The organism is Stenotrophomonas sp. CFBP 13718, from assembly GCF_014842145.1.
Lineage (GTDB): Bacteria > Pseudomonadota > Gammaproteobacteria > Xanthomonadales > Xanthomonadaceae > Stenotrophomonas.
In genome coordinates, this window is the sequence record NZ_JACYVC010000014.1 from 1 (window position 1) to 53,539 (window position 53,539).

63 protein-coding genes, 4 tRNA genes and 1 pseudogene (1 of these 68 cut by a window edge) are annotated in these 53,539 nt (G+C 65.0%); 55 read left to right on the top strand and 13 right to left on the bottom strand.

Annotation, left to right across the window (positions count from 1 at the left end; genetic code table 11):
• The 4 genes from IFT58_RS17025 to IFT58_RS17040 all read left to right on the top strand — a co-directional run.
• A partial coding sequence (locus tag IFT58_RS17025; RefSeq protein WP_342029583.1) for an RHS repeat-associated core domain-containing protein occupies window positions 1-534 on the top strand: 534 nt, incomplete at its 5' end.
• A complete protein-coding gene (locus IFT58_RS17030; protein ID WP_192096284.1) occupies window positions 531-854 on the top strand; it encodes a hypothetical protein in 324 nt (107 codons plus the stop codon). The genes IFT58_RS17025 and IFT58_RS17030, both read left to right, overlap by 4 nt.
• 588 nt (window positions 855-1,442) lie before the next feature.
• Window positions 1,443-1,883, top strand: coding sequence for a hypothetical protein (locus tag IFT58_RS17035; RefSeq protein WP_192096286.1), 441 nt, complete (start codon window positions 1,443-1,445; stop codon window positions 1,881-1,883).
• Between the two features lie 144 nt (window positions 1,884-2,027).
• Window positions 2,028-3,113, top strand: coding sequence for an NAD(P) transhydrogenase subunit alpha (locus tag IFT58_RS17040; protein ID WP_192080857.1), 1,086 nt, complete (start codon window positions 2,028-2,030; stop codon window positions 3,111-3,113).
• 436 nt (window positions 3,114-3,549) lie between these two features.
• On the opposite strand, the gene IFT58_RS17045 is transcribed toward IFT58_RS17040, so the two are convergent.
• The 3 genes from IFT58_RS17045 to IFT58_RS17055 are packed head-to-tail and all read right to left on the bottom strand — an operon-like array spanning window position 3,550 to window position 4,863.
• A complete protein-coding gene (locus tag IFT58_RS17045; RefSeq protein ID WP_249405092.1) occupies window positions 3,550-3,936 on the bottom strand; it encodes a DUF3106 domain-containing protein in 387 nt (128 codons plus the stop codon).
• A 46-nt stretch (window positions 3,937-3,982) separates the two neighbouring features.
• Entirely contained in the window at window positions 3,983-4,303 is a 321-nt protein-coding gene (locus IFT58_RS17050; RefSeq protein ID WP_192080859.1) for a hypothetical protein, read from the bottom strand.
• On the bottom strand, window positions 4,300-4,863 hold the full coding sequence (locus IFT58_RS17055; protein ID WP_192080860.1) for an RNA polymerase sigma factor: 564 nt from the start codon (window positions 4,861-4,863) through the stop codon (window positions 4,300-4,302). The genes IFT58_RS17050 and IFT58_RS17055 overlap by 4 nt, the downstream gene beginning before the upstream one ends.
• Before the next feature lie 108 nt (window positions 4,864-4,971).
• Between IFT58_RS17055 and IFT58_RS17060 the strand changes: the two genes are divergently transcribed.
• Both IFT58_RS17060 and IFT58_RS17065 read left to right on the top strand, forming a co-directional pair.
• Entirely contained in the window at window positions 4,972-5,292 is a 321-nt protein-coding gene (locus tag IFT58_RS17060) for an NAD(P) transhydrogenase subunit alpha (RefSeq protein ID WP_188324987.1), read from the top strand.
• On the top strand, window positions 5,289-6,749 hold the full coding sequence (locus IFT58_RS17065) for an NAD(P)(+) transhydrogenase (Re/Si-specific) subunit beta (RefSeq protein ID WP_192080861.1): 1,461 nt from the start codon (window positions 5,289-5,291) through the stop codon (window positions 6,747-6,749). The genes IFT58_RS17060 and IFT58_RS17065 overlap by 4 nt, the downstream gene beginning before the upstream one ends.
• A gap of 332 nt (window positions 6,750-7,081) precedes the next feature.
• On the opposite strand, the gene IFT58_RS17070 is transcribed toward IFT58_RS17065, so the two are convergent.
• Complete coding sequence (locus tag IFT58_RS17070; RefSeq protein WP_192080862.1) at window positions 7,082-7,513, bottom strand: hypothetical protein; 432 nt, start codon at window positions 7,511-7,513, stop codon at window positions 7,082-7,084.
• 121 nt (window positions 7,514-7,634) lie between these two features.
• Here IFT58_RS17070 and sufT point away from each other — a divergent pair, with 121 nt between their 5' ends.
• The 4 genes and pseudogenes from sufT to IFT58_RS17090 form a co-directional block, all read left to right on the top strand.
• Complete coding sequence (gene sufT / locus IFT58_RS17075; RefSeq protein ID WP_188324984.1) at window positions 7,635-8,186, top strand: putative Fe-S cluster assembly protein SufT; 552 nt, start codon at window positions 7,635-7,637, stop codon at window positions 8,184-8,186.
• A gap of 66 nt (window positions 8,187-8,252) precedes the next feature.
• Complete coding sequence (locus IFT58_RS17080) at window positions 8,253-9,347, top strand: branched-chain amino acid aminotransferase (protein ID WP_192080863.1); 1,095 nt, start codon at window positions 8,253-8,255, stop codon at window positions 9,345-9,347.
• A gap of 423 nt (window positions 9,348-9,770) precedes the next feature.
• A complete protein-coding gene (locus IFT58_RS17085; RefSeq protein ID WP_192080864.1) occupies window positions 9,771-11,522 on the top strand; it encodes a S8 family peptidase in 1,752 nt (583 codons plus the stop codon).
• A 178-nt stretch (window positions 11,523-11,700) separates the two neighbouring features.
• A pseudogene (locus IFT58_RS17090) lies at window positions 11,701-13,065 on the top strand (S8 family peptidase); the annotation flags it as partial.
• A 103-nt stretch (window positions 13,066-13,168) separates the two neighbouring features.
• On the opposite strand, the gene IFT58_RS17095 reads toward IFT58_RS17090, so the two are convergent.
• The 3 genes from IFT58_RS17095 to wrbA form a co-directional block, all read right to left on the bottom strand.
• The gene (locus IFT58_RS17095; protein WP_188327360.1) at window positions 13,169-13,654 is read right to left on the bottom strand and encodes an asparaginase domain-containing protein; all 486 of its coding nucleotides are present in this window, start codon (window positions 13,652-13,654) and stop codon (window positions 13,169-13,171) included.
• Window positions 13,655-13,730: 76 nt separating this feature from the next.
• Window positions 13,731-14,072, bottom strand: coding sequence for a DUF2069 domain-containing protein (locus IFT58_RS17100; protein WP_192081048.1), 342 nt, complete (start codon window positions 14,070-14,072; stop codon window positions 13,731-13,733).
• Window positions 14,072-14,662: an NAD(P)H:quinone oxidoreductase gene (gene wrbA, locus IFT58_RS17105; RefSeq protein WP_192096320.1), complete on the bottom strand. Its 591-nt coding sequence runs from the start codon at window positions 14,660-14,662 to the stop codon at window positions 14,072-14,074. Before wrbA ends, IFT58_RS17100 begins: the two co-directional genes overlap by 1 nt.
• Window positions 14,663-14,739: 77 nt before the next feature.
• Here wrbA and IFT58_RS17110 point away from each other — a divergent pair, with 77 nt between their 5' ends.
• On the top strand, window positions 14,740-16,011 hold the full coding sequence (locus tag IFT58_RS17110; protein ID WP_188324979.1) for a YihY family inner membrane protein: 1,272 nt from the start codon (window positions 14,740-14,742) through the stop codon (window positions 16,009-16,011).
• The gene (locus tag IFT58_RS17115) at window positions 16,008-16,604 is read left to right on the top strand and encodes a TlpA disulfide reductase family protein (RefSeq protein ID WP_192080866.1); all 597 of its coding nucleotides are present in this window, start codon (window positions 16,008-16,010) and stop codon (window positions 16,602-16,604) included. Before IFT58_RS17110 ends, IFT58_RS17115 begins: the two co-directional genes overlap by 4 nt.
• A gap of 59 nt (window positions 16,605-16,663) precedes the next feature.
• Here IFT58_RS17115 and ppk2 read toward each other — a convergent pair whose 3' ends face one another.
• The 4 genes from ppk2 to hemA are packed head-to-tail and all read right to left on the bottom strand — an operon-like array spanning window position 16,664 to window position 21,541.
• Window positions 16,664-17,437 (bottom strand): polyphosphate kinase 2, encoded by a 774-nt coding sequence (gene ppk2, locus IFT58_RS17120; RefSeq protein WP_192096290.1) that lies wholly within the window; start codon window positions 17,435-17,437, stop codon window positions 16,664-16,666.
• A 47-nt stretch (window positions 17,438-17,484) separates the two neighbouring features.
• The gene (locus IFT58_RS17125; protein WP_192096292.1) at window positions 17,485-19,191 is read right to left on the bottom strand and encodes a tetratricopeptide repeat protein; all 1,707 of its coding nucleotides are present in this window, start codon (window positions 19,189-19,191) and stop codon (window positions 17,485-17,487) included.
• A 3-nt stretch (window positions 19,192-19,194) separates the two neighbouring features.
• Entirely contained in the window at window positions 19,195-20,280 is a 1,086-nt protein-coding gene (prfA, locus tag IFT58_RS17130) for a peptide chain release factor 1 (RefSeq protein WP_192080868.1), read from the bottom strand.
• A complete protein-coding gene (gene hemA / locus IFT58_RS17135; RefSeq protein WP_192080869.1) occupies window positions 20,258-21,541 on the bottom strand; it encodes a glutamyl-tRNA reductase in 1,284 nt (427 codons plus the stop codon). Before hemA ends, prfA begins: the two co-directional genes overlap by 23 nt.
• 63 nt (window positions 21,542-21,604) lie before the next feature.
• Between hemA and IFT58_RS17140 the strand changes: the two genes are divergently transcribed.
• The 8 genes from IFT58_RS17140 (at window position 21,605) to ychF (ending at window position 28,674) form a co-directional block, all read left to right on the top strand.
• On the top strand, window positions 21,605-23,293 hold the full coding sequence (locus IFT58_RS17140; protein WP_192080870.1) for a tetratricopeptide repeat protein: 1,689 nt from the start codon (window positions 21,605-21,607) through the stop codon (window positions 23,291-23,293).
• A complete protein-coding gene (lolB, locus tag IFT58_RS17145) occupies window positions 23,290-23,946 on the top strand; it encodes a lipoprotein insertase outer membrane protein LolB (protein WP_192080871.1) in 657 nt (218 codons plus the stop codon). Before IFT58_RS17140 ends, lolB begins: the two co-directional genes overlap by 4 nt.
• Complete coding sequence (gene ispE / locus IFT58_RS17150; protein WP_192081049.1) at window positions 23,946-24,815, top strand: 4-(cytidine 5'-diphospho)-2-C-methyl-D-erythritol kinase; 870 nt, start codon at window positions 23,946-23,948, stop codon at window positions 24,813-24,815. The genes lolB and ispE overlap by 1 nt, the downstream gene beginning before the upstream one ends.
• 12 nt (window positions 24,816-24,827) lie before the next feature.
• Window positions 24,828-24,904 (top strand) — tRNA-Gln (locus IFT58_RS17155).
• A gap of 139 nt (window positions 24,905-25,043) precedes the next feature.
• Complete coding sequence (locus IFT58_RS17160) at window positions 25,044-26,003, top strand: ribose-phosphate diphosphokinase (RefSeq protein ID WP_188327358.1); 960 nt, start codon at window positions 25,044-25,046, stop codon at window positions 26,001-26,003.
• A 109-nt stretch (window positions 26,004-26,112) separates the two neighbouring features.
• Window positions 26,113-26,736 carry a 50S ribosomal protein L25/general stress protein Ctc gene (locus tag IFT58_RS17165; RefSeq protein ID WP_192080872.1) on the top strand — a complete coding sequence of 208 codons (624 nt, stop codon included), beginning with the start codon at window positions 26,113-26,115 and terminating at the stop codon, window positions 26,734-26,736.
• Between the two features lie 81 nt (window positions 26,737-26,817).
• Window positions 26,818-27,396 carry an aminoacyl-tRNA hydrolase gene (gene pth / locus IFT58_RS17170; RefSeq protein ID WP_192096294.1) on the top strand — a complete coding sequence of 193 codons (579 nt, stop codon included), beginning with the start codon at window positions 26,818-26,820 and terminating at the stop codon, window positions 27,394-27,396.
• Window positions 27,397-27,582: 186 nt separating this feature from the next.
• A complete protein-coding gene (ychF, locus tag IFT58_RS17175) occupies window positions 27,583-28,674 on the top strand; it encodes a redox-regulated ATPase YchF (protein ID WP_192080873.1) in 1,092 nt (363 codons plus the stop codon).
• Window positions 28,675-28,984: 310 nt separating this feature from the next.
• Here the strand turns inward: ychF and IFT58_RS17180 are convergent, their stop codons facing one another.
• Window positions 28,985-32,041 carry an autotransporter outer membrane beta-barrel domain-containing protein gene (locus IFT58_RS17180; protein ID WP_192096296.1) on the bottom strand — a complete coding sequence of 1,019 codons (3,057 nt, stop codon included), beginning with the start codon at window positions 32,039-32,041 and terminating at the stop codon, window positions 28,985-28,987.
• Window positions 32,042-32,233: 192 nt separating this feature from the next.
• On the opposite strand from IFT58_RS17180, the gene IFT58_RS17185 reads away from it, so the two are divergent.
• The 35 genes from IFT58_RS17185 to IFT58_RS17355 all read left to right on the top strand — a co-directional run bounded on the left by IFT58_RS17185 (window position 32,234) and on the right by IFT58_RS17355 (window position 52,984).
• Window positions 32,234-33,289: an isoaspartyl peptidase/L-asparaginase gene (locus IFT58_RS17185; RefSeq protein ID WP_192096298.1), complete on the top strand. Its 1,056-nt coding sequence runs from the start codon at window positions 32,234-32,236 to the stop codon at window positions 33,287-33,289.
• Window positions 33,290-33,425: 136 nt separating this feature from the next.
• Window positions 33,426-33,511: transfer RNA gene (locus tag IFT58_RS17190), tRNA-Tyr, on the top strand.
• Between the two features lie 35 nt (window positions 33,512-33,546).
• A tRNA-Gly gene (locus tag IFT58_RS17195) sits at window positions 33,547-33,620 on the top strand.
• Window positions 33,621-33,673: 53 nt separating this feature from the next.
• Window positions 33,674-33,749 (top strand) — tRNA-Thr (locus IFT58_RS17200).
• A gap of 40 nt (window positions 33,750-33,789) precedes the next feature.
• Window positions 33,790-34,980, top strand: a complete 1,191-nt coding sequence (gene tuf, locus IFT58_RS17205) for an elongation factor Tu (protein WP_192080876.1) — start codon at window positions 33,790-33,792, stop codon at window positions 34,978-34,980.
• A gap of 331 nt (window positions 34,981-35,311) precedes the next feature.
• On the top strand, window positions 35,312-35,623 hold the full coding sequence (rpsJ, locus tag IFT58_RS17210) for a 30S ribosomal protein S10 (protein ID WP_010341589.1): 312 nt from the start codon (window positions 35,312-35,314) through the stop codon (window positions 35,621-35,623).
• An 11-nt stretch (window positions 35,624-35,634) separates the two neighbouring features.
• A complete protein-coding gene (gene rplC / locus IFT58_RS17215; RefSeq protein WP_188324954.1) occupies window positions 35,635-36,285 on the top strand; it encodes a 50S ribosomal protein L3 in 651 nt (216 codons plus the stop codon).
• A gap of 12 nt (window positions 36,286-36,297) precedes the next feature.
• Window positions 36,298-36,903, top strand: a complete 606-nt coding sequence (rplD, locus tag IFT58_RS17220) for a 50S ribosomal protein L4 (protein WP_188324953.1) — start codon at window positions 36,298-36,300, stop codon at window positions 36,901-36,903.
• Window positions 36,900-37,199 carry a 50S ribosomal protein L23 gene (gene rplW / locus IFT58_RS17225; RefSeq protein WP_042614228.1) on the top strand — a complete coding sequence of 100 codons (300 nt, stop codon included), beginning with the start codon at window positions 36,900-36,902 and terminating at the stop codon, window positions 37,197-37,199. Before rplD ends, rplW begins: the two co-directional genes overlap by 4 nt.
• Window positions 37,200-37,209: 10 nt before the next feature.
• On the top strand, window positions 37,210-38,037 hold the full coding sequence (gene rplB / locus IFT58_RS17230; protein WP_188324952.1) for a 50S ribosomal protein L2: 828 nt from the start codon (window positions 37,210-37,212) through the stop codon (window positions 38,035-38,037).
• 6 nt (window positions 38,038-38,043) lie between these two features.
• On the top strand, window positions 38,044-38,313 hold the full coding sequence (rpsS, locus tag IFT58_RS17235) for a 30S ribosomal protein S19 (protein WP_188324951.1): 270 nt from the start codon (window positions 38,044-38,046) through the stop codon (window positions 38,311-38,313).
• 12 nt (window positions 38,314-38,325) lie between these two features.
• Window positions 38,326-38,661 carry a 50S ribosomal protein L22 gene (gene rplV, locus IFT58_RS17240; protein ID WP_017355410.1) on the top strand — a complete coding sequence of 112 codons (336 nt, stop codon included), beginning with the start codon at window positions 38,326-38,328 and terminating at the stop codon, window positions 38,659-38,661.
• A 17-nt stretch (window positions 38,662-38,678) separates the two neighbouring features.
• Window positions 38,679-39,410, top strand: coding sequence for a 30S ribosomal protein S3 (rpsC, locus tag IFT58_RS17245; protein WP_038690288.1), 732 nt, complete (start codon window positions 38,679-38,681; stop codon window positions 39,408-39,410).
• A gap of 5 nt (window positions 39,411-39,415) precedes the next feature.
• Entirely contained in the window at window positions 39,416-39,829 is a 414-nt protein-coding gene (gene rplP / locus IFT58_RS17250; protein ID WP_042614224.1) for a 50S ribosomal protein L16, read from the top strand.
• Window positions 39,829-40,014 carry a 50S ribosomal protein L29 gene (rpmC, locus tag IFT58_RS17255; RefSeq protein WP_101098576.1) on the top strand — a complete coding sequence of 62 codons (186 nt, stop codon included), beginning with the start codon at window positions 39,829-39,831 and terminating at the stop codon, window positions 40,012-40,014. The genes rplP and rpmC overlap by 1 nt, the downstream gene beginning before the upstream one ends.
• A gap of 11 nt (window positions 40,015-40,025) precedes the next feature.
• Entirely contained in the window at window positions 40,026-40,295 is a 270-nt protein-coding gene (gene rpsQ / locus IFT58_RS17260) for a 30S ribosomal protein S17 (protein WP_188324950.1), read from the top strand.
• A 13-nt stretch (window positions 40,296-40,308) separates the two neighbouring features.
• A complete protein-coding gene (rplN, locus tag IFT58_RS17265) occupies window positions 40,309-40,677 on the top strand; it encodes a 50S ribosomal protein L14 (RefSeq protein WP_042614221.1) in 369 nt (122 codons plus the stop codon).
• 16 nt (window positions 40,678-40,693) lie between these two features.
• Window positions 40,694-41,011, top strand: coding sequence for a 50S ribosomal protein L24 (rplX, locus tag IFT58_RS17270; RefSeq protein WP_188324949.1), 318 nt, complete (start codon window positions 40,694-40,696; stop codon window positions 41,009-41,011).
• A gap of 10 nt (window positions 41,012-41,021) precedes the next feature.
• Entirely contained in the window at window positions 41,022-41,564 is a 543-nt protein-coding gene (gene rplE, locus IFT58_RS17275) for a 50S ribosomal protein L5 (protein ID WP_188324948.1), read from the top strand.
• Between the two features lie 21 nt (window positions 41,565-41,585).
• On the top strand, window positions 41,586-41,891 hold the full coding sequence (gene rpsN, locus IFT58_RS17280; protein WP_188324947.1) for a 30S ribosomal protein S14: 306 nt from the start codon (window positions 41,586-41,588) through the stop codon (window positions 41,889-41,891).
• A gap of 227 nt (window positions 41,892-42,118) precedes the next feature.
• Window positions 42,119-42,517: a 30S ribosomal protein S8 gene (gene rpsH / locus IFT58_RS17285; RefSeq protein ID WP_004145387.1), complete on the top strand. Its 399-nt coding sequence runs from the start codon at window positions 42,119-42,121 to the stop codon at window positions 42,515-42,517.
• 17 nt (window positions 42,518-42,534) lie between these two features.
• The gene (gene rplF / locus IFT58_RS17290) at window positions 42,535-43,059 is read left to right on the top strand and encodes a 50S ribosomal protein L6 (protein ID WP_188324946.1); all 525 of its coding nucleotides are present in this window, start codon (window positions 42,535-42,537) and stop codon (window positions 43,057-43,059) included.
• Window positions 43,060-43,145: 86 nt separating this feature from the next.
• On the top strand, window positions 43,146-43,499 hold the full coding sequence (rplR, locus tag IFT58_RS17295) for a 50S ribosomal protein L18 (RefSeq protein WP_188324945.1): 354 nt from the start codon (window positions 43,146-43,148) through the stop codon (window positions 43,497-43,499).
• Between the two features lie 160 nt (window positions 43,500-43,659).
• Window positions 43,660-44,202, top strand: a complete 543-nt coding sequence (gene rpsE, locus IFT58_RS17300) for a 30S ribosomal protein S5 (RefSeq protein WP_188324944.1) — start codon at window positions 43,660-43,662, stop codon at window positions 44,200-44,202.
• Window positions 44,195-44,386 carry a 50S ribosomal protein L30 gene (rpmD, locus tag IFT58_RS17305; protein ID WP_188324943.1) on the top strand — a complete coding sequence of 64 codons (192 nt, stop codon included), beginning with the start codon at window positions 44,195-44,197 and terminating at the stop codon, window positions 44,384-44,386. Before rpsE ends, rpmD begins: the two co-directional genes overlap by 8 nt.
• 4 nt (window positions 44,387-44,390) lie before the next feature.
• Window positions 44,391-44,834: a 50S ribosomal protein L15 gene (gene rplO / locus IFT58_RS17310; protein WP_188324942.1), complete on the top strand. Its 444-nt coding sequence runs from the start codon at window positions 44,391-44,393 to the stop codon at window positions 44,832-44,834.
• 7 nt (window positions 44,835-44,841) lie between these two features.
• Complete coding sequence (secY, locus tag IFT58_RS17315; protein WP_188324941.1) at window positions 44,842-46,209, top strand: preprotein translocase subunit SecY; 1,368 nt, start codon at window positions 44,842-44,844, stop codon at window positions 46,207-46,209.
• A gap of 360 nt (window positions 46,210-46,569) precedes the next feature.
• Window positions 46,570-46,926 (top strand): 30S ribosomal protein S13, encoded by a 357-nt coding sequence (rpsM, locus tag IFT58_RS17320; RefSeq protein ID WP_188324940.1) that lies wholly within the window; start codon window positions 46,570-46,572, stop codon window positions 46,924-46,926.
• 9 nt (window positions 46,927-46,935) lie between these two features.
• Window positions 46,936-47,325, top strand: a complete 390-nt coding sequence (gene rpsK, locus IFT58_RS17325) for a 30S ribosomal protein S11 (protein WP_042614211.1) — start codon at window positions 46,936-46,938, stop codon at window positions 47,323-47,325.
• Between the two features lie 14 nt (window positions 47,326-47,339).
• The gene (gene rpsD, locus IFT58_RS17330; RefSeq protein ID WP_042614210.1) at window positions 47,340-47,969 is read left to right on the top strand and encodes a 30S ribosomal protein S4; all 630 of its coding nucleotides are present in this window, start codon (window positions 47,340-47,342) and stop codon (window positions 47,967-47,969) included.
• A gap of 55 nt (window positions 47,970-48,024) precedes the next feature.
• The gene (gene rpoA, locus IFT58_RS17335) at window positions 48,025-49,023 is read left to right on the top strand and encodes a DNA-directed RNA polymerase subunit alpha (protein ID WP_188324939.1); all 999 of its coding nucleotides are present in this window, start codon (window positions 48,025-48,027) and stop codon (window positions 49,021-49,023) included.
• 242 nt (window positions 49,024-49,265) lie between these two features.
• A complete protein-coding gene (gene rplQ / locus IFT58_RS17340; protein ID WP_042614208.1) occupies window positions 49,266-49,652 on the top strand; it encodes a 50S ribosomal protein L17 in 387 nt (128 codons plus the stop codon).
• Window positions 49,653-49,786: 134 nt separating this feature from the next.
• Complete coding sequence (locus IFT58_RS17345) at window positions 49,787-50,290, top strand: disulfide bond formation protein B (protein ID WP_188324938.1); 504 nt, start codon at window positions 49,787-49,789, stop codon at window positions 50,288-50,290.
• 66 nt (window positions 50,291-50,356) lie between these two features.
• Window positions 50,357-51,715: a 3-deoxy-7-phosphoheptulonate synthase class II gene (locus IFT58_RS17350; protein ID WP_192096300.1), complete on the top strand. Its 1,359-nt coding sequence runs from the start codon at window positions 50,357-50,359 to the stop codon at window positions 51,713-51,715.
• Between the two features lie 135 nt (window positions 51,716-51,850).
• Window positions 51,851-52,984 carry a mechanosensitive ion channel domain-containing protein gene (locus tag IFT58_RS17355; protein WP_192080878.1) on the top strand — a complete coding sequence of 378 codons (1,134 nt, stop codon included), beginning with the start codon at window positions 51,851-51,853 and terminating at the stop codon, window positions 52,982-52,984.
• 67 nt (window positions 52,985-53,051) lie between these two features.
• Here the strand turns inward: IFT58_RS17355 and IFT58_RS17360 are convergent, their stop codons facing one another.
• Window positions 53,052-53,539 carry the final stretch of an amidase gene (locus tag IFT58_RS17360; protein ID WP_192096322.1) on the bottom strand. It continues 1,099 nt past the right edge of the window, so 488 of the gene's 1,587 nt are visible here — the last part of the coding sequence; its start codon lies off the right edge, out of view; its stop codon occupies window positions 53,052-53,054.

A 53,539-nucleotide genomic window follows, 5' to 3' on the forward strand; every position in this document is an offset into this window, starting at 1 on the left:
CAGCGGGATTATGATGCGGGGGTGGGGCGGTATGTGCAGAGTGATCCAATCGGGTTGGAAGGGGGGACGAATACGTATGGCTACGTCGCTGGAAGCCCGCTCGGGGCAATTGACTCCCTTGGACTGAAGACATGCCTGCTGACGACAGTCGGACATGGCGGTATTCGAGATCACGCAGCGGTCTACACGTCGCGCGGCGATGGTTCAGGCGGTCCTGCCCTATACGATCCTGCGGGAGCATATGGTGCCGCAACCGGGGGCGGAAGCGGTGGGATCGTCACCGGTGATGCTGCAAATATCGTGCAGTTTAGCAAGTTTCATGATGGGCAGAAGGTGGAGTCTTCTTGCAAAAGTACATCGCAAGCAGAAGAGGAGAATGTAATCTCCAACGCCATGGACCTTCCTTCTGCCGGCCCATTCGAATGCGCAATTATGTCGTCTTCCGCTTTGAGTGGGAATCCGTCGTTCCCTTATGTGGAGGCGGGAACATTCTTCCCAGGTAATTTGCTTAGGCAGCTGTTGAGGACTAAATGAGCGTACTCGTCTACGTCATGGGGTTTATAGGGTTGTTCGCGACAGGGGCGATCCCGCTGAGATCGTGGTTCGTCACTAAGGGGGCCGTGAACGAGGGGAGGCGCATTTACCTCTTCCTTGCGGTAATAATCGTCATCGCAGCTTTAGCTATAGATGTGGTTACCATTTCTAGAATTTTCATCTGCCTTACTCAGCCGTATTGCGGGCCTGGTGTGGCGAGTGGATGGATCTATCTGGCAATTCTGGGGTCGGCGTACATTTTGTTTGAGGTTGCAATATTGGTTTTGAAAACCGCGTTGCCGCCGAAGCCGCGTGGCTGACTACGTCGGGAGGTTGAATAAAATCCTTCAAGACGGCGTGTACTGGGGTCGAGATATGAAGCTGGCGATTTTGAGCTTGGCTTTGGCTGCCTTCGCCTTCGCCGTAGGCCTCCTTTTCATGTATAGCCACGCGGGGGTCGATGATAAATCCATCTACGCAGATATCCAGTCTGCGGAGGTCAATGGGCGGGGGATGGTTGGCACGGTTCTGTACCGCACCTCCAATGGACGTCGGGTTGCTGGTGTTGAGACTCGTGAAGGGAGCAGGGTGTAGATCTATCTGGGTGGTGTCGGTAAAGGTGGTGGACTATTGTCCGTTCCTGACATCAGGCGCTTTGTCGTGGAGTGCAGGCTCATTCGGGAGTTGATGCTCAGCCATCCTGTGCATCCCACTGTCGCGTCAGCCCTCAAGAATTCATGCGTCGAATAAGTGGGGCGGCGTGGCAGCGGAGATGCTGGGCGAAAGCCTTGGACTTGTGCTGATTCAAGGAGGATGGTGTAGATGTGCAACTTACAGGAGCAGGGAATGCGGAAGGCACAGGAATGCCTCAAGTCGGTTCGTACTTGCAGAAGAAAGGCGGGCGCGCGATGAAGTCGATGCTCAGCTCTCTCTTCTCGCGTCTGACTCCTCTATCCGAGCTGGAGCGATTGATTCTCGAAGAGGCGAAAGCGTGCCTGAGTCCCGAAACCGCTGTGCTGTGGCAGCGTCAGGTTGATGAAATAAACGATGTCCAGCGTGCAGTAGGGGGTGGCGGTATCGCGCTCCGACGAACACTGCGTGGAAAGCCGGTCTTCAATGAATCCATCGCATTCCCCAATAAAGCCGCCGCGCTGCACGTGGCAACGGTGGTGCTTCAGGTGGACGGCGGTTTTGCGCCCGTGAATGCCTTCGTAAGCAGCTCCGAGGGGTTTCTTTCTTCGATCGTCTACGAGGGGAACGCGGCGTATCTCGAGCAATTGTCCAAGGCGAAGCAGGCGTTTGAGATCAGCGTTGAAGCGCACTGCATCAACGATCCAAGTGTTGTCTGAGGCAGAGGCACGGGGTGGCGGGGGATAGAAGAGCGGTGGAAGCCGCTGGAGCGTCTGCCGCTTCGCTCGCCGGGCGTGGCTCGGCGCTACCCCCACCCCGATGCGCGCGCTACCATCGGGATTCATTCTTCGGCGGGGAATCGCATGTCCGTAGCGTTGCTGGGCGTCAAGGAAACCGCAGCAGGCGAGCGGCGGGTCGCGCTCACGCCGGAGACAACCAAGAAACTCGTGGCCCGGGGCGCAACCGTCTGGTTCGAACCGGGTGCGGGGGTGGCGGCGGGATTCACCGATCAGGCGTATCTGGATGCGGGCGCGCTCAGCGTGGACGACAGCCGGTGGGCGGAAATCGATGTGCTGCTGTGCGTGCAGGCGCCGGACGCGACCAGGCTGCAGCGCCTGAAGTCCGGAGCCAGCGTGGTCGGTCTGTTGAATCCGGCACGCGATGCAGGTCTGGCGGATCTGGTGGCACAGCCCGGTCTGCACCTCTTCCCGCTGCAGCAGTTGCCACGCACGTCGCGCGCGCAATCGATGGATGTGTTGAGTTCGCAGGCGGGCATGGCCGGCTACAAGGCGGCGCTGATCGCAGCACAGCGCGCGCCGCGCTTCTTCCCGATGCTGACCACGGCCGCCGGCACGGTGCGCCCGGCGAAGGTGCTGGTGGTGGGGGCGGGCGTGGCGGGCCTGCAGGCGATTGCCACCGCGCGTCGGCTGGGGGCGCAGGTTGAAGGCTTCGACGTGCGGCCGGAGACGCGTGAGCAGATCCAGTCGCTGGGTGCACGTTTTCTGGATCTCGGGGTCAGTGCGGCGGGCGAGGGCGGTTACGCGCGTGCGCTGACCGATGAAGAACGCGCGCTGCAGCAGCAGCGCTTGGCCGACCATCTGCGTGGCGTGGATGTGGTGATCTGCACGGCGGCGGTGCCGGGACGGACGGCACCGGTGATCCTGAGTCAGGCAATGGTGGAAGGGATGGCCCCTGGCAGTGTGATCGTGGACCTGGCAGCGGAGAGCGGTGGCAACTGCGCGCTGACGGTGCCGGGTGAGTGCATCGAGCACGGAGGGGTGATGGTGGATGGGCCGCTGAACCTGGCCAGCCTTGGCGCCACGCATGCCAGTGAGATGTACGCGCGGAATGTGCTGAACTTCGTCAGCCTGTTCGTGCAGGAGGGTGAGGTCCGGTTTGATTGGGACGATGAGCTGCTGGCAAAGACGCGCTGGGTGGCGGCTGGCTGACGGCGCGGTGCCCGGGAGAGCAGCCGACTGAAGTCGGCTCTACCGAGCAGAGGCGAGCAGAGCCGAGCAGAGCCGGGCAGAGCAGAGCCGAGCCGAGCAGAGCCGAGCAGAGCCGAGCAGAGCAGAGCCGAGCCGAGCCGAGCCGGGCAGAGCAGAGCCGAGCCGAGCAGAGCAGAGCCGAGCCGAGCAGAGCCGAGCCGAGCCGAGCCGAGCAGAGCCGAGCCGAGCCGAGCCGAGCAGAGCCGAGCAGAGCAGAGCAGAGCCGAGCAGAGGCGAGCAGAGGCGAGCAGAGCCGGGCAGAGCCGGGCAGAGCAGCACCGGCCAGAGCCGAGCCGGGCAGGGCCGGGCAGATCAGAGCCGTGCGAGCCAAGCCAAGCCAGGCCAAGCCAGGCCAAGCCAAGCCAAGCCAAGCCAAGCTAGGACAGAACACGTCAGCTCAGTCGCGGTTGCGCGGGGGCGGCGGGTTGTCCCGCACCCATTGCTGGCGCTGGTCCTGGGTCATGCTGCCCCAACGGGTGCGCAGTTCGGCGCGCTGCTCGGGCGTCATGCCGCGCATCTTGCCGAACAGGGCGCGGGCCTGCTCGCGTTGCTGCGGACTCATGCCGTCGAAGCGACGCATGCCTTTGCGGGCCTGATCGCGCTGGTCGGGCGTCATCGCCTGCCAGCGTTGGCCGTGGTTGAGCATGCGTTGGCGCTGGTCGGGCGGAGCGCTGTTCCAGCGATCACGTAGCGGCGCCACCAGCGCATCGCGCTGGGCAGGGCTCAGCTGTTCCCATGCAGGTGGCGCAGTCTGCGCCGATACCGTCGCGCTGGCCGTCATCATCAGCAGGGCGGCGAGCAGGAAAGAAGGGGAGGGCATCTTCATCGGTTCACTCCATCGCCAGGTCGGTGTTGCCCAGCCACAGGTAGAGGTCGGGGTTTTCATCCAGTGCGCCGCCATCGCTTTCCAGCGCCGCCACCATCGGCGCAACCGTAGAGGAAGGCGCCTCACGCATCTGCAGGCTGAGGCCGATACCCAGCGCGGCGACCCCCGCGAATGCGGTGGCCATCCACCACGCGGGGCTGCGCCGCGACGGGGCCGTGGCGTGCCGTGCGCTGCGAAGGCGGGCCAACGTGGCAGGCGACAGCGCTTGCACGGCATGCTGGTGCAGCGCGTGCAACTGGTTGTCGGGGGGCAGGGTGCGGCTCACGTCGGGTTCTCCATCAGGATTCTCAGCGCGTCGCGGGCGCGCGCCAAGTGGGTTTTTACGGCGCCTTCGCTGCAGCCCATGGCGCGCGCGGTGGTAGCGCCGTCCAGATCCTGCAGCACGCGCAGCGTAAAGGCTTCACGCTGGCGGGCCGGCAACAGGCGCAGCGCCTGCACCAGCGCTTCGTACTGCGCGCGCTGCGCATGCACTTCGGCGGGGCCGGGCCCTTCGTCGGCCCAATCCACCGGCTCGCCTTGGCTATCCACGTTGTCGCGCCAGAACGGCAGGCGGAAGCGGCGCCGGCGCTGCATGTCGATCACGCGGCGACGCAGGATGCTCCAGAACAGCGGTGGCCATTCGGCGGCCGGCCTGTCGCGGTAGTCCAGCATGCGCATGAGGCTGTCCTGCACCGCGTCCAGGGCATCTTCGCGCTGGCGCAGGCCGGCCTCGGCGAAGCGGAACGCACGCGGCCCCACACTGGCCAGGAAAGCGTCCAGCGAAGCAGGTGGCGCAGCAGCGGTGGCAGCAAGCGGACTCACCAGCACAGGGTACGGGTCCTTCATGGGGCGTACCAAGAACAACGCGCGGGCAGCGGCAAGGTTGACCGCAGGCCGCACGCGGTTCAGCGCGTGGTTATGATGGGGCTACATCACAGAGCGGGAGCGTTGCCGGTGAGTGACGGATTCGTAGCGCTGTACATCTTCATGCTGGCGGCCATCGCCGGCCACGTCATCATCTCGCGGGTGCCGGTGATCCTGCATACGCCGTTGATGTCCGGGTCGAACTTCATCCACGGCATCGTGTTGATCGGTGCGATGGTGGTGCTGGGGCATGCCCAGACGCCGCTGGAGAAGATCCTCGGTTTCCTGGCGGTCGTGCTGGGTGCCGGCAATGCGGCCGGCGGCTATGTGGTCACCGCGCGCATGCTGGAAATGTTCAAGCCGAGCGTCAAGCCGGCCGACACCGACGCCAGCAAGGAGTCGCAGTCGTGAACATCAGTACCCCTGAGCTGCTCGACTGGCTGGTCAAGGCCAGCTACCTCGTCGCTGCCACCCTGTTCCTGCTCGGCCTGCAGCGCATGGCATCGCCGGTGACCGCGCGCAGCGGCATCCGCTGGGCGGGCGTGGGCATGCTGCTGGCCACGGTCGCGACGTTCTTCCTGCCCGAGCTGCACAACATCCCGCTGATCCTGGTTGCGCTGGCGTTGGGGGGCGGGCTGGCGTGGTGGTCGGCTGGCAAGGTCGCCATCACCGACATGCCGCAGATGGTGGCGCTGTACAACGGCATGGGCGGTGGCTCGGCCGCGGCCATCGGCGCGGTGGAGCTGCTGCGCTGGTCAGCGCTGGCCAACCGCGATACCACGCACTGGAGCGCGCAGGCGCTGGCCGATCTGGCCGCGCGCCAGCCGTCGGCAATGGTCATCGCCTTGGCGGTGACCGGTGCGGCGATCGGCGCGGTGTCGCTGTCCGGTTCAGTGATTGCCTGGGCGAAGCTGGACGGTCGCCTGGACAAGCGGGTCACCTGGCCGGGGCAGCAGGCGCTGAACCTGATCGTGGCGCTGGCCGTGGTGATCCTGGGCATCGTGGCAGCGACCACGCTGAGCAGCTGGGCGATCGTGGCCTTCTTCGTGCTGGCGCTCGCACTGGGCGTTCTGATGACGCTGCCGATCGGCGGCGCGGACATGCCGGTGGTGATCTCGCTGTACAACGCGTTCACCGGCCTGGCGGTGTCCTTTGAAGGGTATGTGCTGGGCAACGAAGCCCTGATCATTGCGGGCATGATGGTCGGCGCGGCCGGCATCCTGCTGACGCGGTTGATGGCCAAGGCCATGAACCGGCCGATCAGCAACGTGCTGTTCTCCAACTTCGGCGGCAACGCCGGGGGTGAGGCGCAGGAAATCACCGGCGCGCAGAAGCCGATCGATGCATCGGACGTGGCGGCGATGATGGCCTATGCCGAACGGGTGGTGGTGGTGCCGGGGTATGGCATGGCGGTGGCGCAGGCCCAGCACAAGATCTGGGAACTGGCGCAGCGGCTGATCGCACGCGGCGTGAAAGTGAAATTCGCCATTCATCCCGTCGCTGGCCGCATGCCCGGCCACATGAACGTGCTGCTGGCCGAAGCCGGTGTGCCGTACGACCTGATCGCGGACATGGATGACATCAATCCCGAGTTCCCCAACACCGATGTGGTGCTGGTGATCGGCGCCAACGACGTGGTGAACCCGGTGGCGCGCACCGATCCGGCAAGCCCGATCTACGGCATGCCGATCCTGGACGTGGTGAACGCGCGCAACGTGGTGGTGATCAAACGCGGCCGTGGGACGGGGTTTGCGGGGATCGAGAATGCGCTGTTCTATGCGGACAACACGCGGATGCTGTACGGCGATGGCGCAGCGGCGGCGAGCAGCCTGGTCAGCGAATTGAAGGCGCTGGATGGCGGGCACTAAGGGCCCGGAACCGCCCGGCGGTCAGCAAGTCCGGTAGCGCCGAGCCGTGCTCGGCGGAACGTGTCCGGTAGCCGTGATGAAGAGCCGCCGAGCGTGGCTCGGCGCTACGGAAGCGCGCAGCATGCAGATACCGCCCGGCGGTCAGCAAGTCCGGTAGCGCCGAGCCGTGCTCGGCGGAACGTGTCCGGTAGCCGTGATGAAGAGCCGCCGAGCGTGGCTCGGCGCTACGGAAGCGCACCGCGCGCAGATGCCGCCCGGCGGTCAGCAAGACCGGTAGCGCCGAGCCGTGCTCGGCGGAACGTGTCCGGTAGCCGGGGAAAACCGCCCCCGCGTCAGCGGCGGCCGCGCGCGCCCAGCCAGGCGCCGAGCAGCATCGCGACCGGCAGCCACGCCCAGTCCATCACCTCGTTGGCCAGGGTGATCAGGGTCCAGGCCAGGTGAGGTCCCATCCGCAGGGCGGACGCTACCGGTGCCAGGCCCATCGAGCCGCCCAGCCAGGCGCTGGCGATGCACCACCACGCCAATGCAGTCACCAGCAGCGTGCCGACGGTCACCAGGACGGCGCGCAACGCGCCGCCGCGCAGCGTGCCCAGCTGCAACATGAACACCAGGTCCAAGGCGACCAACACGGCCATCCAGCCCATCTGGCGGCCGGTCAACAGGGCCAGGAACACCCAGGCCAGCAGGGCGGTGCCGGCCCCGAGCAGATACATCAGGGGCCAGAGCCAGGTTACGGTCCTGGTGCGTACAGCAGCAGAGTGCATGCGGATTTCCCGTTGGTAGCCAACAGGATACTGGGTTTGCCGCAGTGCACGGGCGGGCGCCGGGCCGCTGGGCTAAAATGTCGGCTTGCGCGGCACGTCCGCAGCCCCCACATCGAGCCTCATGTACTCCCGCAGCAGTGAACCAGTCCACTTCGAACGCGACTGCGAGGCCGTCATGGTCCCGCAGGGCGAAACGGTGACCCTGCCCGCCGGCAGCTATGGCTACATCACCCAGGCCTTGGGTGGCAGCTATACGGTGTTCGTCGAAGGCAATCTTTTCCGCATCGCCGGCAAGGATGGCGATGCCATCGGCAAGGAAGCCCCCGCTCCGCTGGAGCTGCCTGACGACGCCAGCGATGAACAGGTCGAACAGCTGGTGTGGCAGCAGCTGCGCACCTGCTTCGATCCGGAGATCCCGTTCAACATCGTGGATCTGGGTCTGGTCTACGAAGTGGACCTGAAGCATCTGGACGACGGCCGCCGCGAGGTGGACGTCAAGATGACCCTGACCGCACCCGGCTGCGGCATGGGCGACATCCTGGTCGATGACGTGCGCAGCAAGCTGGAAATCATTCCGACCGTGGCGCAGGCCGACGTGGAGCTGGTGTTCGACCCGCCATGGGGCCGCCACATGATGTCCGAGTCGGCGCGTCTGGAAACCGGCATGCTCTGACCCGACCGTACCCCGCCCGCGTGGTGGAATCCCGGCAACAACCGCAACCAGAACAGGAAACATCCGGTGTCCCAGTCCAACCTCAGCTTCGACGTCACCCGCTCGGCCCACCCGCGCAGCGCCGATGAGCGCGCCGCCATCCTGGAAAAGCCGGGCTTCGGCCTGCACTTCACCGACCACATGGTGGAAGTGCGCTGGGACAAGGACACCGGCTGGCACAACGCCAACGTGCGCCCGTACGGTCCGCTGCTGCTGGATCCGGCTGCCGCCGTGCTGCATTACGGTCAGGAGATCTTCGAGGGCATCAAGGCGTACCGCCATGCCGACGGCTCGGTGTGGACCTTCCGCCCCGACGCCAATGGTCGCCGCCTGCAGCGCTCGGCGCAGCGCTTGGCGCTGCCGGAGCTGCCGGTCGACATCTTCGTTGAATCGCTGAAACAGCTGGTGGCGCTGGACAAGGACTGGGTGCCGTCGGCGGACGAATCCAGCCTGTACTTCCGTCCGTTCATGATCGGCGACGAGGCCTTCCTCGGCGTGCGCGGTGCACACAAGGCCGGCTACTACGTGATTGCCAGCCCGGCCGGCCCGTACTTCGCCAAGGGTGTGGCACCGGTAGCCATCTGGTTGTCCACCGAGTACGCGCGTGCGGCCAAGGGCGGCACCGGCGCCGCCAAGTGCGGCGGCAACTACGCCGCTTCGCTGCTGCCGCAGCAGAAGGCGCAGGCACAGGGTTGTTCGCAGGTGCTGTTCCTGGACCCGACCGAAGGCAAGTACCTGGAAGAGCTGGGCGGCATGAACGTCTTCCTGGTCTACAAGGACGGCACCCTGGTGACCCCGCAGCTGTCGGGCAGCATCCTGGAAGGCATTACCCGCGAAAGCATCCTGCAGCTGGCGCGCGACCGTGGCATGAAGGTCGTGGAGCGCAAGGTCAGCATCGACGAGTGGAAGCAGGGCGTGGCCTCTGGTGAGATCACCGAGGTGTTCGCCTGCGGTACCGCTGCGGTGGTGACGCCGATCGGCCAGTTGAAGGGCGAAGGCTTCGAAGTGGGCGACATCACCGCACCGGCCGGTGAAGTGACGCTGTCACTTCGCAAAGAGCTGACCGACATCCAGTACGGTCGCTTGCCGGACCGCCATGGCTGGTTGGTCAAGCTGGCCTGATGGACTGACGGGACCCGTTCGCCGAGCATGGCTCGGCGCGACCGGTACCGCGCGCCGCCACGGTAGCGCCGAGCCACGCTCGGCGGCCTGCATCCGAAAGCCCGTTTACGCAACGGGCTTTTTGTTGTCCGCAAGGTCACGGCGGGGCAGGCCAAGGACAGTCCACGACTGTTAACTACAGGTGAAATTTCCTTCACCTTTACAAATTTTACACACCAAAAGTCTCATTTCAGACATTTCATGTCCCTGAAGTGGGGCTGAAACATTGTCGTGAATGGCTCGGAACGACTAGTTTCGAGACGTGGGCAGTGCACGGGGGGCTGCCCGCCCCGGTCATCGGTTCCCGCCATTGTGGTACAGCCTGCGGACCTGACCGGCCATCGCCGAATCCGGCATCCATGCCAGAACAGAAAAGGAAATCCGATGTCCCAGGTTTCGCAACCGCGTTTGCGTCAGCGTGCATTGGTCGTGATGGGAGTGTCCGTGCTTGGCTCCCTGCTCCTCGTCACCCCGGCCTTCGCCGGCGATGTCCATCTCAGCGGGCTGGCCTCCGCCCCCAGCCATAAGCAGTTCATCGTGAAATATCGCGAGGGCAGCGCGCCGCTGGCTACGCGCACCGCGCTGGCCACCTCGCTCAAGACGGCGGCCACTGGCCTGAATGTCAGCCAGGGCCGGGCGCTGGGGCTGCAGGAAGTGCGTCGATTGGCCATCGGCCCAACCGTCGTGCGTGCCGATCAGGCACTGGATGCCGCGCAGGCTGAGCTGCTGATGCGCAAGCTTGCCGCCGACCCCAACGTGGAATACGTGGAAGTCGACCAGATCATGCGCCCGACGCTGGTGCCCAACGATGCGCGGCTCGGCGAGCAGTGGGGCTTCGGCACCTCCAATGCCTCCATCAACGTGCGCCCAGCCTGGGACAAGGCCACCGGCACCGGGGTGGTCGTGGCGGTGATCGATACCGGCATCACCAACCATCCGGACCTCAATGCCAACATCCTGCCCGGCTATGACTTCATCAGCGATGCGGCGATGGCGCGCGACGGCGGCGGCCGCGACAGCAACGCCAACGATGAGGGTGACTGGTACGCGGCCAATGAGTGCGGCGCGGGCTACCCGGCCTCCAATTCAAGCTGGCATGGCACCCACGTGGCCGGCACCGTTGCGGCGGTGACCAACAACAGCACCGGGGTGGCAGGCACGGCCTTCAATGCGAAGGTGGTTCCGGTGCGTGTGCTGGGCAAGTGCGGCGGCTACACCTCCGATATCGCCGATGCCATTGTCTGGGCCTCGGGCGGTACCGTCAGCGGGGTGCCGGCCAACGCCAACCCGGCAGAAGTGATCAATATGTCACTCGGCGGGGGCGGCAGCTGCTCCACGACATACCAGAACGCGATCAACGGCGCTGTCGGTCGGGGCACCACGGTGGTGGTTGCTGCAGGCAACGACGCCGTCAACGTCTCTTCGGCGGTGCCGGCGAACTGCGCCAACGTGATCGCGGTGGCCGCGACCACCAGCACCGGCGCGAAGGCCAGCTTCTCCAACTTTGGTGCCGGCATCGATATTTCCGCGCCGGGCCAAGGCATCCTGTCCACGCTCAATACCGGCACCACCGTGCCGGCCAGCCCCACCTACGCGTCGTATAACGGCACGTCGATGGCGGCCCCGCACGTGGCCGGCGTGGTCGCGCTGATGCAGTCCGTCGCCCCGACGCCGCTGTCGCCGGCGCAGGTGGAAACCATCATCAAAAACACCGCGCGTGCGTTGCCCGGCGCCTGCTCCGGCGGCTGCGGCGCAGGCATCATCAACGCCGATGCGGCGGTCACCGCTGCACTGGGTGGCGGTGGCGGCAATCCGAATCCGGGCACCGGCACCGTGCTGCAGAACAACGTGGCGGTGAGCAGTCTGTCGGCCGCATCGGGCGCAGCACTGAACTACACCGTGACCGTGCCCAGCGGTGCCACGCAGTTGCGGGTGGCGATCAGTGGCGGCAGCGGCGATGCGGATCTGTACGTCCGCCAAGGCAGTGCGCCGACCGACACCGTGTACACCTGCCGGCCGTACCTGAGCGGCAACAATGAAACCTGCACCATCAACAGCCCCGCAGCCGGGACTTGGCATGTGCGGATCAAGGCCTACAGCACCTTCTCCGGGCTGACGGTGCGCGCGCAGTACTGATCCGTTCCTGTCTGGAAAAAACGTCGTTGACGCCCCGGCCTGTCCGGGGCGTTTTTTGTGGGTGGCACGACATCGGAGGGGGCATGGCGCCATGCCCCTGTGGGCCGACGCGCAGAAGCCTGATATCCGCTGCAGGCGTGCGGGCAGAGCATGGAGACCCACCCAACAACGACGGAACATGACCATGAAACTACCTTCCAAGAAAACGGTGCTGTCCCTTGTCATCTCAAGCCTGCTGGCGGCTGCGTGCAGCGCATCGGCCGTTGCTGGCGATGTGGATACAAGCGGCCTGGAGCAGCCGGAGCCTCAACAGCAGTTCATCGTCCACCTGCGCGGAGGACGTTCACTGCAGCACAGTGAAAGCACGATGCAGGCGGCACTGGACCGTGCCGGATCGCGCCTGCACGTGGGAACCGGCGACATGCGGGTGCTGCGGCAGATGGCCGCCGGGCCCATGGTGGTGCGTGCCGAGCGGGCAATGGACCGTGCCGAGGCCGGCGCATGGATGGCGGCGCTGGCCAGTGATCCCGACGTGGATCATGTGCAGGTCGACCGCATCCTGCAGCCCGCGCTGGATCCCAATGATGTGCGTCTGAACGAGCAGTGGGGGTTTTCCAACAGCAACGCATCACTCAACGTCCGCCAGGCCTGGGACAAAGCGACCGGCGCCGGGCAGGTGGTGGCGATCATCGATACCGGACGTACCCGACATCCGGAGCTGGACGCCAATACGCTCCCCGGATACGACTTCATCAGCAGCGCGAGCATGGCAGGCGACGGCAATGGCCGCGACGACAACCCGGATGACGTCGGCGACAGTCAGTCGGGCTCGTCCTCCAGCTGGCATGGAACCCATGTCGCCGGCACCGTGGCCGCGGCCACCAACAACGGGCAAGGCGTCGCCGGAACGGCGTTCGACGCCAAGCTGGTGCACGTCCGCGTCCTCGGCAAGGGCGGCGGGTACACGTCGGACATCGCCGATGGCATGGTCTGGGCCGCAGGGGGCACCGTCAATGGCGTTCCGCGCAATGCAAACCCCGCCAAGGTGTTGAACCTGTCGCTGGGCGGGCAGGGGGCCTGCGATCGTGCTTGGCAGGCGGCCGTGGACGCCGCGATCCGGAACGGGGCAACCGTCGTTGTAGCGGCAGGAAACAGCAATGCGGACGTATCACGGTTCACTCCGGCCAGCTGCCGCGGCGTGGTGGCGGTAGCGGCCACGACCTCGCGTGGTGCCCGCGCCAGTTTCTCCAACTATGGCGCGGGGATCACCTTGGCGGCGCCCGGGGAGGGCATCCTCTCCACGCTCAATACCGGCACCACGACACCGGAGGGGCCGGGCTACGCGGTCTACAACGGCACCTCGATGGCAGCTCCGCACGTTGCCGGTGTGGTGGCGCTGATGCAATCGGCGGCTGATGGCAAGCTTACCCCTGACCAGGTCGTTGGCATTCTCAAGACGACGGCACGGCCGCTGCCGGGAGCCTGCAGTCAAGGCTGCGGTGCCGGTATCGCCAACGCGAAGGGTGCAGTAGACAGCGCGCTGGAAGCCGCTAGCCGCTAGCCGCTGAAGCGTTGCGGTGGGCTGTAGCGGTTGATGAGGGGGTGACGGACGCGATCCGTCACCGCCGTGCCTCTCCAGGAAAATCTCAGGCCGCTTCGAAGCGGTTTTCCGCCACGTTCTTGCGCACGCTCTGCGGATCCCAGATGCGGCCGTTCATCGCGATGTAGACGCCATGGGGCATGGACTGCACCGCGCCGATCGCGCAACCGATGTTGAACTCTGCGTCCGACCCGCGGAAGCGGGCCGGGCTCAGTGCACCGGTCATCACGATGGTCTTGTCCGCAATGGTGGCCAGGACCTTGCCGGTGGCCACCATGGAATCGGTGCCGTGGGTGACCAGCACGTGCCGGGTAGGCTGCGCGGCGATGGTCGCGCGGATCAGCTCGCGGTCGTCGTCGCTGATGTGCAGCGAGTCCTTGCGCAGGATCGGGATGACATTGAAGCGGAACGTCACGCCCAGCTCGCGCAGGATCATGCCGATCTGCGGATCGCCGATCTGGTAATCCGACTTGTCATCGAAATAGATCTTGTCGATCGTGCCACCGGTGGTGACGATCAGGAGGTCTTCCATCATGGGTAGGTCTTCGGCGCCTGGAACGGCAGTGCGGGAACAGGAAACAGGATGATACCGGGCGCGACGGGGCGCGTCAGGGACGGCGCCGACTGAACCGGGCACGCAGCCCCGGCAGGCTGGCGGCGAAGATGACCAGGAGTGAAAGCAGGATCGCGACCAGCGCCAGCACCCGGGTTTCGGGGTGGCTCCAGGCACTCATCACCCCATGGCTGAACCAGCCCAGGGCGAGTACGGACGACCAGAAGCCGGCCTTTCGCCACCCCAGGCGCAGGGCGATGGCCAATGCCAGCGGCGGGGCGGTGAACACCAATTGCGCCGCCAGCCAATGGCGGTCGTTGATGAACCAGCTGGCATACAGGGCGGCCAGGCCCATCAGCGCCAGCAGCAGGACGATGCGGGCCATCGAGGCGCCCATCAGGCCAGCCGCCGCGCGATATCGGCGACACGGCGCCCGAGCGCCCTGGCCAGGATCGCTTCATCCTCGCTGGGCTGCGGATCATCATTGCTGCCGGCCACATGGCTTGCACCGTAGGGCGTGCCGCCGGACGTGGTGTGGCTGAGTGCTGCTTCGGTGAAGGGTATGCCGACGATCAGGCAGCCATGGTGCAGCAGCGGCAACTGCATCGACAGCAAGGTGGATTCCTGCCCCCCGTGCATCGATGCCGTTGACGTGAACACACCGGCCGGCTTGCCGGCCAACGTCCCGTTGACCCACTCCGCGCCCAGCGTATCCAGGAAGTACTTCACTGGGGCGGCCATGTTGCCGAAGCGGGTAGGGCTGCCGAGCAGCAGGCCGTCGCATTCGACGAGGTCGGCGATGCTCACATAAGGGGCGCCCTCTTCGGGCACCGGCGGGCGCGCGGTCTCGGTCACCGGTGCCACGGCCGGTACCGTGCGCAGCCGCGCGCTCATGCCGGTGACCTCGCCGATGCCCCGCGCTATCTGCCGCGCCAGCCGTGCCACCGAACCGCCTCGGCTGTAGTAGAGCACCAGGATCTCGCCCATCATCGACCCGCTTTTTCGTTCAGGAGACGTCAGTATGGCTATCCTGCGCCCATCCTGCATCGGGTACCCTTGCGCCGATGGAACCCTTGAATACGCTCAACCTGTGGATGGAACGCGTTCGCGACCGTCCGCGTGCTGCAAGCTTCGGTCGCTTCCTGTGGCGTCGCTTCCTCGATGACCGCCTGTTCCAGGCCGCCGCTGCGCTGGCCTACACGACGGTGTTCGCGCTGGTGCCCTTGGCCATCGTCGTGTTCGGCGTGCTGTCGGCGTTCCCGGTCTTTGACCGCTGGAGCGATCAGCTCAGTGACTATGTGTTTTCCAACTTCGTGCCCAGTGCGGCACGTGCGGCGGAAGGCTACCTGCGCCAATTCAGCGCCAGTGCCGGACAGCTGACCGCGGCCGGCTTCATCGCGCTGGTCATTTCACTGTTGATCACCCTCAACAGTGTGGAAGAAACCTTCAACCAGATCTGGCGGGTGGGCTCAACGCGGCCGAAGCTGACGCGGTTCCTCGTCTATTGGACCGTGCTGACCCTGGGCGCCATGCTGGCCGCCGCATCGCTGGCGGTCTCGGCGCGGGTGTTCGCACTGCCCCTGTTCGGCACGCAGGAGGGGCGTTGGCTGGCCGATCTGTCGCTGACCCTGGCCCCGGTGTTGATCGAATTCGTCTGTATCACGCTGGTCTACCGGGTCGTGCCGCACCACACGGTCAAATGGCGCCATGCCGTGCCCGGTGCGATCCTCGCGGCGGTGCTGCTGGAAATAGTGAAGTGGGGCATTGGCGCCTATCTCGGCAGTTTCCAGTCCTATCAGAAGCTGTATGGCACCGTGGCCTTCGTGCCCATCCTGTTGTTGTGGATCTACCTGTGCTGGGTCGCCGTGCTGCTGGGTGCGTCGCTGGCCTCGTCGATGGCCGCCTTCCGCTACCAGCCAGCCGAGATGCGCTTGCCGCAGGGGTATGAGTTCTATGCGTTGCTGCGCCTGTTGGGCCGCTTCCAGCAGGCGCGTTCGCACGGGCGCGGGTTGGCCGACGATGACATCCTGCAGCACGAGCCGATGATGACCGACTCGCTGCTGCACCAGCTGTTGTGCGACATGGAGCGCATCGAGCTGGTCACCCGCGCCGAGAACGGAAACTGGATGCTGGCCCGCGACCTTGATCAGTTGACCCTTTCTGATCTGTACGAATCCACCCAGCTGCGCATTCCCGTGTCCGAGCAGCTGCTGCCCTACCGCCAGGACAGCCTGGGCAAGGCGGCGATGGCCGCGTTGGACGAACTGCGACTGCCGCTGCGTGAGAAACTCAAACGCCGCGTCAGCGACATCTATCCCCCCGGAGAGACCCGATGAAAGTAAACGTACTGGTCGTGGCCTGCGCCGCGCTGCTGCTGGGCGCCTGCAAGCCCGCCGCCGAGCCGGCATCCGATGCAGCGCCTGCCGCGTCTGCGCCGACCGCGCAGGAAACATCCGCCACGCCGCCCGATCCGGACGCGGCGCTGGGTGAAGGGGACGGGGCTGCGCCAGCCGAACGGGTCACCGCCGAGTTCCCCACGCTGAAGGTAAAGACCATCGACGGAGCGGACTACGACCTGGCCGCGCACCGCGGCAAGTGGGTGGTCGTCAACTTCTGGGCGACCTGGTGCGCGCCTTGCCGCAAGGAAATGCCGGAGCTGTCCGCGCTGCATGCGATGCGCAGCCAGATCGAGGTCGTGGGCCTGGCGTACGAAGAGATCGAGCCGGCCGACATGCAGGCCTTCCTGAAGACACGACCGGTGACCTATCCGATCGCCATTGTCGATCCGTACGCCCCGCCGGCCGACTTCGCCACGCCGCGTGGCCTGCCGCTGACCCACCTGATCGATCCGCAGGGCAAGCTGGCGCACTCCTTCGTGGGCCCGGTCACCGCCGCGGATATCGAAGCGCGCATCGCCGGCAAGTCCTGACATCCGGGACGCCCGGGGTCAGGTCCCTTCACGAGGAAGGGCCCTGACCGCATCGCGGTTCAGACCACCGGCGGGATCGGCTTCAACTCGCCGTAGTGCTCGCGATGCAGTTTGCCGTGCAAGGCTGGCAGGTCGGGCAGGGCCTCATCGAGGTGGGTGTCGGGCAGGCGGTCCAGCAGGTCGCGCACCAGGGTCAGCCGACCCGCGCGCTGGTCGTTGAAATCCACCAGTGTCCACGGCGCGTGCGTGCGATGGGTGGCCTGCAGCATGGCCTCACGGGCTTGGGTGTAGGCCTCGTACTTGTCGCGTGACTGCAGGTCCACCGGCGACAGTTTCCAGCCCTTCAGGGGGTCGAGGTGACGCTCGGCGAAGCGCTCCTCCTGCTGTGCCTGGTCGACGGCCAGCCAGTACTTGAACAGTACGATGCCATCGTCCACCAGCAGTTGCTCGAACACCGGTGCCTGTTGCAGGAACTGCCGGTATTGCGCGTCGCTGCAATAGCCCATCACGTGCTCGACGCCAGCGCGGTTGTACCAGCTGCGGTCCATCAGCACGATCTCACCCGCCGCAGGCAGATGGCTGGTGTAGCGCTGGAAATACCACTGCGTGGCTTCGCGGTCGGTTGGCTTCGGCAAAGCAACGACCCGGCATTGGCGCGGGTTGAGATGTTCGCTGATCGCCTGGATGGCGCCGCCCTTGCCCGCTGTATCGCGGCCTTCGAACAGCACCAGGACGCGCTGCCCGGTCACCTGGACCCAGCGGGCCATCGTCGCCAGTTCCAGTTGCATCGGTTCCAGCAGGGCGTTGTACGCCTTGCGCTTGAGCTTCGCCATCGGCGGCTCCGCAGTAGAGGGAAACCGTATTCTGCGCGCGTGCCGGTTCAGGCCGCGTGCGGACCCTGCCAGCCGTGGTCAGTGGCGAGCCCGCGGACGAAGATTGCAAAGTCCGCGGCGAACCCGGCCATGTCGAAGAGGCCGCTGGACGCACGGGCGGCTGCAAGTTCCGCGCGCACCGCGGCCAAGGCCATGGGATCGTTACCCAGGTGGCTTGCCACGCGGATGAAGGCATCATCGTCCGCCACATTCATGCCGGGCAGTCCAAGGTGGTGGTTGAGGCTGCCGGCCACGCGTGCGGCGAACGTATCGCCGGGGCAGGTCAGCACCGGGCAACCCGCCCACAGCGCATCGGAGGCGGTGGTGTGCGCGTTGTACGGGTGGGTGTCCAGGAACAGGTCGGCCAGTGCGAATCGGGCCAGGTACTGCGCGTGCGGCAGCTTCGGCATGAACACCAGGCGCGTCGGATCCAGGCCCTGCGCATGGGCTGCCGCACGCAGCCGCGCGTCGGCCTCGCCGGGCCCGGACAGCAGCCACAACACGCTGCCCGGCACCGCATGCAGTATGCGGAAGGCACGCGCCATGCTGCGTGGATTGAGCTTGTAACTGTTGTTGAAACAGCAGAACACCACGCCGTCCGGCGGCAGGCCACACGCACTGCGCGAGGGGGGCGGCGCCAGCGCGCGGGTCGTGTCCGATGGCTGGAACGCCCGTGGCAGGCGCAGTACGCGCTCGCTGAAGTCAGCTTCCATCGTCGCTGGCAGCACGAATTCGTCGGCCAGCACCACGTCCATCCAAGGGGCGCCGGACGTGCCCGGGAACGCCAGCCAGTTCACCTGCAGGGGCGCAGGGCGCATCGCCAGCACTTCCGGCGTGCCGCCGCCGCCCCAGCCGCGCAGGTCGAACAGCACGTCGATGCCCGCTGCCCGGATGCGCGCGGCGATATCGGCATGGCGCATGCCCGCAACGTCGTGCAGTTCAGTCGCCGTCGCCAGCCGACGACGGATCGGGCTGCCATCGTCGCGGTTGAGGGCGAACAGATGCACCTGCAGCGACGGATCGACGCGCAACTGCTCGAACAGCGCCACCGTCAGCAGGCCGGTCGGGTGCGCACCGAACCCATTGGACAGAAAGCCTACCTGCAACGGGCCCTGCTGCCTCGGCACAGCCGGCGCCATCGGGCGCACGGCAGCGCCGACATGCGCCGCGCGCAGGCGCGCGCAGGCCAGTTGCTCGGTCGCGCTGGCGTCTTCGCTGAGGAAGGCAAAAGGTTCAACCGCGCCGTGCCCGCGCGCCACCGCCTCGCGCACCTGGCGCGACAACACGTCGAGGTCCTGCCAGTCACACAGGCGGCGCTGCCAGGCCAGCCTCTGCGCGGCGATGTACGGTTCGTCCGGTTGCAGAGCGTGGGCGCGGCGATACGCGGCGGCAGCGCCTTCGGCATCGTCCGCATCTTCAAGGGCGTGGCCGAGCCACAGGGCAATACCGGGGTGCTGCGGCGCACGGGCCGAGGCTTCGCCCAGCAGGCGCGCCGCATCGGCATGGGCGCCGGCCATCCACGCCACGCGTCCCAGCCGTGCCAGCGCTTCAGGATGACCCGGACGCAGCTGCAGGGCCTGCCGTGCAGCGCGCTCGCCTGCCGCCAGGTCGCCCGCTTCCAGCTCGGCATCGGCCAGCATCACCCAGGCGATGAAATCGGTTGGTTGGCGGCGCACCGCCTGCTGCAACTGCTGCCGCTGGCTGCCTGCCTGCATCGGTCAGACCGTCGCGGACAACTGGGCCAGCGCGTCGGCCTGGTGTTCCTGCGCCAGACGTTGCAGCAACGCATCCATGTCGCCGGTCATCACGTTGGGCAGGTCATACAGGGTCAGCCCTTCAACCCGGTGGTCGGTGATGCGTCCCTGCGGGAAGTTGTAGGTACGGATGCGCTGGCTGCGGTCGCCGCTGCCCACCTGCAACCGACGCGATTCGGCCTGCGCGGCGTCCTGGCGCGATCGCTCGGCGTCGAGCAGCTGCGCCTTCAGGCGCTTCATCGCCTTGTCCCGGTTCGCGTGCTGGCTGCGCTCGGTCTGGCATTCCACCACCACGCCGGTTGGCATGTGGGTGATGCGGATGGCCGACTCGGTCTTGTTGACGTGCTGGCCGCCTGCGCCGGACGAGCGGTACGTATCCACCCGCAGGTCGGCAGGATTGATCTGCACCTCGTCGATCTCGTCGGCCTCGGGAATGATCGCGACGGTCGCTGCCGAGGTATGGATGCGGCCCTGCGATTCGGTCGCCGGCACGCGCTGCACGCGGTGGGTGCCCGATTCGAACTTCAAGCGCGAGAACGCTCCCCGGCCGACCACGCGCGCCACGACTTCCTTGTAGCCGCCGTGCTCGCCGGGACTGTCCGATTCCACCTCGACCTTCCAGCCTTGGCGCTCGGCGTAGCGTGCATACATGCGGAACAGATCGCCGGCGAAGATCGCCGCTTCGTCGCCACCGGTGCCGGCGCGCACTTCCAGGAACAGGTTGCCATCGTCGCGCACGTCGCGCGGCACCAGCAGCAGGGCCAGTTCCTGTTCCAGCTGCAGCAGGCGGGCCTGCGCGGCGTCGACTTCCTCATCCGCCAGCTCGCGCAGATCCGGATCCGCGCGCATGGCCTCGGCCGTGGCGAGATCGGCCTTGGCGCGGTTCTCATCGGCCAAGGCCAGTGCGACCGGCTCCAGCTGGGCGAACTCGCGGGAAAGATCGCGGAAGCGCTTGTTGTCGGCGACCACCGCAGGATCGGACAGCAGGCGTTCGAGTTCTTCGCGGCGCTCGGCCAGCGCTTCCAGCTTACGGCGCAGGGTCGGCGTCATCAGGTCTCACAGTCGGGTGGTGGTATCCCGGCACGGCCGGGAACAGGCGCTCGGCAGCGCGGGTGAGTTCGGCATCACCGCTCAGCGCAGCAGCGCGCAGCGCCGCCGTGGGTGGATGCAGCAGGCGGTTGGTCAGGCCATGCGCCAACAATTCCAGCACTTCGTCGGCCGGCTTGCCGTGCGCCAGCTGCTGGCGGGCCCGCTCCAGCAACTCGGCGCGGGTGGCTTCGCCGAAGGCCCGCAGCTGCTTCAGCGGCGCGTGGTGGGCACCGGCCTGCTGGGTTTCGATGAAGCGGGCCACCTGCAGGTCGATGATCGCCTCGGCCTCCGCAGCGGCTTCACGACGGCCGCGGCGGTTGTCTTCCACCGCCCGCTCCAGATCGTCGACGGTGTACAGGAAGGCATCGTCCAGGGTGGCGACCGACGCTTCGATATCGCGCGGCACCGCCAGGTCGAACAACAGCATCGGCTTGTGCCGGCGCGCGCGCAGCGCCGCCGCCACGGTGGCGCGATGGATCACCGGCTCGCGTGCGGCGGTGGCGGAGAACACGATGTCGGCCTCGGCCAGGTGCCGGTCCAGTTCGGCCAGTGGCAGCGCGACACCGCCGTGGCGGGTCGCCAGATCCTGTGCATGGGCCAGCGTGCGGTTGGCGATCAGCAGCCGCCGCACCTTGCCGTCACTGAGGTGGCGCGCCGCCAGTTCGATGGTTTCGCCGGCGCCCACCAGCAGCACGGTGGAGTCGTCCAGCCGGGCAAACGAGTTCTGTGCCAGGCGCACTGCCGCCGATGCCACAGACACCGGGTTGGCGCCCACTTGGGTATCGGTGCGCGCACGCTTGGCGACCGAGAAGGTCTGCTGGAACAGCCGGTCCAGGCGCTGGCCGAGCAGGCCATGCTCGCGCGCCACGGTCCACGCCTCTTTCACCTGGCCGAGGATCTGCGGCTCCCCCAGCACCATCGAGTCGAGCCCGGTGGCGACACGGAACAGATGGCGTACGGCCTCCGCGTCGGCGTGCTGGTACAGATAGCCCTGCAGATCGCCGGCCTGGTCGTGCAGCCACTGGTTCAGCGCGGTTTCCGATTCGGCGACGGCGTACAGTTCGGTGCGGTTGCAGGTGGACAGCAGCACCGCTTCGGCGATCTGCGGGGTGGCGCGGAGGGAAAGCAACGCGCGCGGCAGCGCCTCACCGGCGAAGGCTGCGCGTTCGCGCAGATCCACCGGTGCGGTCTGATGATTCAGTCCGAGCACCCACAGGGTCATTGTTCAGTTGCTTGCGATAAGCTGCTGGCCATAGGCACACATTTTAAGGCCCCAATGCCATCGATGCCCGCATTGATTCGCATCTCCAGTGTTCTGCTGCTCAGCCTGATGGCTGGACCGACCCTGGCAGCCCCTTCCACCTCACGTGTGCTGGACCGGGCCGAGGCGGCCCAGGAGCCGTCGCTGGAGCCTGCACTGGTGGGCGAATTCGCCCTGCAGGCAGGCAAACTGGGTGATTCGGCCGCGCAGTACCTGCAGGCCGCGCAGGCCAGCGAGGGCGATGCCGGGTTGGCCGAACGGGCCACCCGCATTGCCATGCTGGCCAACGACGACGCACGCGCCGGGCAGGCACTGGCCCTGTGGCAGCAGCGCGCGCCGACCTCCTTGACCATGCGCAGCGCCGCGGCGGCGTTGGCCATGCGGCAGAACCGGCCGGAGCAGGCCGTGGCCGAACTCAAGGCGCTGCTGGCCACGCCGGGCGACGAAGGCTGGCGCCTGACACTGGCCGCACTGGTTGGCGGTGGGCGCGAACCGACCGTGCCGGCGCAGGTACTGGAAGCGCTGGTTGCCGCCGATGCCATCCCCAACCGGATCGAGGTCTGGCAGGAGTTCGGGCGGGTGGCCATGCGCATGGAAAAACCTGACCTGGCCCAGCGCATGGTCGATCAGGTCGTGCGCCGCTTCCCCGACGACCCCCGCGTGGCGCTGCTGCGCGTCAGCCAGCTGCAGCAGGCCGGCAAGACCGCTGAAGCAATGAGTGTGCTGCAGGCGCTGGAACCGGCTGCCCGCGCCACCCCGGACCTGCGCAATGCGGTGGCTATCGCCTACGACGCGATGAATCAGCCGATGGCCGCCGAACGGGTGCTGTCCGCCGGGCCACAGGACACGCAGACCTACGGCATGCGTGCCTCGCTGCTGGCCAAACAGGAGGATGCCACCGCGCTTGCCGCGCTGTATGCCGAGCTGTCACGCGCGGCCAGCAAGCCGGATCCCGCGCAGCGTCTGCTGCTGGGCAAGATCGCCGAGTACCTCAAGCGTTACCAGGAAGCCGTTGACTGGTACCACAGCGTGCCGGGTGGCGACGAGTTGAGCGAGGCACGCCTGCGTGCCGCCAATGCGCAGGGGCTGCTGGGCAACCAGGCCAAGGCACTGGAAGAAGTGCGCGCGGTGCAATCCGATGCCGTGCTCGCCGAAGAGGCCCGACGTGACGCGTACCTGCTGGAGGCCGAGCTGCGCCTGCGTGCGGGTGATGAGGCCGGTGAGCTGGACGCGCTGGGCCGCGGCCTGGCCGCCTACCCGGACGAAAACGCACTGTTGTATGCGCGCGCCCTGGCCTGGGAGCGTCGCGATGACATCCCGCGCGCCGAGGCCGACCTGCGCAAGGTGCTGGTCACCGAGCCGGAAAACGTGGCTGCCCTGAACGCACTGGGCTACACCCTCGCCGACCGCACCCACCGCTATCAGGAGGCGCTTGAACTGATCGACCGGGCGCGCGTCGCCGATCCGGACAATCCGGCCATCGTCGACAGTCATGGCTGGGTGCTGTATCGCCTGGGTCGCAACGAAGAGGCCGCCGTCCAGCTGCGCCGCGCCTACGCCTTGGCCAAGGACGCGGAAATTGCCGCACACCTGGGTGAAGTGCTGTGGGTGCTGGGTCGCCAGGACGAGGCAAGGCGTTACTTCGATGAAGCCGCCAAGCTGGACCCCGACAACCGCGCGCTGCAGCGCGCCCGCGAGAAGTTCAGCCCATGAAGCCTGCTTTTTTGCGTCCGCTGTTGCTGGCCGCGCTGTCGCTCGCGCTGGCAGCCTGCACCTCGGTGGGCAACCAGAAGACGCCTGTCCCGGATGTGGCCTACACCGTCCCGCCCGCTGCCGAGCGGGCCGAAGCCGCACGGGTGCAGGCGCTGCGCGCGCAGCCGGACTGGACCTTCCAGGGCCGTGTAGCGGTCAGCAAGGGCAAGAACGGCGGCAGCGGGCGGATCGACTGGTCGCAGCAGGGTGCGGACTACCAGGTGCAGCTCAGCGCGCCGGTGACCCGCCAGAGCTGGCGGCTGCAGGGCAACACGCTGCAGGGCGGTGGGCGGCTCGAGGGGCTCGATGGCGGTCCCCGAGAGGGGGCGGACGCGGCGCAGGTAGTGCAGGACGCTACCGGCTGGGAGATTCCGGTCAACCAGCTGCCGGACTGGACACGTGGCCTGGTGCTGCAGGGCACCGATGAAAACGGGCTGCAGCGCGATGCCGAGGGTCGTCCGCGCCGGCTGCAGCAGGCGGGGTGGGTCGTGGAGTATCTCGACTGGCACTCAGGCGAAGGCGGTCAGCAGGTGCTGCCACGCCGGATCGAGGCCACCAATGGGGATGCCAAAGTCAAACTGGTGATCGATCAGTGGGGCACGCCGGGACCATGATGGCGCACCGTGTTGACGCGGCTGGCTGGTCCTGGTGGCCCGCGCCGGCGAAGCTGAATCTGTTCCTGAACATCGTCGGCCGTCGTCCCGATGGTTATCACGCGCTGCAGACGGTGTTCCGCCTGCTGGACTGGGGTGACCGGATCGGCATACGGCTGCGGGATGACGGGGTCATCCGGCGTGAAGGCGACGCGCTGCCCGGTGTGGCCGAGGCGGATGATCTCGCGGTGCGTGCGGCCATGCTGCTTCAAAACGTGACGAACAGCGCCCAAGGTGCGGACATCGTCGTTGAAAAGGCGATACCGGCGGGTGGTGGTTTCGGCGGCGGGTCTTCTGATGCCGCCACGGTGTTGAAGGTGCTCAACGTTCTCTGGCGAACCGGCCTGGATGACGATGCGCTGGCCGCGCTGGGGCTGCGTCTTGGCGCAGATGTTCCGGTATTCGTGCGCGGCCACACGGCATGGGCTGAAGGAATCGGCGAGCTCCTGCGGCCGCTGGAGCTTGCTCCTGCGTGGTATGTGATCGTTGATCCGGGAGTGCACGTGCCGACGCCGGCACTTTTCGCTGATCCGGATTTGACGCGGGACAGCGCAATAGCGAAAATAGAGGACTTCGTTTCCGGATCCCTGTCCGGCAATGCGTTTGAACCGGTGCTGCGCCGCCGTGAGCCTGCCGTAGAGGCCGCGCTTGCTGCGTTGAGCGACATTGGTCTGGCGCGTCTTACAGGGTCGGGGGGCGGGTGCTTCGTCGAGTTTCCATCGCAGCCTGCTGCGATGGCTGCGAAGGCGGAGCTGCCTGAGGAGTTGCGGGCGTGGGTGGTGGAAGGGGTAGCCCGTTCACCGCTGCTGGATGCACTCGAGCGTAACTGATTCATTTGATGCAGGGGCGTCGCCAAGAGGCCCAAGGCACCAGGTTTTGATCCTGGCATTCGGAGGTTCGAATCCTCCCGCCCCTGCCACTTGCGGCTGTGTCCGCGCCAACCAGCGCATGCGTCTGCGCGGGACGTGGAAACCGTCGCGGTGATATCAGCTGCAGGGGCCTCCGGGTGCCTGCAGTCACCCGATCTCCGTCACTCGCCCCCGCTCGAGACAATCATGATGCAAGCGTCGCCCAACCTGCTGGTCTTCTCCGGCAACGCCAACAAACCCCTCGCGCAGAGCATCTGCAAGGAGCTGGGGGTACGTCCCGGCAAGGCACTGGTCTCGCATTTCTCCGACGGTGAAGTCCAGGTCGAGATCGAGGAAAACGTCCGCAAGCAGGACGTGTTCGTGATCCAGCCGACCAGCGCGCCCAGCGCTGAGAACCTGATGGAGCTGCTGGTGCTGATCGACGCGCTGAAGCGTGCATCGGTGGCCAGCGTCACCGCCGTGGTGCCGTATTTCGGTTACTCGCGGCAGGATCGCCGCATGCGCTCGTCGCGCGTGCCGATCACCGCCAAGCTGGCGGCAAAGATGTTCAGTACGGCCGGTGCGGATCGTGTGTTGACCGTGGATCTCCACGCCGACCAGATCCAGGGTTTCTTCGACATCCCGGTGGACAATGTGTATGCCTCGCCGCTGCTGCTCGCCGATATCTGGCGCGCGTACGGCACCGAGAACCTGATCGTGGTGTCTCCGGACGTGGGCGGTGTGGTGCGCGCGCGCGCCGTGGCCAAGCGCCTGGATGATGCCGACCTGGCGATCATCGACAAGCGCCGGCCGCGTGCCAACGTGTCCACCGTGATGAACATCATCGGTGACGTCGAAGGCAAGACCTGCGTGATGGTCGATGACATCGTCGATACCGCCGGCACCCTGTGCGCCGCTGCCGCTGCCCTGAAGGCGCGCGGTGCGCTCAAGGTCGCCGCGTACTGCACCCACGCGGTGCTGTCCGGCCCGGCGGTCGACAACATCAACAACTCCCAGCTCGATGAGCTGGTGGTGACCGACACCATCCCGCTGAAGGACGCCGCGCGGGTGTGCAGCAAGATCCGCCAGCTGAGCGTGGCGGAAATGCTGGCCGAGACGATGCGTCGCATCGCCTTCGGTGAGTCGGTCAGCTCGTTGTACGTGGACTGATTTTTTTTGTTCCTGCCGGCGACGGCGGGGACCTCCAAGGGTACTTCTGGTCGCGGAAGTACCTTCATCCGCCCCGCCACCCGGCAGGGCATCCAACAGGTAGTAGAAAATGTCGAAGACCCATGAAATCAAGGTCACCAAGCGTGAACTGCAGCGCAAGGGTGCGAGCCGCCGCCTGCGTCACGCTGGCGTGATCCCGGCGATCGTGTACGGCGGCAGCGCCGATCCGGTCGCTATCAGCCTTGACCACAACGAAATCTGGCTGGCCCAGTACAACGATTGGTTCTACTCGTCCATCCTGGACCTGAACCTCGATGGCAAGGTCGAGCGCGTGCTGCTGCGTGACATGCAGCGCCATCCCTTCAAGCAGCTGATCCTGCATCTCGATTTCCTGCGCGTGAACGAGAATGAAGTGCTGACCGCTGCCGTGCCGCTGCACTTCATCAACGAAGACACCTCGCCGGCCGGCAAGGCGTCGGACATCGTGGTCACCCACGAAGTGAAGGAAGTGACCGTCAGTTGCCTGCCGAAGGACCTGCCGGAGTCGATCGAAGTCGACCTGGGCGCCCTGGAAGCCGGTGGCGTGATCCACCTGTCCGACCTCAAGCTGCCGAAGGGCGTTGAGCTGCCGGCGCTGGCGCTGGGCAAGGATCACGACGATGCCGTGGTCACCGCCAAGCACGGCAAGGAAGACGCTGCCGACGCCGCCGAAGAAGCACCGGCTGCCGAGTAATGCCTTCGCGGCGCCTGTCCCTTCGGGGGCAGGCGCCGTACCTGCCGGTGCGTGAGGCACGGGCAGCATCTGGAAGAAACAATGGCAGGATTGCGACTGATCGTTGGTCTCGGCAACCCCGGACCAGAGCACGCCCGGACCCGGCACAATGCTGGGTTTCATTTTGTTGAGGCCCTTGCGGAAAAAGCAGGTGCGCGCTGGAGCGTGGACAGCAAGCTGTTCGGCGAGACCGCCAAGGTCGATATAGCGGGCCAGCCGGTCTGGCTGCTGAAGCCGGCCACCTTCATGAACCTCAGTGGCAAATCGGTGACCGCAGCGCAGCGGTTCTGGAAGATCGAGCCGGAAGAAACCCTGTTGGCGCACGACGAGCTGGACTTGCCGCCGGGTGCGGCACGGCTGAAGTTCGACGGCGGCCACGGCGGGCAGAACGGCCTGCGCGATACCATCCGCCTGCTCGGCCACGGCCAGTTCCACCGGCTGCGTGTGGGTATTGGCCATCCAGGCCACAAGGATCGGGTAGTGCCGTGGGTGCTGGGACGGGCGTCGAAGGATGACGACATCCTGATCGCACGTGCCATCGACGAGGCGATCGATGTGCTGCCGCTGGCGGTGCAGGGCGATTTCAGCGAAGCGATGAAGCGTCTGCACACCCCGAAGTAATCCGCGGACCCTCGCGGCAGCGGTAGGTAGCGCCGGGCCATGCCCGGCAGATGTAGGTAGCGCCTAGCCATGCCCGGCAGATGTAGGTAGCGCCGAGCCATGCTCGGCGGCCGTACGAAGAGAATGATTAGCCAAACAGCGCGTGCGCTCTTTCGCCAATCACTTTCACCCCAAAGGTTGTCGAACATGGGTATCAAATGCGGAATCGTCGGCCTGCCCAACGTGGGCAAGTCGACGCTGTTCAATGCGCTCACCAAGGCAGGTATCGCCGCGGCCAATTTCCCGTTCTGCACGATCGAGCCCAACGTGGGCATCGTGCCGGTGCCGGATCCGCGCTTGAACGAACTGGCGGCCATCATCAACCCGCAGAAGGTCATCCCGACCGCGGTCGAGTTTGTCGATATCGCCGGCCTGGTTGCCGGTGCGGCCAGTGGCGAAGGCCTGGGCAACAAGTTCCTGGCGCATATCCGCGAAGTGGATGCGATCACCCACGTGGTGCGCTGCTTCGAAAACGCTGACGTGATCCACGTCAACAACAAGGTGGATCCGCTTTCGGATATCGACACCATCGATACCGAGCTGGCCCTCGCCGATCTGGACAGCGTTGAAAAGGCGCTGAACCGGGCCGAGCGTTCGGCCAAGGGCGGCGACAAGGAAGCGGCGGCACGCAAGCCGGTGCTGGCCAAGCTGCAGGCGGCGCTGGCCGACGGCAAGGCCGGCCGTGCGGCGGGCCTGGACGAGGAAGAGAAGGCGCTGGTGCGCGATCTGTTCCTGCTGACCCTCAAGCCGGTGATGTACATCGCCAACGTGCTTGAAGACGGGTTCGAAAACAACCCGCACCTGGATGCCGTGCGCGCGCGCGCGGCTGAAGAGGGTGCGAAGGTGGTGCCGGTGTCGGCGGCCATCGAAGAAGAACTGTCGCAGCTCGACGATGACGATCGCGATACCTTCCTGGCCGACCTGGGCCTGAGCGAGCCGGGCCTGAATCGCGTGATCAACGCGGCCTACCAGTTGCTCGGCCTGCAGACCTACTTCACCGCAGGCGTCAAGGAAGTGCGTGCCTGGACCGTACGCAAGGGCGCGACCGCGCCGCAGGCGGCCGCCGTGATCCATACCGACTTCGAGAAGGGCTTCATCCGCGCTGAAACCATCGCCTATGACGACTTCATCAAGTACAAGGGTGAAGCGGGTTCGAAGGAAGCCGGTCGTCTGCGTCTGGAAGGCAAGGAATACCGTGTGCAGGAAGGCGACATCCTGCATTTCCGCTTCAACGTCTGATCGCGATGGGTGACGACCGAGGGTCGTCACCGCGTCGAACCTGCAACGCCCCGTCCTGCGGGGCGTTGTTGTATCTGGACAAAAAATCACCACGCCCGGAGATGCCTGCGGCGACAGGCTTACGGTGAGTTGTCCACACGTAACCCCCATCGCTTTCCACGCGACATGTGGAAAACCGCAGCGCGCAGGCGATCTTCAGTGGCGAAAAAACAGCCAGTGCTGGAAACGCTTGCCACGCCGAGCTCACACCTACTTGTCCACATCTAACCCCCACGGGTTTCCCGCGTGGGTGTGGAGAACATGCGGGGTGTCAGAATCCATACCGGATGCCGATCAGTGCCCCGTACTGGCGGAAGTTCGATGCGCCGCGCGCGACGTCGAGTTCGCCCCATGCGGCTACCCGTTCGCTCAGCTGCGCCTGCACGCCGGCACGCACCTGGTACAGCGTGCGTGGATCGCCGCCGGACACCCTCGCATCGTCGAAGCGCATTGCATTGCCTGCGCCGTGACGCGTGATCCAGTCGACGGTGAGGAACGGCTGCACCCCCGCGCTGGCATCGGGCAGCGGACGGCCATGCAGGCGCAGGCCGACCCGCGTCTGCAGGCCGCCGGCATCGGCGACACTGACCCGGGTGCCGTTCCGCTCGATGTGCGTGCCGCCGGTCATGGCCCAGCTGTTCCACGTCACCTGCACCTGCGGCTGCAGATAAAGCGCGTGCGCGCCGGACTGGAACACCGCCAGGCTTTGGCCCACTTCCACTGACGCGCTGGTACTGCGGGCGCGGTAATGCTCGCGTGCCAGTGCCTCGCCCTGCACACTGCCGCGGAAGTCGGCGTGCTGCAGCCAGGTGTCGATGTAGCGCGCTTCCTGCAGCCAGCTGGCATACACGCCCACGCTGCGGCCATCGATCCGTCCGTCCGCGCTGTAGCCGGTGCGCGTGGACATCACCTGCTGATCGACACGCCCGCTGCCGGCCATCACCCCGGCCACTCCGTGGCTGCCGTGGCCCCAGTGCAGCAGGTCCGCACCTGCCTGCACCACGTGCTGCTGGCGTCGACCCTGCAGCTGGTCGGTGACGTCCATGCGCGCGTTTTCGCTGGGCATGCGCAACCACGCCGTGATGCCGTCCTGCGCTGCGGGCAGCGAGGGGTCGCCGCTGCGCTGGTGCAGGGTCATGTCGAACAGATGCAGTGCCGCCGCCTGGTTGGCCAGCCAGGCGCCCACCTCCGGCCGCTGTACGAGCGGGGAGACGGTCGGCGGAATCACCGGCGGCGTGATCGGTGTCACGGGCGGGACAGTCACGGGCGGCGTGATCGGCGGCGTCACCGGCGTACATCCCGGCGCAGCAGGATCCTGCTCGCAGGGATTCACCGGGTCCGACGGCAGCTGCGAGCGCAGGTACCAGTCGCCGTCGCCCGGTGCGGCGGCGCTGCCCTGGTGCAGGAAATATTCGTACGCGCCAGCCACCGCGCGTCCTTCCAGTGCGAAGGCTGCGCCCGAAGTGCCGTCCACCTGCACCACGCGCAGGCCCTCAACCGTCGCCGCGCCGCCGCCGCCGGCATTCTCCACCTGCAGGCGGGTACTACCGCTGCTGTCGCCTTCGATGTGCAGCAGATTGCTGGGGGCATCGTCACCTTCCAGCCGCGTGTTGAGCACGAGCAGTCCGCCGTGCCCCGCGTAGTCGCCATGCACGGTCAGCTGCGCAAACGGCTGCGCGGCGGGCGCGATGAAGGCGATCGTGCCCGCATGGTCCAGCGTCTCCACGGCCGAGTCTCCCGTGACGGTCCAGTGGCTGCCCGCCGCTACGTGCATCGAGCGCGCATGCAGTCCCTCGACCTCGCGCAAGGCGCCGCGCCACAGGCTTGCACCGGCCAGGCTGATATCCACGGCGGCCGTGGGGCTTTCCACGGTGATATCACCGCTCAGGATGCTGTCGAGGGCCGCGACCTGCACCGTGCCTGCCGCGATGCGTGAGCCATCGTTGAACACGGTGTCGCCGACACGCAGCAGCGCGCCCGCCGGGGCCGCTTCATTCACCTGCATGCCGTGCAGTTGCAGCTCGTGGTTTCCGCCCTGCAGCCAGAAGGCGGTGCCGGCCGGTGTGCGCAACGTGCCGTCCTGCAGCAGGGCGCGATTCCAGTAGTCGCCGTCGGCCGTCAGGTACGAGCGCCAGCCGATGGACTGCGCGCCACGCAGGTCGATGTGCAGGCCTTTCGCCAGGTCCAGGGTGGCGGTGTTCACCTGCACCACGCCGGAAGCCCGCAGCCCATCGCTGTCGATGCGCACGTCCTGCAGCGATGCGCGCGTGGCGCCGCCGCCAACGAACACCCCGGTGGCGTCGTTGCCCTGCAGCTCGATGCGGCTGCCGCTGGCCTGCAGGCGCGTACGGGTGCTGCCGGTGGAGCCGGTCGCGCGCAGCCCCTGGCCGCGATCACCGTGGACGTTGATCACGTCGTCAATCAGCAGCGCGTTGCCGCCGAACAGCTCCACGGCGTACCGGCCCTCGCCGAAGACGTCGAGCTGGCTGCCGCGCAACTGCAGGTCGGAACTGTCGCTGGAGAGCCAGATGGCCGCGCTGCCCGTGCCCGGGGCGCTGCGGATGCGGGTGCCTTCGGCCAGCAGGCGGCCGCCACTGTTGATGTTGAAGCCGATATCGCCGCTGGAGTCGTACAGGCCGCCCACGATGTGCAGCGCCGCGTAGTCGCCGGTCGCCGCATTCCCCAGCAGGCGCGCGCTGCCGATGGTGCCGGTAAGGGTGACGTTGTCGGCCTCGACCTGCGCGCCGCTGGCTACGTCCAGAAAGCCGTTGAGGTAGTCCACGTTCCGCAGCAGCACCTGGGCGCCCGTCGTCGCACGTAGCCCGCCGATGCGCGGATTGCTGCCGCTGGCGTCGAACCGGCTGTCGACCAGCGTCAGCACGGCGTTGTCGTGCGCTTCCAGGCGTCCGCCACCGTGCAGCTGCAGGTCACTGCCGTCGATCCGGCTGCCGGTATCGGTGGCCAGCAGCGCAGCGGCGGTGCTGCCGGGGGAGAGTTCCAGGGTGCTGCGGCCCAGGCTGGCGCGGCCGCCGGCGCTGGCCTGCACGGCTTGTGCGGTGGTCGCGGCGGCGCCCAGCGCAAGGGTGGAATCGACCACGCTGACCTCGCTGCCGGTACCGCGCACGCTTAACGCCGTACCGGCGCGGTCCTGCACGATACGGTCGTCTTCGAAGTGCCGTGCCTCCCCGCCATCCACGGTGATCGGGCCGCTGTAGTCCGCCGCAGCGGCGGGCAGCGCGGCGGCCATCGCCAGGTTGAGCAGGGTAGGGCAGAGAGGGCGGCGCGCACGCGCCGGGGTGGCCGCACGGGGCAGGGTGGGAAGATTCATGGGATCTCGCTTGCGGGGTGGCGCAGGGGTGGGGTGCGGCGGCGCGTGATCGGCCGCAGCGCCCGACGCTAGGGCAGCGATCCGGTGGGCTCCATCGACTCCGGCTGAAAAGCGCGGCGCGCTCGGCGGGGTGCTTGCCAAGCGAGCCGCGCGCGCGCAGCGTGGTCGTTACCGACCTGTGGGAGATGCTGGATGACGTTGCGCCTGTGCTGTGCCGCCGTGCTGTTGTCGCTGAGCCTTGCTGCCGTTGCGGCCGCCGCCACGCCCGGCGAACCGGGGGAGGCGCCGGCTGTGATGTCCGATCCGTTGCTGGTGATCCACGGCGGGGCCGGGGTGCAGCGCAAGGATCTGTCCGCAGCAGAAGAGCGTGCCGCCCGTCAGGCGCTGACGGCCGCCTTGCGCGCGGGGCATGCCGAGCTCGCTGCCGGACGCCCGGCACTGGCCGCGGTCACCCGCGCCATCACCGTGCTCGAGGACGACCCCACCTTCAATGCGGGGCGTGGCGCGGTCTTTACCCATGACGGTCGCAACGAGCTGGATGCATCGTTGATGGACGGCGCGACCCAGCGTGCCGGTGCCGTCGCCGGCGTGCAGCGGGTGCGCAACCCGATCCTGCTGGCGCAGGCGGTGATGGAGCACTCTGCGCACGTGATGATGGTAGGTCAGGGCGCTGAAGCCTTCGCTGCCGAGCAGGGTGTCACGCTGGTTGATCCGTCGTACTTCCGCACGGACAAGCGCTGGCAGCAGCTGCAGCGGGCCTTGCAGGAAGAGCGAGCGGGCACGGCGCATGCCGATCTGGAGACCGCCCGGCATTTCGGCACGGTCGGCGCGCTCGCGCTGGATGCGCAGGGCAGGCTGGCGGCCGGCACGTCGACGGGCGGCATGACCAACAAGCGCTACGGGCGCGTGGGCGATTCGCCGGTCATCGGTGCTGGCACCTGGGCCGACGCGCGCTGTGCGGTATCCAGCACCGGCTGGGGTGAGTTCTACCTGCGCACCGCGGCAGCGCATGAAATCTGCGCACGCGTGCGTCTGTCAGGCACCCCGGCCGCCCAGGCCGGGCGCGAGGTCATCAATGAAATGATCCCTGCCATGGGCGGTGACGGGGGCGCCATCGTCCTGACCGCAGACGGGCAGATCGGGTTGCCCTTCAACACCCAGGGCATGTATCGGGGCTGGATAGGCGCCGACGGTGTGCCGCATGTTGCGATCTTCGCCGACGAGCCACTCGAGGTCCCCGGCCGATAACCTTGCGTATCAACGGGTTTGCGACAGCATGTGAAAAAAAAGAAAAAACGTGTTGACAGACCTGCGGCGGATCAGCAGAATTGCGGGCTCACCACCACACACCGCAACGCTTCGGCGCCACGGCATGGGGTGGTAAGGAGGGATACCCAAGCGGCCAACGGGGGCAGACTGTAAATCTGCTGGCTTACGCCTTCGGTGGTTCGAATCCACCTCCCTCCACCAGTTTCACGTAGTTTCACGTTGTGGCAATTCCCGGTGCGGGAGTAGTTCAATGGTAGAACTTCAGCCTTCCAAGCTGATTGTGCGGGTTCGATTCCCGTCTCCCGCTCCATTGAATGTTTAGAACTTTGAAGATATTTCGGTTCATGCCATAATGCAAAACTCGCTCACGTAGCTCAGTCGGTAGAGCACTTCCTTGGTAAGGAAGAGGTCGAAGGTTCGATTCCTTTCGTGAGCACCATCTTAAGCATCACCCCAAGACGAATTCGAGATAAGCAGCCATGGCCAAGGGTAAGTTCGAGCGCACCAAGCCGCACGTCAACGTCGGCACCATCGGTCACGTCGACCACGGCAAGACCACGCTGACCGCCGCACTGACCAAGATCGGTGCCGAGCGCTTCGGTGGCGAGTTCAAGGATTATTCCTCGATCGACGCCGCGCCGGAAGAAAAGGCGCGTGGCATCACGATTTCGACCGCACACGTCGAATATGAATCCCCGAACCGTCACTACGCCCACGTCGATTGCCCGGGCCATGCTGACTACGTCAAGAACATGATCACCGGTGCAGCGCAGATGGACGGCGCGATCCTGGTCTGTTCCGCTGCTGACGGCCCGATGCCGCAGACCCGCGAGCACATCCTGCTGTCGCGTCAGGTCGGCGTGCCGTACATCGTCGTCTTCCTGAACAAGGCAGACATGGTCGATGACGCCGAGCTGCTTGAGCTGGTGGAAATGGAAGTGCGCGAGCTGCTGAGCAAGTACGACTTCCCGGGCGACGACACCCCGATCATCGCCGGTTCGGCGCGTCTGGCGCTGGAAGGCGACCAGAGCGACATCGGTGTGCCGGCTGTCATCAAGCTGGTCGAGGCGCTGGACACCTGGATCCCGATGCCGGAGCGCGCTGTCGACAAGCCGTTCCTGATGCCGGTGGAAGACGTGTTCTCGATCTCGGGCCGCGGCACCGTGGTGACCGGTCGTATCGAGCGCGGCGTGATCAAGGTCGGCGAAGAAATCGAAATCGTCGGTATCCGCGACACCGTCAAGACCACCGTGACCGGCGTGGAAATGTTCCGCAAGCTGCTCGACCAGGGTCAGGCAGGCGACAACGCCGGTCTGCTGCTGCGCGGCACCAAGCGTGACGACGTCGAGCGTGGCCAGGTCCTCTGCAAGCCGGGTTCGATCAAGCCGCACACCGAGTTCGAAGGCGAAGTGTACGTGCTGTCGAAGGATGAGGGCGGCCGTCACACCCCGTTCTTCAACGGCTACCGTCCGCAGTTCTACTTCCGTACCACGGACATCACCGGTGCTGCCAAGCTGCCGGAAGGTGTCGAGATGGTGATGCCGGGCGACAACGTGAAGATGGTTGTCACCCTGATCAACCCGGTGGCAATGGACGAAGGCCTGCGTTTCGCGATCCGCGAAGGCGGCCGTACCGTCGGTGCCGGCGTGGTGTCGAAGATCATCAAGTAATCTGTTAGACTTTGCGCCCCGATGTTGCCTGGGTAGGGCATCGGGGCGCTTTTAAAAGGGAAAAGAAACACAGGACGTGTTTCGTGTTCCCCGGACCAGGATCGGTCGCGCCATTCAGGCTTTGTCAACACACTGTGTTGACAGGCTTTTTGTATGTGCGCTATGCTTCTACGTCTGGGCAGGCCGGGAAACCGACCTGCCTACGTTTTTGAGGTTAATGGATTGACCTTGTCGGCCTGCAGGAGTGCGGGCCGTCTGTATTCAGGATATTCACGGGGCTAGGCAACCCAGAGGCCTGGCTCGTCGCTCTTTTAACGAAGGAACCACCGTCATGGCGGACCAAAAGATCCGTATCCGGCTGAAGGCGTTCGATCATCGTTTGATCGACCGTTCGGCCAGCGAGATCGTAGAAACGGCAAAGCGGACCGGCGCGCAAGTGCGTGGCCCGATCCCGCTGCCGACCAAGATTGAACGCTACACCATCCTCGTCTCCCCGCACGTCGACAAAGACGCGCGTGACCAGTACGAGACCCGCACGCACAAGCGCGTGCTCGATATCGTTGATCCGAACGACAAGACCGTGGACGCGCTGATGAAGCTCGAACTGGCTGCCGGCGTCGACGTTCAGATCAAGCTGACCTGAGGACTACGACCATGACGAAGAAATATTCGTTGGGCTTCGTGGGCCGCAAGGCTGGCATGAGCCGCGTTTTCACTGAAGATGGCCAGTCCATCCCGGTGACCCTGATTGAAGCCTCCCCGAACCGCATCGCGCAGATCAAGACCGTCGAAGCTGACGGCTACAGCGCCGTGCAGGTGACCGTCGGCGCGCGTCGCGCTGCCCTGGTCAACAAGCCGGAAGCCGGCCACTTCGCCAAGGCGAAAGTGGAAGCGGGCCGTGGCCTGTGGGAATTCCGCGTTGAAGACGCGCAGCTCGGCGATTTCGCCGTTGGCGGCGAAGTCAAGGCGGACATCTTTGAAGTCGGCCAGATCGTCGACGTCCAGGGTGTCACCAAGGGCAAGGGCTTCCAGGGCACCATCAAGCGCTACAACTTCCGCATGGGTGACGCTACCCACGGTAACTCGCTGTCGCATCGCGCGCCGGGTTCACTGGGCCAGCGCCAGACGCCGGGTCGCGTGTTTCCGGGCAAGAAGATGTCCGGTCACATGGGTTCCGTGCAGCAGAGCACCCTGAATCTGGAAGTTGTCAAGGTCGACGTCGAGCGCGGTCTGATCGCGGTTCGCGGCGCCGTTCCTGGCGCGGCGGGTGGCGACGTGATCGTCCGTCCGGCGAGCAAGGCATAAGGAGAGATGACGATGGAACTCGTTATCACGGGTAGCAATAACAAGGTCTCGGTCTCCGATGCCGTGTTCGGTCGCGATTTCTGCGGTGATCTGGTCCACCAGGTTGTCGTCGCTTATCGCAACGCCGGTCGCGCAGGTACCAAGGCGCAGAAAACGCGTTCTGAAGTGGCTGGTACCACGAAGAAGTCGAAGAAGCAGAAGGGCGGCGGTGCGCGTCATGGCGCGCTGACGGCTCCGATCTTCATCGGCGGTGGTGTCACCTTCGCGGCCAAGCCGCGTAGCTTCGAGCAGAAGGTCAACCGTAAGCAGTACCGTGCCGCCATGTGCGCGATCCTGTCCGAGCTGAACCGTCAGGGCCGTTTGACGATCGTGGAGGCCTTCGATGTCGAAGCGACCAACACGAAGTCGTTGATCGCCAAGCTGGCCGGCCTGGAAGTGGGCAAGCGCCCGCTGATCGTCACTGAAGAAGCCTCCGAGCACCTGTACCTGTCGGCGCGCAACATTCCCTACGTGGAAGTGCGTGACGTGCAGGGTCTGGACCCGGTGTCGCTGGTCGGTGCCGATACGGTCATCATTACCGCTGATGCGGTCAAGAAGGTCGAGGAGTGGCTGGCATGAGCAGCAACGAGAAAATCTTCAGCGTGCTGCGCGCTCCGCGAGTCTCTGAAAAGACCGCGCGCCTGCAGGAACTTTCCAACCAGTATGTCTTCGAGATTTCGAACGAAGCCACCAAGGCCGATGTAAAGGCCGCGGTAGAGCAGCTGTTCGACGTCAAGGTCGAGGCCGTCAACGTGCTGAACGTCAAGGGCAAGAACAAGTCCTTCCGTAACCGCGCTGGCCGCCGTGGCGATTGGCGCAAGGCGTACGTGCGCCTGGCCGATGGCCAGTCCATCGATGTAACGGCCAAGGCCTGAGGTCCATCCCATGCCATTGATGAAATTCAAACCCACTTCCCCCGGCCGTCGTTCGGCCGTGCGCGTGGTTACTCCCGATCTGCACAAGGGCGCACCGCACGCACCGTTGCTGGAGCCGTTGAGCAAGTCGGGTGGTCGTAACCACCACGGCCGCATCACGGTCCGCCACGTTGGTGGTGGTCACAAGCAGCACTACCGCGTCATCGACTTCAAGCGCAACAAGGAAGGCATTCCGGCACGCGTGGAACGCATCGAATACGATCCGAACCGCACTGCCCATATCGCCCTGCTGTGCTACGTCGACGGTGAGCGTCGCTACATCATCGCACCGAAGGGCCTGAAGGCCGGTGACCAGGTGATTGCAGGCTCGGATGCGCCGATCAAGGCAGGCAACACGCTGCCGCTGCGCAACATCCCGGTCGGTACCACCATCCACGGCATCGAACTGAAGCCGGGCAAGGGTGCACAGATCGCTCGTGCCGCCGGCGCCGCCGTGCAGCTCGTCGCTCGTGAAGGCATCTACGCCACCCTGCGCCTGCGCTCGGGTGAAATGCGCAAGGTGCCGGTCGAGTGCCGCGCCACCATCGGTGAAGTCGGTAACGACGAGCACAATCTGGAAAAGCTGGGCAAGGCTGGCGCCAAGCGCTGGCGCGGTGTCCGCCCGACCGTTCGTGGTGCAGCCATGAACCCGGTTGACCATCCGCACGGCGGTGGTGAGGCGAAGGCCGGCCAGGGTAATCCGCATCCGGTCACCCCGTGGGGTGTTCCGACCAAGGGTTACAAGACGCGCCATAACAAGCGCACTCAGCAGTTCATCGTCCGCGATCGTAGGGGCTAATCGACCATGGCACGTTCACTCAAGAAGGGCCCGTTTGTCGATCACCACCTTGTTGTCAAGGTGGCAGCCGCTGCGGGTAGCAAGCGTCCGATCAAGACCTGGTCGCGTCGTTCGATGATCCTGCCTGACATGGTAGGCGTCACCATTGCCGTGCATAACGGCAAAAACCACATCCCGGTTCTCATCAACGAGAACATGGTCGGCCACAAGCTTGGCGAATTTGCCATCACCCGGACCTTCAAGGGTCACGGTGGTGACAAGAAGTCCGGCAAGTAAGGAGAGATGACAATGGAAGCGAAAGCCATTTTGCGCTCCGCGCGCATCTCTGCGCAGAAAGCCCGCCTGGTCGCTGACCAGGTGCGCGGCCTGCCGGCCGAGCGTGCGGTCAACCTGCTGAAGTTCTCGGACAAGAAGGCTGCACACCTGATCAAGAAGGTGGTGGAGTCGGCTATTGCAAATGCCGAGAACAACCAGGGCGCTGACGTCGACGAGCTGAAGGTCCAGACCATCATGGTAGATGAAGGTCCGACCCTGAAGCGTTTCATGGCGCGGGCGAAAGGCCGCGGTACCCGCATCCTCAAGCGCACCAGCCACATCACTGTGGTTGTGGGCGCCGGCAAGTAAGCGGAAAGGAAAAGACCATGGGTCATAAAGTTCATCCGATTGGTATCCGCCTCGGTATTTCCAAGGATTGGAACTCCAAGTGGTACGCCAACAAGGGCGAGTTCGCTGGTTATCTGGCGGCCGACCTGAAGGTGCGGGAAATGCTGCGCAAGAAGCTTGCGCAGGCCGGCATCAGCAAGATCCTCATCGAGCGTCCGGCCAAGACCGCCCGCGTGACGATCCACACCGCCCGTCCGGGCGTGGTGATCGGCAAGCGTGGTGAGGACATCGAGAAGCTGCGCAAGGAAGTGAGCGAGATGATGGGCGTCCCGGCGCACATCAACGTCACTGAAGTGCGCAAGCCCGAGCTGGACGCACAGCTGGTTGCCGAGTCCATCGCGCAGCAGCTTGAGCGTCGCATCATGTTCCGCCGTGCAATGAAGCGCTCGGTCGGCAACGCGATGCGCCTCGGTGCCCTGGGCATCAAGGTCAACGTCGGTGGCCGCTTGAACGGTGCAGAAATCGCCCGCTCGGAGTGGTACCGCGAAGGCCGCGTGCCGCTGCACACGCTGCGTGCCGACATCGACTACGGCTTCGCTGAAGCCAAGACGACGTACGGCATCATCGGCATCAAGGTCTGGATCTACAAGGGCGAGGTCTTCGATTTCTCCCAGGTTGGCCAGGAAAAGCAGGACGACTCCCCGCGCAACGATCGTAACGATCGCGGCGACCGCGGTGACCGTCAGCGCCCGGCTCGTGAAGCGAGGTAACGACAATGTTGCAACCCAAGCGAACCAAATACCGCAAGGTACACAAGGGGCGTAACGACGGCCTGAGCTGGAGCGCAAACGCTGTCAGCTTCGGCGAGTACGGCCTGAAGGCAACCGCCCACGGTCAGCTGACCGCGCGTCAGATCGAAGCGGCCCGCCGCTCGATCAGCCGCTACGTCAAGCGCGGTGGCAAGATGTGGATCCGTGTGTTCCCCGACAAGCCCATCACCAAGAAGCCCATCGAAGTTCGAATGGGTTCGGGTAAGGGCAACGTGGAATACTGGGTGGCCCAGATCCAGCCCGGCCGCATGATCTATGAAATCGAGGGTGTTACCGAAGACGTGGCACGCGAGGCATTCCGCCTGGCTGCCGCCAAGCTCTCGGTCACCACCACTTTCGTAACCCGGACGGTGCGCTGATGGACCTCAAACAACTCCGTGAAAAGTCGGCTGACGAACTGAAGGCCCACCTGATCGACCTGCGTAAGGAACAGTTCTCTGTCCGTATGCAGCAGGTCACCGGCCAGCTGCCGAAGACTCACGATATCCGCCGGGTCCGTCGCGAGATTGCTCGCACGAAGACCCTGCTCGGCAGCACCAAGTAAGGATGGCCGCTATGAGCGACAACACTGAAAACAAAGCGCTGCGCACGGTCGAAGGCCGTGTCGTCAGCAACAAGATGGACAAGACGGTCACCATTCTGGTGGAACGCCAGGTCAAGCACCCGCTGTACGGTAAGTACATCAAGCGCTCGTCCAAGCTGCACGCCCATGATGCCGACAATGCCTGCAACGAAGGCGATGTCGTGCGCGTGACCGAAATTGCTCCGATGTCCAAGACCAAGAACTGGCGCGTGGTGGAAGTCATCACGCGTGCGGCTGAATAAGGAGATCTGACTCATGATCCAGATGCAGAGCTACCTTGACGCCGCGGACAATTCCGGTGCCAAGGAACTGATGTGCATCAAGGTGCTTGGTGGTTCCAAGCGCCGTTATGCGCACATTGGTGACATCATCAAGGTCACCGTCAAAGACGCGATTCCGCGCGGCAAGGTCAAGAAGGGCGAAGTTTACGACGCCGTTGTTGTCCGTACCCGCAAGGGTGTTCGTCGTCCGGACGGTTCGTTGATCCGCTTCGACGGCAATGCTGCCGTACTGCTGAACAACAAGCAGGAGCCGATCGGCACCCGTATCTTCGGACCGGTGACGCGTGAACTTCGTTCGGAGAAGTTCATGAAGATCGTCTCGCTCGCTCCCGAAGTGCTGTGAGCGACAGGAGATAATCATGGCTAACCGTATCAAGAAGGGCGACCAGGTTGTCGTCACCGCTGGCAAGGACAAGGGTAAGCAGGGCGAAATCGTCCGCGTGGACGGCGACCGTGTGGTCGTCGCCAACGTGAACATCGTCAAGCGCCACACCAAGCCGAATCCGCAGGCAGGCGTTGCCGGCGGCGTGGTCGAGCGTGAAGCGTCGATCCATATCTCCAACGTAAACGTCGTCAACCCGGCAACGGGCAAGGGCGAGCGCGTTGGCTTCAAGGTGCTGGAGGATGGACGCAAACTGCGTGTGTTCCGCTCCAGCGGTGAGGCGCTCGACGCCTGAGGATGCGCTGATGAATACCCGTCTCGAAAAGTTTTACAAGGAAGAAGTAGTCCCGGCGCTGATGAAGCAGTTCGGCTACAAGAATCCGATGGAAGTGCCGAAGCTGGTCAAAGTCACCCTGAACATGGGTGTCGGTGAAGCAGCGACCAACAAGAAGATCCTGGAAAACGCCGTCGGCGACATGACCAAGATTGCCGGCCAGAAGCCGGTCATCACCAAGTCGCGTGTGTCGGTTGCGTCCTTCAAGATCCGCGATGGTTGGCCGATCGGCTGCAAGACCACGCTGCGCCGTGAAAAGATGTACGAGTTCATGGACCGCCTGATCAACATCTCGCTGCCGCGCGTGCGCGACTTCCGTGGTGTGTCCGGTCGTTCCTTTGACGGTCGCGGCAACTTCAACATGGGTGTGAAGGAACAGATCATCTTCCCGGAAATCGATTTCGACGCTGTCGATGCGATCCGCGGTATGGATATCGCCATCACCACCACGGCGAAGACCGATGCGGAAGCGAAGGCGCTGCTGGCAGCGTTCAAGTTCCCGTTCCGTAACTGATACGTCGAGGAATATCCGAAAATGGCAAAGACCTCCATGGTCAACCGCGACATCAAGCGGAAGAAGCTGGCTGAGAAGTTCGCTGACAAGCGCGCTGCTCTGAAGAAGATCGTGTCCTCGCCGACCGCGTCTTACGAAGAGAAGATCGAAGCCTCCACCAAGTTGTCGAAGCTGCCGCGCGATTCGTCGCCGAGCCGCCATCGCAACCGTTGCGAACTGTCTGGACGCCCGCGTGGCGTGTACAGCAAGTTCGGCCTGGGCCGTAACAAGCTCCGCGAAGCCACCATGCGTGGCGACGTGCCGGGCCTGCGCAAGGCCAGCTGGTAATCAGCCGGTCCTGCGACTGCCCTCCCTGAACGGGGAGGGCAGGTCCAGCCGAGGCGGGTTCGCCCGTCTGCAGAAAAAACCAGAGAGCCCGACGCAAGTCGGGCTCTTTTGGCGTATAATCCCGCGTCTTGCCTTGCGCTGGTTGCGGGGGAGGGGGCCTGGCCCATCCCAGGACTACAAAAACAGAATTCGCGAAAGCGGATATCGGTGCACTCAAAGGTACTCATATGAGCATGACTGATCCCATCGCCGACCTGCTGGTCCGCATCAAGAATGCGGCAGCGGTTGGCAAGCAGACGGTGAAAGCACCGTCGTCCAAGATCAAGGTTGCGATCGCCCAGGTCCTGAAGGACGAGGGTTACATCACCGACCTGCGCGTTACCGCGCTCGAGAACAACAAGTCCGAGCTCGAAATCGTGCTGAAGTATTTCGAAGGCAAGCCGGTCATCGCGACCCTGAAGCGTTTCTCGCGTTCGGGTCTGCGTCAGTACCGTGGCAAGAGCGAGCTGCCGAAGGTCATGAACGGCCTGGGTATTTCCATCATTTCCACCTCCAAGGGCATCATGACTGATGCGCAGGCGCGCCAGTTGGGCGTCGGCGGCGAAGTCCTGTGCTTCGTGGCCTAAGGCGAAAGGAGTAGACCATGTCCCGTGTAGCCAAGAAGCCGATCGACCTGGGTAAGGTTGAGTTGAACGTCCAGTCCGACAGTGTCACCGCCAAGGGCCCGAAGGGCACCCTGTCGCTGGCCAAGCCGGCTGGCATTGCCATCAATGTCGAGAACGGCGTTGCCACCCTGAGCACCGAAGACGCAGCCCTCGTGCCGCTGACCGGTACCGTCCGCGCGATCCTGGCCAATATGGTCAAGGGCGTCACCGATGGCTTCGAGCGCAAGCTTGAGCTGGTCGGCGTCGGTTACCGTGCTTCCATGCAGGGCAAGGACCTGAGCCTGGCGCTCGGTTACTCGCATCCGATCCTGTATGTGGCGCCGGAAGGCATCACCATCACCACCCCGACGCAGACCGAAATTCTGGTGCAGGGTGCTGACAAGCAGATCGTCGGTGAAGTTGCCGCCAAGATCCGTGCGTACCGCAAGCCGGAACCGTACAAGGGCAAGGGCGTGAAGTACTCCGACGAAGTCATCATTCGCAAGGAAGCCAAGAAGGCGTAAGCGCGAGTTCCTTGCAGGAGCCCGCACCTCCGTGTGCGGACTCCCCGGGGAAAAGCCCAACCTTCAGCTTTCCAGGACAAAAAATCATGAACAAGAACATCGCCCGCCTGCGCCGCGCCAAGTCGACCCGTGCCCACATCCGTGTGCTCGGCGTCGCCCGTCTGTCGGTGCTGCGCACCGGTCAGCATCTGTACGCACAGGTCTTCACCGCCGACGGCTCCACGGTGCTGGCTGCTGCCAACACCACCCAGGCCGACGTCAAGGAAGGCCTGAAGAGCGGCAAGAACGCCGAAGCTGCTGCCAAGGTCGGCCGTATCGTTGCAGAGCGCGCCAAGGCCGCCGGCATCGAGAAGGTTGCCTTCGATCGTTCGGGCTACCGTTACCATGGCCGCATCAAGGCCCTGGCTGACGCTGCTCGCGAAGCTGGCCTGCAGTTCTAAGGGATAAGGAAGGGAGCCCATGGGCTCCTTTCCGCCTGCTCGCCGGCCAGAGGGTGGCCGGACGGTTCCGTTCTTATGCAACGGCGTACCGGAACAACGCACCACTCCACAACCATAAGCGGCCTCGAGCCGTACATACCTAAACAACCAAGGAATCAAGATGGCAGAAGAACGTCCGCAGCGGGGTCGCGATCGCGACCGTAACCGCGAAGAAAAAGTCGACGATGGCATGATCGAGAAGCTGGTCGCGGTCAACCGCGTCAGCAAGACCGTCAAGGGCGGTCGTCAGTTCACCTTCACCGCACTGACCGTGGTCGGCGATGGCGAAGGCAAGGTCGGTTTCGGCTATGGCAAGGCACGCGAAGTGCCGGTCGCCATCCAGAAGTCGATGGAGCAGGCTCGCAAGAACCAGGTCAGCGTTGATCTGAACAACGGCACCTTGTGGCACACCATCAAGGACGGTCACGGTGCAGCACGCGTTTTCATGCAGCCCGCGTCTGAAGGTACCGGCGTCATTGCCGGTGGTGCAATGCGCGCCGTGTTGGAAGCCGTTGGCGTGAAGAACGTGCTGGCCAAGGCTGTTGGTTCGCGCAACCCGATCAACCTGGTGCGTGCCACCGTGAAGGGCCTGGCTGCTGTGCAGTCGCCGGCTCGCATCGCGGCCAAGCGCGGCAAGAAGGTAGAGGATCTGAATCATGGCTGATTCGACCAGCAAGACTGTCAAGGTGCGCCTGGTGCGCGGCCTTCGTGGTGCCCAGTCCCGTCACCGCCTGTCGGTGCGTGCCCTGGGTCTGAGCAAGCTCAACGATGTGCGTGAACTGAAGGACAGCCCGCAGGTTCGCGGCCTGATCAACAAGGTTCACTACCTCGTCAAGGTTGAGGAATAATCCAATGACCATGCATCTGAATGAACTGAACCCGGCACCGGGCGCGCGTACCCCGCGTACCCGCGTCGGTCGTGGTATCGGCTCCGGCCTGGGCAAGACCTGCGGCCGCGGCCACAAGGGTTCGTTCGCCCGTAAGGGTGGCGGCAAGATCAAGGCTGGCTTCGAAGGCGGCCAGACCCCCATGCAGCGTCGTCTGCCGAAGATCGGCTTCAACTCGCCGATCGCCAAGGACACCGCTGAAGTGCTGCTGTATCAGCTGGACAAGCTGCCGGCTGGCGAAATCACTTTCGCCATCCTGCGTGAAGCCAAGCTGGTCCCGAGCATCGCGAAGAAGGCCAAGATCGTCGTCAAGGGCGAGCTGACCAAGGCGTACACCCTGAAGGGCATCGCTGCCACGGCTGGTGCCAAGGCTGCGATCGAAGCTGCCGGCGGCAGCGTAACGGAGTAATAGCATCATGGCGCAAGCTGGCATCGGTAACCTCGCAGGTGGAATGGGCAAGTTCACTGAACTTCGCCAGCGTCTGCTGTTTGTCGTCGGGGCGTTGATCGTCTATCGGATCGGGTGCTATGTGCCGGTTCCGGGCGTGAACCCCGATGCCATGCTTGCCATGATGGAACAGCAGGGCGGCGGCATCGTGGACATGTTCAACATGTTCTCGGGCGGCGCCCTGCACCGTTTTTCGATCTTCGCGCTGAACGTCATGCCGTACATCTCGGCATCGATCGTGATGCAGCTGGCGGTCCACATCTTCCCGGCGCTGAAGGCGCTGCAGAAGGAAGGTGAGTCTGGACGCCGCAAGATCACCCAGTATTCCCGCATCGGCGCCGTGTTGTTGGCGGTGGTGCAGGGCGGCAGCATCGCGCTGGCACTGCAGAACCAGGTATCGCCGGGTGGCACGGCCGTGGTGTATGCGCCGGGCATGGGCTTCGTGCTCACTGCCGTGATCGCATTGACCGCAGGCACCATCTTCCTGATGTGGGTCGGTGAGCAGGTGACCGAGCGCGGCATCGGCAACGGTGTGTCGCTGATCATCTTCGCCGGCATCGTCGCCGGTCTGCCGGGCGCGATCATCCATACGTTCGATGCGTACCGCGACGGCAACATCCAGTTCATCCAGCTGCTGCTGATCGCGCTGGTGGTGCTGGCCTTCACCTTCTTCGTGGTGTTCGTCGAACGCGGCCAGCGCCGCATCACGGTGAACTACGCACGTCGCCAGGGTGGCCGCAACGCGTACATGAACCAGACCTCGTTCCTGCCGCTGAAGCTCAACATGGCCGGCGTGATCCCCGCGATCTTCGCCTCCAGCCTGTTGGCCTTCCCGGCGACGCTGGCGATGTGGTCCGGCCAGGCGGCCAACCAGAGCGCTACCGGTCAGTGGCTGCAGAAGATCGCCAATGCCCTCGGGCCGGGTGAGCCGCTGCACATGATCGTGTTCGCAGGGCTGATCACCGGTTTCGCGTTCTTCTATACCGCGCTGGTGTTCAACTCGCAGGAAACCGCGGACAACCTGAAGAAGTCGGGCGCGCTGATTCCGGGCATCCGTCCGGGCAAGGCGACCGCTGACTACATCGATGGCGTGCTGACGCGGTTGACCGCGGCGGGTTCGGCCTATCTGGTGATCGTCTGCCTGCTGCCGGAACTGATGCGCACCCAGTTGAACGCGTCGTTCTACTTCGGCGGCACCTCGCTGCTGATCGTGGTGGTGGTGGTGATGGACTTCATCGCCCAGGTTCAGGCGCACCTGATGTCGCACCAGTACGAAAGCCTGTTGAAGAAGGCAAACCTGAAGGGTGGCAATCGCGGCGGTTTTGCACGCGGCTGATCTGCCTGTTACACTATCGTCTTCCTGATGTGATGGTCCTCCGCTTCGCGGACTCGGCTATCCAAAGAAGGGCGGCCCCCGCAGCGGTTCCGGGTGGGGGTGAGATCTGGTGGTCCTGCGCAGGAGTAGCGCGGGCGGCCACGGCGGCATGTCTTCGGATATGGCGCCGCGACCAACCTGATCCGGCGCCGGAGCCTGGGCACACTCCCCGGGCCGGGTTTTTGAAACCTCACGGTCTCAGAAACTTCCAGTACACCGGAACCTTGTAAGATTCGCTAGTTCACTTTATTGATCTATCCTGCCGGATTGGCGCGCCTTCATGGTGCGCTGTCGGCCATCACTCAGCTGGAGAACCGCGTCATGGCGCGTATTGCAGGCGTCAACCTGCCAGCCCAGAAGCACGTCTGGGTCGGGTTGCAAAGCATTTACGGCATCGGCCGTACCCGTTCGAAGAAGGTCTGCGACTCCGCAGGCGTTACTTCGACCACCAAGATCCGCGATCTGTCCGAGCCGGAAATCGAGCGCCTCCGCGCCGAAGTCGGCAAGTTCATCGTGGAAGGCGATCTGCGCCGTGAAATCGGTATCGCGATCAAGCGTCTGATGGATCTGGGCTGCTATCGCGGTCTGCGTCACCGTCGCGGTCTTCCGCTGCGTGGCCAGCGTACCCGTACCAACGCCCGCACCCGCAAGGGTCCGCGCAAGGCGATCAGGAAGTAAGGGACAAAAATGGCTAAGCCCGCTGCTAAGACCAAGAAGAAGATCAAGCGCGTCATCACTGATGGCGTCGCCCACGTCCACGCTTCTTTCAACAACACCATCGTGACCATCACCGACCGTCAGGGTAATGCCCTGTCGTGGGCGACCTCCGGTGGCGCCGGCTTCCGCGGTTCGCGCAAGTCGACCCCGTTCGCTGCCCAGGTCGCCGCCGAAAAGGCCGGCCGTGCTGCGCTCGACTACGGCGTGAAGTCGCTGGAAGTCCGCATCAAGGGCCCGGGTCCGGGTCGTGAGTCCGCCGTTCGTTCGCTGAACAACGTCGGTTACAAGATCACCAACATCATCGACGTGACGCCAATCCCGCACAACGGGTGCCGTCCGCCGAAGAAGCGTCGCGTCTAAGGGAGCGATAAGAAATGGCTCGTTATATCGGTCCTACCTGTAAGCTCGCCCGTCGCGAAGGCGCCGACCTCTCCCTCAAGAGCCCGGCGCGCGCGCTGGACTCCAAGTGCAAGCTGGAGCAGAAGCCCGGCCAGCACGGCGCTACCGCCCGTAAGGGCAAGCTGTCCGACTACGCTACCCAGCTGCGTGAAAAGCAGAAGGTCAAGCGTATCTACGGTCTGCTGGAGCGTCAGTTCCGCAACTACTACAAGAAGGCCTCGACCAAGAAGGGCAACACCGGCGAGAACCTGCTGCAGTTGTTGGAAACCCGTCTGGACAACGTCGTCTATCGCATGGGCTTCGCTGTGACCCGTCCGGCTGCTCGTCAGCTGGTCTCGCACCGCGGTGTCACCGTGAACGGCAAGTCGGTCAACCTGGCTTCGTACCAGATCAAGGCTGGCGACGCGGTTGCGCTGTCCGAAAAGGCTGCCAAGCAGCTGCGCGTTCAGGAAGCCCTGACCGTTTCGGCCACGCACGACATGCGTCCGTCGTGGATTGAAGTGGATTCCGGCAAGTTCGCCGGCGTCTTCAAGGCGGTTCCGGATCGTTCGGACCTGCCTGCAGACATCAATGAAGCGCTGATCGTCGAGCTGTATTCGAAGTAATTCACATTGGAGAGCCCCCGGCGACGGCCGGGGGTTCACTAGGAGAACCCGCAACATGACGGTTACCGCCAACCAGGTTCTGCGTCCTCGTGGCCCGCAGATCGAACGCCTTACCGACACACGCGCCAAGGTCGTTATCGAACCCTTGGAGCGTGGTTATGGGCATACGCTGGGCAATGCCCTGCGTCGCGTCCTGTTGTCGTCCATCCCGGGCTTCGCGATCACGGAAGTCGAAATCGACGGCGTGTTGCATGAGTACACCACGGTCGAAGGTCTGCAGGAAGACGTGCTTGAAGTCCTGCTCAACCTGAAGGATGTGGCTATCCGTATGCATTCCGGCGACAACGCCACCCTGTCCCTGTCCAAGCAGGGTCCGGGCGTCGTCACGGCTGCCGATATCAAGGTTGATCATAACGTGGAGGTCCTCAACGGCGACCACGTGATCTGCAACCTGACCAAGGATACGGCAATCAACATGCGTCTGAAGATCGAGCGTGGTTTCGGCTATCAGCCGGCTGCCGCGCGTCGTCGTCCGGACGAAGAAACCCGTGCCATCGGCCGTCTGGTCCTGGATGCCTCGTTCTCGCCGGTCCGCCGTGTCGCCTATGCCGTGGAAGCGGCACGTGTCGAGCAGCGTACCGATCTGGACAAGCTGGTCATCGATATCGAGACCAACGGCACCATCGACGCCGAGGAAGCCGTGCGCACCGCCGCCGACATCCTCAGCGACCAGCTGTCGGTGTTCGGTGACTTCACCCACCGCGACCGCGGTGCGGCCAAGCCGGCCAACAACGGCGTGGATCCGGTGCTGCTGCGCCCGATCGACGACCTGGAACTGACCGTGCGTTCGGCCAACTGCCTCAAGGCGGAAAGCATCTATTACATCGGCGATCTGATCCAGAAGACCGAAGTGGAGCTGCTGAAGACCCCGAACCTGGGCAAGAAGTCGCTCACCGAGATCAAGGAAGTGCTGGCCCAGCGTGGCCTGTCGCTTGGCATGAAGCTGGAGAACTGGCCGCCGGCCGGCGTCGCCAGCCACGGCATGCTGGGCTGATAAGCCCCCTGCAGTACCGCAAAGGCCTCACCGGTAACGGTGGGGCCTTCGCACCGTAGAGCCGAGCTTGCGCGATTGCATCCACTGCAGTCGATCAAGCTCGGCTCTACAACAACCGACGGACGATCAGTCCGCGGACAGGCCGACCAGGAGGGGTGGCCAGGACCATCCGCAGTCCGAATACAGCGCCAGGATGGCGACAACGATCCCCAAAGTCTCAATCTTGCAAAGGAATCATCACCATGCGTCATCAGAAATCCGGTCGTAAGTTCAGCCGTACCAGCGCTCACCGCGAAGCAATGTTCAAGAACATGGCCGCGTCGCTGTTCAAGCACGAGCTGATCAAGACCACCCTGCCGAAGGCCAAGGAACTGCGCCGCGTCGCCGAGCCGCTGATCACCCTGGCCAAGGTCGACTCCGTCGCCAACCGTCGTCTGGCGTTCGCCCGCCTGCGTGACAACGAAGCGGTCGGCAACCTGTTCACCATCCTGGGCCCGCGTTACGCGTCGCGTCCGGGTGGTTACCTGCGTCTGCTGAAGTGCGGCTTCCGCGCTGGCGACAATGCACCGATGGCCTACGTCGAGCTGGTCGACCGTCCGGCCGCTGTTGCCGAGGAAGTGGCCGAGTAATCGGACCGTTCCCTGCAGCACCGTCAGAAGCCCGGCCTTGTGCCGGGCTTCTGCGTTACAGCGCCCGTGCGTAGGGCATCGCGTGCGCCGTCGCATGGGTTACGCTTTGCATCTGCCTGCACTGAGTCCTGCTGATGAACCCGTTCCGTTGGCCGTTCCGCGCCCAGTTCCTGCTGGGGTTCCTGATCTGCGCGGGGCTGCTTGGCTTCGCGATCTACCTGCAGTTGAAGATGGGCCTCGAGCCATGCCCGCTGTGCATTTTCCAGCGACTGGCGTTCGCCGCGCTGGGCCTTGTGTTCCTGATCGGTGCGCTGCACGGTCCCTCCAATCGACCGGGGCGCATCACCTACGGCGTATTGGCCTTCATCGCGGCAGCCGTGGGCGTGGGCATCGCCGCGCGCCACGTGTATGTGCAGATGATCCCGCCGGAGTTCGGATCGACCTGCGGTCCGCCACTCAGCTTCCTCAGTGAAACCATGGGGCCGTTCGAAGTGTTCCGCACCGTGCTGACCGGTACCGGCAACTGCGGCGACATCGACTGGGCCTTCCTGGGCCTGAGCATGCCGATGTGGTCGCTGGTGTGGTTCGTGTTGCTGGCGGGCTGGGCGTTGTGGGTGTCCGTGCGCCGTATTCGCTGATGTTGAACGTTGTACTTGATGCGCCGGGCATGGCTCGGCGCGCCCCTGAAGGTCCTGGAGTCCGCCATGTCGTCCGTTGATTCATTGTCGCCCGCTGACTGGTCGCCGGAGAGCTGGCGGGCAAAGCCTGCCCTCCAGTTGCCGACCTATCCGGATCCGGTTGCCTTGGACGCGGCGTTGCACGAGTTGAAGCGGCTGCCGCCGTTGGTCACCTCGTGGGAAATCCTGTCACTGAAGCAGCAGTTGGCGGATGCGCAGGAGGGAAAGCGCTTCCTGCTGCAGGGCGGCGACTGCGCAGAGAACTTCAGCGACTGTGAGTCCGGGATGATCTCCAACCGGCTCAAGGTGCTGCTGCAGATGAGCCTGGTGCTGGTGCATGGCATGCGCAAGCCGGTGATCCGCGTCGGACGCTTCGCCGGGCAGTACGCGAAGCCGCGTTCGGCAGACACCGAGACACGCGATGGGGTCACGCTGCCCAGCTACCGCGGCGATGTGATCAATGCGCCGGCCTTCACCGAAGCGGCACGCCTGCCGGATCCCAAGCGGATGTTGCAGGCGCACGCGCATTCGGCGATGACGATGAACTTCGTTCGGGCGCTGATCGACGGCGGATTCGCCGATCTGCATCACCCGGAGTACTGGAACCTCGAGTGGGTGCGGCATTCGCCGCTGGCGGTGGAGTACCAGAAGATGGTGACGTCCATAGAGGATGCCATCGGCTTCATGGAGACCATCTCCGGCGCGCGCGTGCACAACCTCAAGCGGGTGGATTTCTATACGTCGCACGAGGCCTTGCTGCTGCCGTATGAGCAGGGACTGACACGCCAGGTGCCGCGTCAGCAGGGCTGGTTGAACCTGAGCACGCACTATCCGTGGATCGGCATGCGCACCGCAGCACTCGATGGCGCGCACGTGGAGTATCTGCGCGGCGTGCGCAATCCGATCGCGATCAAGGTGGGGCCATCGGTGCAGCCGGACCAGCTGCTGCGCTTGATCGATGTGCTGAATCCAGACGACGAACCCGGCCGGCTGAGCTTCATCCATCGCATGGGCGCGGCGCAGATCGCCGACAAGCTGCCGCCGCTGCTGGATGCGGTGAAGCGCGACGGTCGCCGGGTGCTGTGGGTGTGCGATGCGATGCATGGCAATACGGAGAGCACGGGCAACGGCTACAAGACGCGCCGCTTCGACAACATACGCGGTGAAGTCGAGTTGTCGTTCGATCTGCACGCGGCCGCGGGGACGCGCCTGGGTGGCGTGCACCTGGAGATGACCGGCGAAGACGTGACCGAATGCACCGGTGGCGCGCGTGAGCTCACCGAGCGCGATCTGGAACGTGCCTACCGCTCCAGCGTGGATCCGCGACTCAACTACGAACAGTCGCTGGAAATCGCCATGGCGATCGTGCGCAAGCAGAACGGCTGATCCGATCGCTGCTGAGGGGGTTGGATCGCGCGTGCACAGCGAGCGGGATCTGACCCCTTTTTTACGAACGCCTGACATGACGCTCATGGCTTCTGCGACACGCTGGTCCTTTCGCGTGGTCGTGGAGGTGCAGCAGTGTCGAGGTGGGAACAAGCGCAGGCGTACGTGGTGCCGTTGGGCATCGCGCTGGCAGTGGGGGCGCTCGGCGCCTGGGTGATCCTCGCGCTGTATCGGCGACTGGAAGGTCGCGACCGGCGGCGCGCGCGCATCGGGCGCATGCTCGGCCCGCCGCTTGCACTGGCGTTCCCGCTGCTCCTGCTGGTGCCTGCGCTGCAGGCAACGCCGCTGCATGACCGCTGGTTGGACCAGGCGCAACGGCTGGTGCACATCGGGTTGACCGCCTGCTTCATCTGGCTGCTGGTACGAGCCGTCGCCGCCGGCGAGAAGGCGATCCTGCGCAACCATCCCATCGAAGTGGCCGACAATCTGGAAGCGCGCCGCGTGCAGACCCAGACCCGTGTCCTCAGCCGCGTGCTGATGGGCGGGATCATCGTATTGGGGATATCGCTGGTGCTGCTGCAGTTCGACATGGTGGCCAAGATCGGCTCCGCCCTGCTGGCCTCGGCCGGCCTGATCGGCCTGGTGGCCGGTATCGCCGCCAAGCCGGTGTTCGGCAACCTGATCGCCGGCTTGCAGATCGCCGTGACACAGCCGATCCGGCTGGATGACGTGGTGATCGTGGAAGGTGAGTGGGGGCGCATTGAAGAGATCGGCAGCAGCTACGTGGTGGTGCGCATCTGGGACGAACGCCGGATGGTCGTGCCGCTGACATGGTTCATCGAAAACCCATTCCAGAACTGGACCCGGCGCAGTGCGGACCTGTTGGGCACCGCGTTCCTGTGGCTGGACTACCGTGCTCCGATTCCTGCCATCCGCGCCGAGCTGGAGCGCATCTGCAAGGACGCCCCGCTGTGGGACGGCCGTGTCTGCGTGACCCAGGTCACCGAGACCACCGAACACACGCTGCAGGTCCGCCTGCTGGTCAGTGCGCGCAACTCGGGCGATGCGTTCGACCTGCGTTGCCTGGTGCGCGAGCGGATGCTGGACTTCCTCGCGCGTGAACATCCACAGGCGTTGCCGCGCCTGCGTGCGCAGCTGGAGGAAAGTGCCGATACGCCAAAGCGGCGTGTCGCGCCGGCACCGGAGCAGGAAGTGCGCTCACCCGGTGCCGAGGATGGCGAACCGGCCGTCCAGCCCACGGCAGGGTAGCGCCGCGTCATGCGCGACGTCCCTGCCTGACGCCTCGCAGCTACTCCCACTTGGGAGGGCGCGGCCGTTACAGGGGGGGCGGTCGCCGTGCCATGGTGCGCTGCTCATAGGCATAGGCCAGCTCGATCAGGCGCGGCTCGGCCCAGGCCGTGCCCACGAACAGCAGTCCCACGGGCAAGCCATCGACGTGGCCCATCGGTACGCTCAGGCTGGGATAGCCGGCCACCGCGGCGGCGCTGTAGTTGCCCCCCGGGAACGCATCGCCCCCAGGGCTGTTGATCGGCCATGCAGTGCCCGTGGTGGGGGCCACCAGGGCGTCCAGCTGATAGGCGCGAAGCAGGACATCGATGCCTTGTTCGCCGGCCATGCGGCGTGCCTGGCTGCGCGCCTGGATGTAGACAGGGTCGCCCAGCGATCCGGCGTGTGCTGATGCGACCAGCAGCTCCTGGCCGAACAGTGGCAGTTCCTGCGCGGTGTGTTTTTCGTTGAAGGCAACCAACTGCGGCAGCGTGCGCCACGGCGCCTTCCACTGCCGGAGGTAGCGCTCCATGCCCG

Bases quoted from the DNA above. Each gene is read 5' to 3' on its own strand.
- IFT58_RS17345 (WP_188324938.1), top strand. From the start codon at position 49,787: ATGAACCCGTTCCGTTGGCCGTTCCGCGCCCAGTTCCTGCTGGGGTTC.
- lolB (WP_192080871.1), top strand. From the start codon at position 23,290: ATGAAGCCTGCTTTTTTGCGTCCGCTGTTGCTGGCCGCGCTGTCGCTC.
- rplX (WP_188324949.1), top strand. From the start codon at position 40,694: ATGGCTAACCGTATCAAGAAGGGCGACCAGGTTGTCGTCACCGCTGGC.
- sufT (WP_188324984.1), top strand. From the start codon at position 7,635: ATGTACTCCCGCAGCAGTGAACCAGTCCACTTCGAACGCGACTGCGAG.
- tuf (WP_192080876.1), top strand. From the start codon at position 33,790: ATGGCCAAGGGTAAGTTCGAGCGCACCAAGCCGCACGTCAACGTCGGC.
- IFT58_RS17040 (WP_192080857.1), top strand. From the start codon at position 2,028: ATGTCCGTAGCGTTGCTGGGCGTCAAGGAAACCGCAGCAGGCGAGCGG.
- hemA (WP_192080869.1), bottom strand. From the start codon at position 21,541: ATGACCCTGTGGGTGCTCGGACTGAATCATCAGACCGCACCGGTGGAT.
- rplV (WP_017355410.1), top strand. From the start codon at position 38,326: ATGGAAGCGAAAGCCATTTTGCGCTCCGCGCGCATCTCTGCGCAGAAA.
- ppk2 (WP_192096290.1), bottom strand. From the start codon at position 17,437: ATGGCGAAGCTCAAGCGCAAGGCGTACAACGCCCTGCTGGAACCGATG.
- IFT58_RS17140 (WP_192080870.1), top strand. From the start codon at position 21,605: ATGCCCGCATTGATTCGCATCTCCAGTGTTCTGCTGCTCAGCCTGATG.
- rpmC (WP_101098576.1), top strand. From the start codon at position 39,829: ATGGACCTCAAACAACTCCGTGAAAAGTCGGCTGACGAACTGAAGGCC.
- pth (WP_192096294.1), top strand. From the start codon at position 26,818: ATGGCAGGATTGCGACTGATCGTTGGTCTCGGCAACCCCGGACCAGAG.
- rplB (WP_188324952.1), top strand. From the start codon at position 37,210: ATGCCATTGATGAAATTCAAACCCACTTCCCCCGGCCGTCGTTCGGCC.
- rplE (WP_188324948.1), top strand. From the start codon at position 41,022: ATGAATACCCGTCTCGAAAAGTTTTACAAGGAAGAAGTAGTCCCGGCG.
- IFT58_RS17350 (WP_192096300.1), top strand. From the start codon at position 50,357: ATGTCGTCCGTTGATTCATTGTCGCCCGCTGACTGGTCGCCGGAGAGC.
- IFT58_RS17115 (WP_192080866.1), top strand. From the start codon at position 16,008: ATGAAAGTAAACGTACTGGTCGTGGCCTGCGCCGCGCTGCTGCTGGGC.
- rpmD (WP_188324943.1), top strand. From the start codon at position 44,195: ATGGCTGATTCGACCAGCAAGACTGTCAAGGTGCGCCTGGTGCGCGGC.
- rplC (WP_188324954.1), top strand. From the start codon at position 35,635: ATGACGAAGAAATATTCGTTGGGCTTCGTGGGCCGCAAGGCTGGCATG.
- rpsE (WP_188324944.1), top strand. From the start codon at position 43,660: ATGGCAGAAGAACGTCCGCAGCGGGGTCGCGATCGCGACCGTAACCGC.
- IFT58_RS17070 (WP_192080862.1), bottom strand. From the start codon at position 7,513: ATGCACTCTGCTGCTGTACGCACCAGGACCGTAACCTGGCTCTGGCCC.
- IFT58_RS17095 (WP_188327360.1), bottom strand. From the start codon at position 13,654: ATGGAAGACCTCCTGATCGTCACCACCGGTGGCACGATCGACAAGATC.
- IFT58_RS17185 (WP_192096298.1), top strand. From the start codon at position 32,234: ATGACGTTGCGCCTGTGCTGTGCCGCCGTGCTGTTGTCGCTGAGCCTT.
- IFT58_RS17125 (WP_192096292.1), bottom strand. From the start codon at position 19,191: ATGCAGGCAGGCAGCCAGCGGCAGCAGTTGCAGCAGGCGGTGCGCCGC.
- ispE (WP_192081049.1), top strand. From the start codon at position 23,946: ATGGCGCACCGTGTTGACGCGGCTGGCTGGTCCTGGTGGCCCGCGCCG.
- rpsQ (WP_188324950.1), top strand. From the start codon at position 40,026: ATGAGCGACAACACTGAAAACAAAGCGCTGCGCACGGTCGAAGGCCGT.
- IFT58_RS17180 (WP_192096296.1), bottom strand. From the start codon at position 32,041: ATGAATCTTCCCACCCTGCCCCGTGCGGCCACCCCGGCGCGTGCGCGC.
- rplD (WP_188324953.1), top strand. From the start codon at position 36,298: ATGGAACTCGTTATCACGGGTAGCAATAACAAGGTCTCGGTCTCCGAT.
- rpsC (WP_038690288.1), top strand. From the start codon at position 38,679: ATGGGTCATAAAGTTCATCCGATTGGTATCCGCCTCGGTATTTCCAAG.
- rpsM (WP_188324940.1), top strand. From the start codon at position 46,570: ATGGCGCGTATTGCAGGCGTCAACCTGCCAGCCCAGAAGCACGTCTGG.
- IFT58_RS17110 (WP_188324979.1), top strand. From the start codon at position 14,740: ATGGAACCCTTGAATACGCTCAACCTGTGGATGGAACGCGTTCGCGAC.
- rplW (WP_042614228.1), top strand. From the start codon at position 36,900: ATGAGCAGCAACGAGAAAATCTTCAGCGTGCTGCGCGCTCCGCGAGTC.
- IFT58_RS17055 (WP_192080860.1), bottom strand. From the start codon at position 4,863: ATGAAGGACCCGTACCCTGTGCTGGTGAGTCCGCTTGCTGCCACCGCT.
- IFT58_RS17085 (WP_192080864.1), top strand. From the start codon at position 9,771: ATGTCCCAGGTTTCGCAACCGCGTTTGCGTCAGCGTGCATTGGTCGTG.
- rplP (WP_042614224.1), top strand. From the start codon at position 39,416: ATGTTGCAACCCAAGCGAACCAAATACCGCAAGGTACACAAGGGGCGT.
- rpsD (WP_042614210.1), top strand. From the start codon at position 47,340: ATGGCTCGTTATATCGGTCCTACCTGTAAGCTCGCCCGTCGCGAAGGC.
- rpsN (WP_188324947.1), top strand. From the start codon at position 41,586: ATGGCAAAGACCTCCATGGTCAACCGCGACATCAAGCGGAAGAAGCTG.
- rplN (WP_042614221.1), top strand. From the start codon at position 40,309: ATGATCCAGATGCAGAGCTACCTTGACGCCGCGGACAATTCCGGTGCC.
- IFT58_RS17030 (WP_192096284.1), top strand. From the start codon at position 531: ATGAGCGTACTCGTCTACGTCATGGGGTTTATAGGGTTGTTCGCGACA.
- rplQ (WP_042614208.1), top strand. From the start codon at position 49,266: ATGCGTCATCAGAAATCCGGTCGTAAGTTCAGCCGTACCAGCGCTCAC.
- IFT58_RS17045 (WP_249405092.1), bottom strand. From the start codon at position 3,936: ATGATGACGGCCAGCGCGACGGTATCGGCGCAGACTGCGCCACCTGCA.
- rpsH (WP_004145387.1), top strand. From the start codon at position 42,119: ATGAGCATGACTGATCCCATCGCCGACCTGCTGGTCCGCATCAAGAAT.
- prfA (WP_192080868.1), bottom strand. From the start codon at position 20,280: ATGACGCCGACCCTGCGCCGTAAGCTGGAAGCGCTGGCCGAGCGCCGC.
- IFT58_RS17035 (WP_192096286.1), top strand. From the start codon at position 1,443: ATGAAGTCGATGCTCAGCTCTCTCTTCTCGCGTCTGACTCCTCTATCC.
- IFT58_RS17165 (WP_192080872.1), top strand. From the start codon at position 26,113: ATGTCGAAGACCCATGAAATCAAGGTCACCAAGCGTGAACTGCAGCGC.
- IFT58_RS17160 (WP_188327358.1), top strand. From the start codon at position 25,044: ATGCAAGCGTCGCCCAACCTGCTGGTCTTCTCCGGCAACGCCAACAAA.
- rpsS (WP_188324951.1), top strand. From the start codon at position 38,044: ATGGCACGTTCACTCAAGAAGGGCCCGTTTGTCGATCACCACCTTGTT.
- secY (WP_188324941.1), top strand. From the start codon at position 44,842: ATGGCGCAAGCTGGCATCGGTAACCTCGCAGGTGGAATGGGCAAGTTC.
- rpsJ (WP_010341589.1), top strand. From the start codon at position 35,312: ATGGCGGACCAAAAGATCCGTATCCGGCTGAAGGCGTTCGATCATCGT.
- rplF (WP_188324946.1), top strand. From the start codon at position 42,535: ATGTCCCGTGTAGCCAAGAAGCCGATCGACCTGGGTAAGGTTGAGTTG.
- rplO (WP_188324942.1), top strand. From the start codon at position 44,391: ATGACCATGCATCTGAATGAACTGAACCCGGCACCGGGCGCGCGTACC.
- IFT58_RS17100 (WP_192081048.1), bottom strand. From the start codon at position 14,072: ATGGGCGCCTCGATGGCCCGCATCGTCCTGCTGCTGGCGCTGATGGGC.
- ychF (WP_192080873.1), top strand. From the start codon at position 27,583: ATGGGTATCAAATGCGGAATCGTCGGCCTGCCCAACGTGGGCAAGTCG.
- rplR (WP_188324945.1), top strand. From the start codon at position 43,146: ATGAACAAGAACATCGCCCGCCTGCGCCGCGCCAAGTCGACCCGTGCC.
- rpoA (WP_188324939.1), top strand. From the start codon at position 48,025: ATGACGGTTACCGCCAACCAGGTTCTGCGTCCTCGTGGCCCGCAGATC.
- rpsK (WP_042614211.1), top strand. From the start codon at position 46,936: ATGGCTAAGCCCGCTGCTAAGACCAAGAAGAAGATCAAGCGCGTCATC.
- wrbA (WP_192096320.1), bottom strand. From the start codon at position 14,662: ATGGGCGAGATCCTGGTGCTCTACTACAGCCGAGGCGGTTCGGTGGCA.